Genomic DNA, 55,893 nt, shown 5'->3' on the forward strand with positions numbered 1-55,893 from the left:
CAGACCCACCATTGCCGGCTTGAGTGCATCGATCCGGGGGATTAGCTCAGCTGGGAGAGCACCTGCTTTGCAAGCAGGGGGTCGTCGGTTCGATCCCGTCATCCTCCACCATTCCTTGTTCGTGAGACACCACGCCCAAGCGCGTTGCAATTGCAGTGCGTTTCGGTGTTGTCGTTCTTGTGTTCGACAATCAGCAGTCCTCGTGGCTGCACGGCTGTTCTTTAAAAATTCATAGAGTCGAAATCAGCGTTGCTGATGGAAAGCGTACTGTCGTAAAGGTCGGTGCGCACCGTGCCATCAGCAACATTTTGATTGCGTCAACGAATATTCAATTTGATAGCAAATTGGATACGGCATAACGCGCCGGGTGAAAGACCCGGCAAGCATTTGCTTGATACGGATGGCGATGAGGCTTGCATGAGCGGCAACGCTCGGGCAGGCATCAAAGTTATAGGGTCAAGTGAATAAGAGCATGTGGTGGATGCCTTGGCGATGATAGGCGACGAAGGACGTGATAGCCTGCGATAAGCTTCGGGGAGCTGGCAAATAAGCTTTGATCCGGAGATTTCCGAATGGGGAAACCCACCGAAAGGTATCGCACACTGAATACATAGGTGTGCGAGGCGAACCGGGTGAACTGAAACATCTCAGTAGCTCGAGGAAAAGACATCAACCGAGATTCCGAAAGTAGTGGCGAGCGAAATCGGAGAAGCCTGCAAGTGATAGCACAAGACTTAGCGGAACGCTTTGGAAAGGGCGGCCATAGTGGGTGATAGCCCCGTACGCGAAAAGACCTGTGTGGTACTGAGCTTGCGAAAAGTAGGGCGGGACACGTGAAATCCTGTCTGAAGATGGGGGGACCATCCTCCAAGGCTAAATACTCATCATCGACCGATAGTGAACAAGTACCGTGAGGGAAAGGCGAAAAGAACCCCGGGAGGGGAGTGAAATAGATCCTGAAACCGCATGCTTACAAAAAGTCGGAGCCCGCAAGGGTGACGGCGTACCTTTTGTATAATGGGTCAGCGACTTACATTCAGTGGCAAGCTTAACCGAATAGGGTAGGCGCAGGGAAACCGAGTCCGAATAGGGCGATTCAGTCGCTGGGTGTAGACCCGAAACCAGGTGATCTATCCATGGCCAGGATGAAGGTGCCGTAACAGGTACTGGAGGTCCGAACCGACCAGTGTTGCAAAACTGGCGGATGAGCTGTGGATAGGGGTGAAAGGCTAAACAAACCTGGAAATAGCTGGTTCTCTCCGAAAACTATTTAGGTAGTGCCTCAAGTATTACCGTCGGGGGTAGAGCACTGTTTTGGCTAGGGGGTCATGGCGACTTACCAAACCAAGGCAAACTCCGAATACCGATGAGTACAGCTTGGGAGACAGAGCACCGGGTGCTAACGTCCGGACTCAAGAGGGAAACAACCCAGACCGCCAGCTAAGGTCCCTAAAATTGGCTAAGTGGGAAACGAAGTGGGAAGGCTAAAACAGTCAGGATGTTGGCTTAGAAGCAGCCATCATTTAAAGAAAGCGTAATAGCTCACTGATCGAGTCGTCCTGCGCGGAAGATGTAACGGGGCTCAAGCCAGTTACCGAAGCTGCGGATTCGCCAGCAATGGCGAGTGGTAGGAGAGCGTTCTGTAAGCCTGTGAAGGTGGCTTGTAAAGGCTGCTGGAGGTATCAGAAGTGCGAATGCTGACATGAGTAGCGTTAAAGCGGGTGAAAAGCCCGCTCGCCGTAAGCGCAAGGTTTCCTACGCAACGTTCATCGGCGTAGGGTGAGTCGGCCCCTAAGGCGAGGCAGAGATGCGTAGCTGATGGCAAGCAGGTCAATATTCCTGCACCGATCACAAGTGCGATGTGGGGACGGATCTTAATAAGTTATCCGGGTGTTGGATGTCCCGGTTTAGGCAGATGTAGGCGCGCGTTAGGCAAATCCGGCGCGCATATACCGAGGCTGTCGATCGAGCGAGCTTGCTCGCGAAGTAACTGAAAGGGGTCCCAGGAAAAGCCACTAAGCTTCAGCTTGTGATCGACCGTACCGCAAACCGACACTGGTGCGCGAGATGAGTATTCTAAGGCGCTTGAGAGAACTCGGGAGAAGGAACTCGGCAAATTGACACCGTAACTTCGGAAGAAGGTGTGCCCTAGTAGTGTGTAGAGAACATCGAAGCACGAATGGGTTGCAAAAAATAGGTGGCTGCGACTGTTTATTAAAAACACAGCACTCTGCAAACACGAAAGTGGACGTATAGGGTGTGACGCCTGCCCGGTGCTGGAAGATTAATTGATGGGGTGCAAGCTCTTGATCGAAGTCCCAGTAAACGGCGGCCGTAACTATAACGGTCCTAAGGTAGCGAAATTCCTTGTCGGGTAAGTTCCGACCTGCACGAATGGCGTAACGATGGCCACACTGTCTCCTCCCGAGACTCAGCGAAGTTGAAATGTTTGTGATGATGCAATCTCCCCGCGGAAAGACGGAAAGACCCCATGAACCTTTACTGTAGCTTTGTATTGGACTTTGAACAGATCTGTGTAGGATAGGTGGGAGGCTTTGAAGCCTGGTCGCTAGATCAGGTGGAGCCAACGTTGAAATACCACCCTGGTGTGTTTGAGGTTCTAACCTAGGCCCGTGATCCGGGTCGGGGACAGTGCATGGTAGGCAGTTTGACTGGGGCGGTCTCCTCCCAAAGCGTAACGGAGGAGTTCGAAGGTACGCTAGGTACGGTCGGACATCGTGCTAATAGTGCAATGGCATAAGCGTGCTTAACTGCGAGACTGACAAGTCGAGCAGATGCGAAAGCAGGACATAGTGATCCGGTGGTTCTGTATGGAAGGGCCATCGCTCAACGGATAAAAGGTACTCTGGGGATAACAGGCTGATACCGCCCAAGAGTTCATATCGACGGCGGTGTTTGGCACCTCGATGTCGGCTCATCTCATCCTGGGGCTGTAGCCGGTCCCAAGGGTATGGCTGTTCGCCATTTAAAGAGGTACGTGAGCTGGGTTTAAAACGTCGTGAGACAGTTTGGTCCCTATCTTCCGTGGGCGCTGCAGATTTGAGGAAGCCTGCTCCTAGTACGAGAGGACCGGAGTGGACGCACCTCTGGTGTACCGGTTGTCACGCCAGTGGCATTGCCGGGTAGCTAAGTGCGGAAGAGATAACCGCTGAAAGCATCTAAGCGGGAAACTCGTTCCAAGATGAGATCTGCCGGGGCCTTGAGCCCCCTGAAGGGTCGTCGTAGACCACGACGTTGATAGGCTGGGTGTGGAAGCGCAGTAATGCGTTAAGCTAACCAGTACTAATTGCCCGTGCGGCTTGACCCTATAACTTTGATGTCATCGACATCGTTTGAAGCAATGCAACGATATGCCATCGTTGGCAGCAATCAAAATAAACGCTGATGCTTTGCAAATGCAGAGCTCACACGACTCTATGAATTCGCTTGGCTGAGCAAGCCTCAGCCAGGCAACCCGTTATGCCTGACGACCATAGCAAGGTGGCCCCACTCCTTCCCATCCCGAACAGGACAGTGAAACGCCTTTGCGCCGATGATAGTGCGGATTCCCGTGTGAAAGTAGGTCATCGTCAGGCTCTTATAAGCAAGCAACCCCCAACACCACATGGTGTTGGGGGTTTCTTCTTTGCGTGTTCGATTTTCAGCAGTCGTTCAAATGTTCACAACGAAGGCATCTTCTTGCCGCAAAGCGTTCGATTGTTCGAGCTCGTTCAGCAGGCCTGCCAGTACTTCGTCCATCGGAGCCGTGCCGTCTGCGTTGGCGATGCTTGTGAAATAGCGTGACTGCGCAAACCACGCGAGCAAATCGGTTTGGGAGACCCGCTGCCATTCGAGCAGCTTGAACTTGATCAAAACCTTGAGCGCGTGCCGGCGGTGACGGCGCGGATCGGCTTCAAACTGTGCAAGTCGTGAGCGTGCCTTGCGCATGGCCTCGCCCACGGCAGCACCGTGGAACACAGGGCCATGCCCCGGGATGACCCATTCGGGCTTCAGCCGCTCGATGAGATCAAGTGTGGCGCTCACTTCGGCGAACCCCGACTCGCCTTCCAGCTCCGGGAACACGACACCGAAGCCGTTGCCCCACAGCGCATCCGCCGACATCAATACGCCGTGAGCGCGCTCAAACAGCACCACGGCATGCGGATCGTGCCCGTCTGCGGCATGCACGTCCCAGTACAGCCCACCGTGCGCGAAGGTTTCGCCGGGAGTCAACAAGCCATGGGCCGCGAACCGGGGACACTCTTGCCCCGTTGGCTCATGTGTGAGGGCCACCCGATCCCAGGCGCGAACGGCGTCGGCGAGCCCCGGCGGAATGCTGATGCGGGCATCGGGCCACGCGGCATGAAGTGCTGCATTGCCGCCGCAATGATCGCTGTGCAGATGGGTATTCAGAATGTGCCGCAGTGGCCGTGGGCCCAATGCCCTGCGAACCAGCTCGACCGTCAAATCGGCATGGCTTGCGTAACCCGTGTCCACGATCGCCGCGCCGTCCTCTGCCAACAGCAAGACGTTGTTCGAGGACAGCCAGCCGCGCTCGAACACGACGATGCCCAGCGATTTCAACCAGGTGTCGGCCTCCTTTGGACGCAATGCGCTCGTGGAATTCATCCGGCCATTGTGGAGGCCTGCCCTCCCGTCGCAAGCCCGGCCCCCCATGCATTGTCAAGCCGGGGACAGGTCACATCCGGGGCGGCATCGAACAAAAGATCGAGCCATTGCGACTCGCGCTGCACGATCGTCTGCAGAAAGGCTTCTGGCGCCTTGAGCGCGGCGAACGCGTCAAAACCCGCCTCCAGAAAATGCTGCAAGGCCTGGAGCCCCGCTGCGTGGGCCGGTCGGCGCATCATGCGCAGGCCCATGCGAAGAGAGCGCATTCGGATGAGCCGCGTGAGCTCGGCACCCATGTGGCCCACCACCGCCAATTGCCGCTCTCGATCGCTGCGTTCGCCGCTCAGACGCCAGGCCTCGAGGTAGCGCTGAGACGCCGGCCACGTGGCGGGCAAGGCGAGCCAATGGCCCGCGAGTTCGTGGTCCAGCACTTCGGTCAGCGCGTGCACCTCGGTGAGGTCCACTGCCAACTGCGCCACGGCATCGGGAAACAACTTTTCGAGGGCGCCTGCGATGCGGCCGAACTGCTCATCGCGCGCGGAGAAGTCGTGCTCGCCGTACAACTCGTCCAGGAAAAAGCGCACGGCAGCCAGCGAATCGGGCCGGCCCGTCAGGTCGGCATAAGTGCCCGCGAAACGCAGCGCCTGCAGCCGCTTGATGGCGCTGACCGCCGCCGCTTCGCCCTCCGCGGCGGCACGCGAGCGCAAACGGGCGACCCGGTCGAGGTTGGCCCGAATGGCCAGGGAGGGCGACGCAGAAGCCATGCCGGCCAGTCTAGCCCCGATCCCCGGGACCAGGTCGTATCCCCCGAAATGCGATAGTTGCGCCATGAGCGATGGACACCCAGCCCCACTGCCCGACACATCTCGCCTCGCCACGCTGCAGCGATTCACCAGCCTGGGCGCCCTGGCACTGTTGTTCGTCGCGGCCGTATTCGTGGCCCTGGGACGAACCATGGCCGGTGGCGCGCTGGCGTTCCTGGTGCTCACGGGGCACGCCTGGGTTCTGGGTCTTGAAATGCTGATCGCCGCGCGCGTCAACCGCGGCGACGCCGCGCCGCGCGCGGGCCTTCGCGAGTGGCTGCACGCGTGGTGGCAGGAGTCCCACACCGCTCCGGTGGTCTTTGCCTGGCGACAGCCGTTCCGGTGGCGTCTTTGGCCCGACGAAGAAATCCCGGGGCAAACCAATGCTGCGGCGGCCGTTTTCATCCACGGCTTTGTCTGTAACCGCGGGTTCTGGTTGCCCTGGATGGCCCGCTTGCGTGCCGAAGGGCGGGCTTATGTGTCGGTCAATCTCGAGCCGGTCTTCGGCCCCATCGACGCGTATGCCGACGTGATCGAAGCCGCCGTCCAGCGCGCGGAGGCGCTGAACCCGGGAGCGAAACCGGTCCTGGTCTGCCACAGCATGGGCGGGCTCGCGGCCCGCATCTGGCTGGCCCAGCGCGCAGACCACCGCGAGCGCATCGGCGGCGTGATCACCATCGCGTCGCCACACCGGGGCACCTGGCTTGCACACTTCAGCCGCGTGGCGAACGGGCGTCAAATGGCGCCAGGCTGTGACTGGTTGTGCGAACTCGAGCGCCGCGAACGGGCGTTGGCCGGCGACCGGGCCTACGAGCGCTTTCTGTGCTGGTACACGAACACCGACAACATCGTCTTTCCCGCCAGCACCGCCACGCTGCCCGGCGCCGACAACCGCCACGTGGCCGGCGCAGCCCACGTGGACCTCGCGTTTCACCCCAGGGTGATGGACGAGTCGCTGGCCAGGCTGGCGTCGGCCGACAACTCGCCGAGCGAACGCACGGCGGCGTAGATCGGGGTGAAGTCGGGCGCGGTCACGTCAAATAGCTGCTGGAAGCTGTCGATCACGAAGTAGGTGGCCTGGTAGTCGTCGATCTTGTAGCGCGTGCGCATGCAGCGCACCAGGTCGAGCGCGATGCGCTGCGCGCGCGGGCTCGTAACGCTGTGGCGCAGCTCGCCCGACGAACTCAGGATGCCGGCGCCGTACGCGCGCAGGCCCTGGGCTTCGCGGATCAGCCCGAACTCGATCGTGTACCAGTAGAGCCGCGACAGCAACTCGCCCGCGCCCAGGTGGTGGGCCTTGATGCCGCCCGCCCCGTAGCGCTGCACATAGTCCGCAAACACCGGGTTGAACAGCAGCGGGACATGGCCGAACAGGTCGTGGAAAACATCGGGCTCGACCACGTAGTCGAACTCTTCGGGCTTTCGGATCCAGTCGGTCACCGGAAAGCGGCGGCTCGCCAGCAGCTCGAAGAATGGCAGTTCGGGGATGAGCCCCGGCACCGCCACGATCTCCCAGCCAGTCGCTGGCCGGAGGCGCTCGTTGATCTCGTCGAAGCGCGGGATGCGGTCGCGCACGCCGAGCGAGGGAAGGGCGTCGATGAAGGCTTGCGACGCCAGTCCCGACAGCAGGGCACTCTGCCGTTCATACAGCCGGCGGTAGGTGTCGTGGTCCGCCTGGGTGTAGGCGGACCAGTTCTGCGCACAGGTGTAGTCGTCGCGTGCGCGGCTGTAGTCGCCACGCGGCGGGCGCTCGCTGGCACCGTAGACGACGGGTTCGACGGCCATGGTCGTCTTCCTTCAGCCCTTGAGCACGCCGCGGCGCATCTGGTCGAGCTCCATGGTCTCGAACAAGGCCTTGAAGTTGCCCTCGCCGAAGCCCTGGTTGCCCTTGCGCTGGATGAACTCGAAGAAGATCGGCCCCAACTGGTTCTCGCTGAAGATCTGCAGCAGCAGCTCGCCGGGCGCGCCGTCCACCAGGATGTTGCGCTGCTTCAGGCCTTCGATGTCTTCCTGCAGGTCCGGGATGCGCTTGGGCAGCAGCTCGTAGTAGGTCTCGCTGGTGGTCAGCAGCTTCACGCCCGCCATCTGCAGCGCGTCCACCGTGTCGTAGAGGTTGCTCGAGCCCATGGCAATGTGCTGAATGCCCTCGCCGTGGTACCGGTCCAGGTACTCCTGGATCTGGCCGGACTTCTCGTTGCCTTCTTCGTTGATCGGGATGCGGATCTTGCCGCAGGGGCTGGTCATCGCCTTGCTCTTCACGCCCGTGGCCTGGCCCTCGATGTCGAAGTAGCGCACCTCGCGAAAGTTAAACAGCCGCTCGTAGAAGTCGGCCCATTCGGCCATGCGGCCGCGGTGCACGTTGTGCGTGAGGTGGTCGATGTAGGTCAGCCCGTGGCCCACCGGGTTGAGCTCGGCGCCGGGCAGCGGCTCGAAGTCCACGTCGTAGAAGCCGATGTTGCCGATGTCACCGTCCTTGGCGCCGTTCTTGCCGCGCCAGCGGTCGATGAAATAGATGATCGAGTCGCCGATGCCCTTGATGGCCGGGATGTTGAGCTCGCCCGGGCCGGCCTGGCCCGCGTAGCCCCAGGCACCCAGCGAAATCGCGCGCTCGTAGGCGGCCTTGGCGTCCTTGACGCGGAAGGCGATGGCGCACACGCTGGGGCCGTGCAGGCGCGCGAACCGCTGCGCGAAGCTGTCGGGCTCGGCGTTGATGATGAAGTTGATCTCGCCCTGGCGGTAAAGGGTCACGGCCTTGTGCCGGTGCCGCGCGATCGGCTTGAAGCCCATGCGCTCGAACAGCGCGCCCATGGCCACGGGGTCGGGTGCGGCGTATTCGATGAACTCGAAGCCATCGGTGCCCATGGGGTTGTCCCAACCCTGGAAGGCGGTGGTGGCGGAAGCGGGCAAGGCGGCGTTCATGGCGGTCTCCTTCGGGGTTCGGGCGGATGGGCCACTGTATCGGCGCAGGGTGGCACGATTCCGTCGTTTGTGGGCGTTCCTTTGGTCAAGGGCGCATGAATCCTGCAAAATCCTGGCGATGGAAGCCTTGGACAAGCTCGATCGCGCGATTTTGCGCACCCTGCAGGCCGACGCCCGCGCCACCTACGACCACATCGCCGAGACCGTGGGCCTGTCGCCGAGCGCGGTCCTGCGCCGGGTGCGGCGGCTCGAAGAGGCGGGGGTCATTGCGCGCTACGTGGCGCTGCTCAAGCCCGAGGCCGTGGGCCTGGGCCTCACGGCCCACGTGAGCGTGCGGCTAGAAAAGCACGCCGAGGGCAACAAGCGCAATCCCATGGACGAGTTCCGCGCCAGCGTCATGGCCTGGCCCGAAGTGGTGGAGTGCGTGGCCCTCACGGGCGACATGGACTACCAGCTGCGCCTCGTGGTGACCGACATGGCCGCCTACTCGCGCTTCATGATGGACACCCTGCTCAAGCACCCCAGCGTGCAGGACTGCAAGACCAGCTTCGTGATGGACCGCGTCAAGAGCACCACCGCCTTGCCGCTGTGAACGCACCGGACAGGGATGGCTTGCGCGCAAGCCCATCGCGCGCGATGCTCTGAGCCCTTCCCGATATCCGTCCGCACGACACCCATGAGTTCCCCCGACGCCGCCGCGCCCCCCGGCCACGAGCGCCCCGATGCCGGGACGGTGCCGATCCGATCGCTCGACATCGATCACCGCGCCAGCATCCTGGCGCACCTGCTCGCGCTCGACACCGCCGACCGCTACCTGCGCTTCGGCTACGCCGCCACCGACGAGCAGATCCGCCGCTACGTGGACCAGCTCAACTTCGAGCGCGACATGCTGTTCGGCATCTTCAACCGCCGTCTGCACCTCATCGCCATGGCGCACCTCGCGTTCTCGGTCGATCCCCAGCTGCGCAGCTGCGCCGAGTTCGGCGTGTCGGTCGCCAAGACCTCGCGCGGCAAGGGCTATGGCAGCCGCCTGTTCGAGCGCGCCGTGGTGCAGGCGCGCAACGAGGGGGTGTCCCAGCTTTTCATCCACGCGCTGTCCGAGAACACCGCGATGCTCAAGATCGCGCGCAACGCGGGCGCGGTGCTCGAGCGCGCGGGCTCCGAGACCGACGCCCACCTGCGCCTGCCGCCGGCCGATTTCGACTCGCGCGTGAGCGCCCTGCTCAGCGAGCAGGTGGCGCTCACCGACTACCACCTCAAGGCCCAGGCCAAGCAGTTCTGGGGTCTCATCGGCATGCTGCAGGAAATCCGCCAGGGCGTGCGCGACGCGCGCGATCGCATGCGCAACTGAACAGGCGTCGCCCGCCAGCGGCCGCCGGGCGCGCGCGGGGGCTTGTTCTGCCATGCCCTTGGGGTATCCTTGCCCGCTGTTCCAACCTCCGTCTTCCCCAGTGGCTGACCACCCCCCCAGTAGCGGGCCGCAGCGTGGCCTGCGGCTCGCCGACAAGCGCGGTTTCCTGCAAAAACTTGCCGAGTTCCTCCACCCCGGCCCGGACTCCAAGGACGAGCTGATCGAGACCCTCGCCGAGGCGGAAGACAACGACATCATCAACGCCGAATCGCGCGTGATGCTCGAGGGCGTGATCCGCATCGCCGACATGACCGCCGGCGACGTGATGGTGGCGGCCCCGCGCATGGACATGATCGACATCGATGCGCCGTTCGACGAACTGCTGCACCTCGTGATCGACACCGCGCACTCGCGCTTCCCGGTCTACGAAGGCGAGCGCGAGAACATCATCGGCATCCTGCTCGCCAAAGACCTGCTCAAGCTGCAGCGCGCGCCCGAGCTCAACATCCGCGCGCTGCTGCGCCCGGCCACCTTCGTGCCCGAGAGCAAGGGCCTCAACGACCTGCTGCGCGAGTTCCGCGGCAACCGCAACCACCTGGCGATCGTCATCGACGAATTCGGCCGCGTGGCGGGCCTGCTCACCATCGAAGACGTGCTCGAGGAAATCGTCGGCGAGATCGAGGACGAGTTCGACGTCGACGAAGACGCCGGCGACGTGTTCGCGCTCGCCGACAGCACCTGGCGCGTGAGCGGCGACACGCCGATCGAGCGCATCAACGAGGCCTTCGGCCTGAAGTTGTCCGACGAGGACTTCGACACCATCGGCGGCCTGATCGCGCACACCATGGGCCACGTGCCCAAGCGCGGCGAGGTGCACGAAATCGACGGCCTGCGCTTCACCGTGCTGCACACCAAGGGCGGCGCGGTGAAGTGGTTCAAGGTCGCGCCCATCCCCTCCGAGCCCTGAGCTCGCCCACGCCCCGGCCCATGCGCAGCCTCTTCGGTTCGCTCCACACGCCCTCGAGCTTCCATTCGATGACGCGGCGCCCGCCGGGCCGCGGTTCGCGCCTGGCCGGCCTGCTGTTCTTCTTCGTCTGCCTGCTCGGCGGCCTCGGTCAGGCCGCCTCGCTCGCCTGGCCGCTCAGAGACTGGGCCCCTCCCGGCTTCGCGCCCGGCCAGCCCAGCGGCGGCCTGCAGATCGCCTCGCTCGCGCTGCTGGTGTTCGCGCTGCAGTTCGCCACCCGCGTGGGGCAGGCCATGTGGCGTGGCTGGGTGTTCGGCACGGCCTGGCTCGCGGGCACGTTCTGGTGGCTGTTCGTGTCGCTGCACACCTACGGCGGCCTGCCCGCGTGGATGGCCGCGCTCGCGGTGTTTGCGCTCGCGGGGGCGCTGGCGCTGTACTACGCCTTCGCGGTCGGCTTCCTCTGCGCCTGGGCCCCGCTCGCGCGCAGCGCGCAGGCCCTGCTGTTCGCGGGCGTGTGGACCATCGCCGAGCTCGCGCGCGGCGAGTTCTTCACCGGTTTTCCCTGGGGTGCGGGCGGTTACGCCCAGGTCGATCTCATGGCGCCCTGGGCGCCGCTCGTGGGCGTGTACGGCATGGGTTTTCTGGCCGCTGTCCTCGCCTATGTGCTGGCCTCGCTGCTCACCGCGGTGGTGCACCGCGTGCTCGCCTGGTTGCGCCAGCCGGTGCGGCCTGTGGGCACGCGTCCCACGGGCGGGGTTTACGTCACCACGCCCAAGACCGGCTTGCAGTTGCGAAGCCTGTCGTGGTGGCGCTTGGCGGGTGGTGTGGTCAGTGCCTGCGTGGTGGCGGCGCTGCTCGTGAGCCTGCTGGGTGGTGGCGAGCGCTGGCGCAACCTGGGGCAGGCCAAGACCGCGTCCACCGGCACGCTGCGCGTGTGGCTGCTGCAGGGCAACATTCCGCAGGACCAGAAGTTCGTGCCCGGCACCGGCGTGGCGCAAGCGCTCGACTGGTACCCGCGCCAGATGCTCGAGGGCGTGGCCGCCGCCGCCACGGGCCAGGGACCGCAGCTCGTGGTGGCGCCCGAAACCGCCTTGCCGCTGCTGCCGGGGCAGATCGATCCGGCCTTCTGGCGCGGCCTGCTGCGGCCGCTGGCCGAACAGACGGGCGCCCAGCCCGTGGCCGTTCTCACCGGCCTGCCGCTGGGCAGCTACGAGGCTGGCTACACCAACTCGGCCTGGGGCATCACGCCCGCCGCCGCGCGCCGCGCGCTGAGCGATCCGCAGGCCGGCGAGGTGCACCGCTACGACAAGCACCACCTGGTGCCCTTCGGGGAATTCATCCCGCCGCTGTTCCGCTGGTTCACGCAGATGATGAACATCCCGCTGGGCGATTTCGCGCGTGGCGAGCTGCCCCAGCCGCCCTGGATCTGGGCCGGCCAGCGCATCGCCCCCAACATCTGCTACGAAGACCTGTTCGGCGAGGAGATCGCGGCCGCCTTCGAGAGCGCCGAGAACGCGCCCACCGTGCTCGTGAACCTCAGCAACATCGGCTGGTTCGGCGACACCGTGGCCATCGATCAGCACCTGCAGATATCGCGCCTGCGGGCGCTCGAGTTCGGCCGACCCATGCTGCGCGCCACCAACACCGGCGCCACCGCGGCCATCGACCACCGCGGCGTGGTCACGCACGCGCTGCCGCGGCTCGAGCGCGGCCGGCTCGAGGCCACCGTCGAAGGCCGCAGCGGCCTCACGCCCTATGCCGAGTGGGCCTCGCGCTGGGGCCTCAACCCGCTGTGGCTGGTTTGCGGCATGCTCGTGCTGGCGATCGCCTCGCTGCGCAACCTCGGGCGCCGCGGCGGACGCACGCGGCGGCGCTGAGCCGCTGCAGAGGCCGGGCGGCGCTGAGCCGCCGCCCCTCGTAAAATCGCCGGCTGTCCGCGCGACGCCACTGCGGCCGCGCTCCCCCTGAATCGAACACGGCAGCCCGCCCTCGCGCGGGCCCATGCGCATGCTGACCTTCCAGCAAATCATCCTCACCCTGCAGAACTACTGGGCGCAGCACGGCTGTGCGCTGCTGCAGCCCTACGACATGGAGGTCGGCGCCGGCACCAGCCACACCGCGACCTTCCTGCGCGCCATCGGCCCCGAGCCCTGGAAAGCGGCCTACGTGCAGCCCAGCCGCCGCCCCAAGGACGGCCGCTACGGCGAGAACCCCAACCGCCTGCAGCACTACTACCAATACCAGGTCGTGCTCAAGCCCGCGCCGGCCAACATCCTCGAGCTCTACCTCGGCTCGCTCGAAGCCCTGGGCTTCGACCTCAAGAAGAACGACATCCGCTTCGTCGAGGACGACTGGGAGAACCCCACCCTGGGCGCCTGGGGCCTGGGCTGGGAGGTCTGGCTCAACGGCATGGAGGTGACGCAGTTCACCTACTTCCAGCAGGTCGGCGGCATCGACTGCAAGCCCGCCACCGGCGAGATCACCTACGGTCTGGAGCGCCTGGCCATGTACCTGCAGGGCGTGGACAACGTCTACAACCTCACCTGGACCGAAGGCCTGAGCTACGGCGACGTGTACCTGCAGAACGAGAAGGAGCAGTCGGCCTACAACTTCGAGCACTCGGACGCCGACTTCCTCTTCACCGCTTTCGCCGCCCACGAGAAGCAGGCCAAGCACCTCATGGCCGAGCAGCTCGCGCTGCCGGCCTACGAGCAGGTGCTCAAGTGCGCGCACAGCTTCAACCTGCTCGATGCGCGCGGCGCCATCAGCGTGACCGAGCGCGCGGCCTACATCGGCCGCATCCGCAACCTCGCGCGCAGCGTGGCCCAGAGCTACTACGAGAGCCGCGAACGCCTGGGCTTCCCGCTCGCCCCGCGCGCGTGGGTCGCCCAGATCCCCAAGAAGGCCGCGTGAGCAGAAAAGCCCCCACACCGATGACCGCACAGAACCTGCTCGTCGAACTCTTCGTCGAAGAACTGCCGCCCAAGGCGCTCAAGAAACTCGGCGACGCCTTCGCCACGGTGCTGGCCCAGAGCCTCAAGGCCCAGGGCCTGGCCCCGGCCGACGCCACCGTGACGGCCTTCGCGTCGCCGCGCCGCCTGGGCGCGCACGTCACGGGCGTGCTCGCGCGCGCCGCCGACAAACCGGTGTCGCAAAAGCTCATGCCCGTGGCCGTGGGCCTGGACGCCAGCGGCCAGCCCACGCCCGCACTGCTCAAGCGCCTGGGTGCGCTCGGTGCCGATGCCTCGGCCGTGGCCGGCCTGCGCCGCGCGCCCGACGGCAAGGCCGAGGCCCTGTTCTTCGACAGCGTGGCCCCGGGCGCCGAGCTCGCGGCCGGCCTGCAGAAGGCGCTCGACGAAGCCATCGCGCAACTGCCCATTCCCAAGGTCATGACCTACCAGCTCGAGTCGGGCTGCGATCTGCCGGGCTGGGACAGCGTGCAGTTCGTGCGCCCTGCGCACGGTCTGGTGGCGCTGCACGGCGCCGGCGTGGTGCCCGTGAAGGCGCTGGGCCTGCAGGCCGGCAACGCCACGCACGGCCACCGCTTCGAGGCCAAGGCCGACCCGGTGGTGGTGCCGCATGCCGACGCCTACGCCGCTACGCTCGCGAGCGAGGGCGCGGTGATCGCGTCCTTCGCCGAGCGCCGCGCCGAGATCGCGCGCCAGCTCGCCGCGGCCGCCGCGCAGGTGGGCGGCGGCTGCCGGCCCATCGAGGACGAGGCCCTGCTCGACGAGGTCACCGCGCTGGTCGAGCGCCCCAACGTGCTGGTCTGCGCCTTCGAGCAGCAGTTCCTCGACGTGCCGCAGGAATGCCTCATCCTCACGATGAAGGCCAACCAGAAGTACTTCCCGCTGCTCGACGCCCAGGGCCGCCTGACGCACCGCTTCCTGGTGGTCAGCAACATCCGCCCGGCCGACGCCAGCGCCGTGATCGGCGGCAACGAGCGCGTGGTGCGTCCGCGCCTGGCCGACGCCAAGTTCTTCTTCGACCAGGACCGCAAGAAGACGCTCGAATCGCGCGTCGAGGGCCTGGGCAAGGTGGTCTACCACAACCAGCTCGGCACCCAGGGCGAGCGCGTGGAGCGCGTGCGCGCCATCGCGCGCGCGGTGGGCCAGATGCTGGGCGGCGAGGTGCTCGCGCAGCAGGCCGACACCGCCGCGCGCCTGGCCAAGACCGACCTGCTCACCGACATGGTGGGCGAATTCCCCGAGCTGCAGGGCATCATGGGCGGCTACTACGCGCGCCACGACGGCCTGAGCGAGGCCATCGCCTTCGCCATCGAAGACCACTACAAGCCGCGCTTCGCGGGCGACGCGCTGCCGCGCAACGCCGTGGGCACGGCGGTGGCGCTGGCCGACAAGCTCGAAACCCTGGTGGGCATGTTCGGCATCGGCAACCTGCCCACGGGCGACAAGGACCCGTTCGCGCTGCGCCGGCATGCGCTGGGCGTGGTGCGCATGCTGATCGAGCAGGACCTGCCGCTCGACCTCGGCGCGCTCATCCGCGCCGCCGTGCCGGCCTTTGGCGCCCTCATCAAGGACCCGGCCGACGCGCTCGCCGACTTCATCTACGACCGCCTCGCAGGCAGCCTGCGCGAGCAGGGCTACACCGCGCAGGAGGTCGACGCCGTGATCGCCCTGCGCCCCGCGCGCCTGGCCGACGTGGGCAAGCGCCTGCAGGCCGTGCGCACCTTCGCCGCGCTGCCCGAAGCGCCCGCGCTCGCCGCGGCCAACAAGCGCATCGGCAACATCCTCAAGAAGGCCGAGGGCGTGGGCGAGGCCGTGAGCGAGGCCCTGCTGCAAGAGGCCGCGGAGCAGGCCCTGTTCGCCGCCATGCAGACCACCGTGCCCGCGGCCGACGCGAAGTTCGACGCCGGCGACTTCACCGCGAGCCTGCAGGCCCTGGCCGCGCTGCGCGCGCCGGTCGACGCTTTCTTCGACGGCGTGATGGTCAATGCCGACGACGCCGCGCTCAAGGCCAACCGGCTGGCGCTGCTGCAGCAACTGCACCGCGCGATGAACCGCGTGGCCGATCTGTCCCGACTCGCGGCATGATCGCGGCATGAAGCTGCTCATCCTCGACCGCGACGGCACGCTCAACCGCGGCCGCGACGACAAGGTGGCGTCGCCGGACGAGTGGGAGCCGCTGCCCGGCGCGCTCGAGGCCGTGGCCCGCCTCAACCACGGCGGCTGGCGCGTGGTGCTGGTCACCAACCAGTCGGGCATCGGCCGCGGCCTGTTCGACATGGCCTCGCTCAACGCCATCCACGTGAAGATGCACCGCCAGCTCGCGGCCGCGGGCGCGCGCGTCGAGGCCATCTTCATCTGCCCGCACGCGCCCGAAGACCGCTGCGACTGCCGCAAGCCGCTGCCCGGCCTGTTCCTGCAGATCGGCGCGCGCTTCGGCGTGCCGCTGGCCGACGTGCCCGCCGCGGGCAATTCGCTGCGCCACGTGCAGGCCGGCGCCGCCGCCGGCTGCCCCACCCACCTGCTGCTCACCGGCGCCTCGGCCGGGCTCGCGGGCCACGAGGCCGCGGCCATTCCTGGCCTGCCGCCCGGCACCCAGGTGCACGCCGACCTCGGCGCCTTCGCCGACTGGCTGCTCGCCCAACCCGTTCCCGCCGCCAAGACCGCCGCATGATCCTCGTCAACGCCTTGCGCTCGCTGCTGCACATGCTGTTCATGGTGGTCACCGTGATCCCCTGGGCGCTCGCGGTCATCGTCGTCTCGCCCTTCATCAGCAGCACCGCGCTGTACTGGATGTGCGTGGGCTGGCTGCGCCTGGCGGTGCACAGCGGCACGCTGATCCTGGGCATCCGCAACCGCGTCACGGGCATGGAGAACCTGCCCGTGGGCAGCACCGCGCCGGCCATCCTGCTGGTCAAGCACCAGTCGACGTGGGAAACCTTTGCCATGCCCACGCTCATGCCGCACCCGCTGGCCTACGTGTTCAAGAAGGAGCTGCTCTACGTGCCTTTCTTCGGCTGGGCCATGGGCCGCATGGACATGATCCACATCGACCGCAGCAAGCGCACGCAGGCCTTCAACAAGGTGGTCGAACAGGGCCAGCGCCTGCTCGACCAGGGCACCTGGGTGATCATGTTCCCCGAAGGCACGCGCATCCCGCGCGGCCAGCAGGGCCAGTACAAGACCGGGGGCACGCGCCTGGCCGTGGCCACCGGCGCGCCCGTGATCCCGGTGGCCGTCACCTCGGCCAAGTGCTGGCCGCGCAAGGCCTTCCTCAAGCGCCCGGGCGTGGTCGATTTTTCCATCGGCAAACCCATCCCCAGCCAGGGCCGCGACGCCGACGAACTCATGCGCGAGGTCGAGGCCTGGATCGAGGCCGAGATGCGCCGCCTCGACCCCGAGGCCTACCGCTGAGGCCCATGCAGCGCTTCGTGCAGCTCGCCTTCGACCTGTTCGGCGACGACCCGCCCGAAGCCCCGCGCGCGCCGCCGGCGCCCGGCCCCGCGGCCGCCGCGCCGCCCGCCGTGCCCATGGCCGAGGTGTTCCAGCCCGGCACCTGGCACCACCCGCGCGCCAACCGCCTGGTGCGCCTGCGTGGCTGCGAGGTGGGCTACGAATTCCAGCGCGGCAAGCGCCGCACCATCGGCTTGAGCGTGGGCACCGAAGGCCTGAGCGTGCGCGCGCCGCGCTGGAGCACCTTCGGCGAGATCGAGGCCGTGCTGCAGGAAAAAGCGGGCTGGGTGATCGACAAGCTCATCGAGGCGCGCGAGCGCGCCGAGCGCCAGGCCCGCAACCGCATCGCCTGGGCCGACGGCGTGGCGCTGCCCTTGCTCGGCGAGCCGGTGCGGCTGCAGCTCGACCCGGCGCACGGCTTCTCGGGCCGCGGCGCCGCGCTCGACAGCGCCACGCGCACCCTGCGCGTGGGCCTGCCCCGGCACGCCAGCGAAAGCCAGATCCGCGACGCCGCGCAGGCCTGGCTCATGCGCCACGCGCGCAACGTGTTCACCGAGCGGCTCAACCACTTCGCGCCGCGGCTCGGCGTGCAATGGACGCGGCTGTCGCTCTCCAATGCCGACACGCGCTGGGGCAGCGCGAGCGCCGATGGCCGCATCCGCCTGAACTGGCGGCTCATCCACCTCTCGCTCGACATGGTCGACTACGTGGTGGTGCACGAGCTCAGCCACCTGCGCCACATGGACCACAGCCCGCGCTTCTGGGATGTGGTGGCCAGCGTCATGCCCGACCACCTCGAACGCCGCCGCGCGCTCAAGGCCTCGGCGCTGCCGCTGGGCGAGGATTGATCAGGCCGCTTTGAAGCGCCACACGCCCTGGTCGTCGCGGCTGCGCTGCAACGCGCCCGCGTGCCACAGGCGGTGCAGGTGCGCCACCGCTTCGCCCATCGCGAACGTGGTCTGGTGCAGGTCGAGCGCGCGCGGGAACAGCACCGGCAGCACGTCGTTCGCGCTGCAGGGCTTCTCGCGGCAGGCGGCCATCACCTCGGCGAGCCGCTCGGCATGGTGCTCGTGCAGCTGCCGGATGCGCTCGTGCAGGCCGCGGAACGGCCGGCCGTGCGAGGGCAGCACCAGCGTGTCTTCGGGCAGCGGCAGGAACTTGTCGATCGAGTCGAGGAACAGCGTGAGCGCATCGGCCTCGGGCTCCTGGTCGTACACGCTCACGTTGGTCGAGATGCGCGGCAGGATCATGTCGCCGCTGATCAGCACGCCCAGCGCCTCGCACCACAGCGCCATGTGCTCGGGCGCGTGGCCGTAGCCGCTGATGCAGCGCCAGCCGTGCCCGCCGATGGTCACCACCAGGCCGTCGAGCAGGCGGCGCGACTGCGCGGGCACGCCCGGCACCAGGCTCGGGTAGTAGTTGGCGCGCGCACGCACCTTGGCCACGCTCTCGGGGTCGTTGAGGCCGTGGCTCGCGAAGAAGGCCGCCGCGGCCTCGCCGCCGAAGCCGGTGGTGGTCTGCGAACCCAGGCGGGCCATCAGGTAGTCGGTGCTGCTGATCCACAAGCGGCAGTCCCAGCGCTCGCACAACCACTGCGCCAGCCCGATGTGGTCGGGGTGCATGTGGGTCACGATCACGCGCAGCACGGGCAGGCCGTCGAGTTCGTTGGCGAACACCTGCTCCCATTGCGCCCTCGTTTCGTCGCGCGCGATGCAGCAGTCCACCACGGTCCAGCCCTCGCGGCCGTCGAGGCGGTCGCGCAGCAACCAGAGGTTGATGTGGTCGAGCGCGAAGGGCAGGCCCATGCGCACCCATTTCACGCCCGGGGCCACTGGCCGCGCGCGCCCGGCCTCGGGCAAGGCGTCACCCAGCGGGTACTGCAGGCGGGCTTCGAGCTGGTCGCGGGATAGGCTCATGGGGCGAGGGGCTGGCGCTAAGATGCTTGCTTTGACGTTGACGTAAACGTCAAGAAACGGGCATTCTACGGAGCACCACGGGCGATCCCCTGTCTGCCACCCGACACCGCACCATGGCCACCAACCCGACCTACACCATCGGCGACCTCGCGCGCGAGTTCGACCTCACCACGCGCGCGATCCGTTTCTACGAAGACATGGGCCTGCTGCAGCCCAAGCGCGAAGGCCCGGGTGGCCGCAACCGCGTCTACAGTGCGCGCGACCGCACGCGCCTGAAGCTCACGCTGCGCGCCAAGCGCCTGGGCCTCTCGCTCACCGAGGCCAAGGACATCATCGACATGTACGACAGCCCGCGCGACACCGGGCCCCAGTTGCGCAAGTTCCTCGCCATCCTGGCCGAACACCGGCGCCAGCTCGAAGAGCAGATGGCCGATCTCGTGGCCAACCTCGACGAGGTCAAGGTGCACGAGAAGGAAGCGCGCGCGCTGCTCAACAAAGTCGAGCGCAAGGGCGCCTGACGCCGCCCCGTCAAATTGACGTTTACGTAAACGTAAACATAGAATCGCGGCTTCGCGCCCGCGCCGGGTGCCCGCCAGGCCCATCCCCATGAGCACCGCTTTCCAGCCCAAGGACCCGAACTACGCCGAACGCGTGCGCGCCAGCTTCGCGCTGCAGGGCGCCATGGGCACGCTGGGCGCCACGCTCGCCGACGTGGCGCCGGGGCGCGTGGTCATCACGCTGCCCTGGGCGCAGCACCTCACGCAGCAGCACGGTTTCCTGCACGCGGGCATGGTGTCCACCGCGCTCGACTCGGCCTGCGGCTACGCGGGCTTCACGCTCATGCCGGCCGACGCGGCCGTGCTCACCATCGAATTCAAGATCAACCTGCTCGCGCCCGCGCAGGGCGACAGCTTTCGCATGGTGGGCACGGTGATCAAGCCTGGCCGCACCGTGAGCGTGGTCGAGGGCCAGGCCTTTGCGCTGCACCAGGGCCGCGAGAAACTCGTGGCCACCATGGGCTGCACCCTCATGACCGTCACCGGCCGCGACGACGTGCGCGGCTGAACACAACCCGGAGACATTCCCCATGAACCAGCTTCCCGGCCTGAATTTCCAGTTGGGCGACGACATTGATGCGCTGCGCGACGCCGTGCGCGACTTCGCGCAGGCCGAGATCGCGCCGCGCGCCGCCGAGATCGACCGCAACGACCAGTTCCCCATGGACCTGTGGCGCAAGATGGGCGAACTCGGCGTGCTGGGCATCACCGTGCCTGAGACCTACGGCGGCGCCAACATGGGCTACCTCGCGCACATGGTGGCCATGGAGGAGATCAGCCGCGCCAGCGCCTCGGTGGGTCTGAGCTACGGCGCGCACTCCAACCTGTGCGTGAACCAGATCAAGCGCAACGGCAACGACGCGCAGCGCCAGAAGTACCTGCCCAGGCTGATCAGCGGCGAGCACGTGGGCGCGCTGGCCATGAGCGAGCCGGGCGCGGGCTCCGACGTGATCAGCATGAAGCTCAAGGCCGAGGACAAGGGCGGCTACTACCTGCTCAACGGCAGCAAGATGTGGATCACCAACGGCCCCGACGCCGACACCCTGGTGGTCTACGCCAAGACCGAGCCCGAGATGGGCGCGCGCGGCGTCACGGCCTTCCTGATCGAGAAGGGCATGAAGGGCTTCTCGATCGCACAGAAGCTCGACAAGCTCGGCATGCGCGGCAGCCACACGGGCGAGCTGGTGTTCCAGAACGTCGAGGTGCCGGCCGAGAACATCCTGGGGGGCCTCAACAACGGCGCCAAGGTGCTCATGAGCGGGCTCGATTACGAGCGCGCCGTGCTCAGCGGCGGGCCGCTGGGCATCATGCAGGCGGTCATGGACAACGTGATCCCCTACATCCACGACCGCAAGCAGTTCGGCCAGAGCATCGGCGAGTTCCAGCTCATCCAGGGCAAGGTGGCCGACATGTACACCGTGCTGCAGGCCGCGCGCAGCTTCGCCTACACCGTGGCCAAGAACCTCGACCTGCTCGGCACCGAGCACGTGCGCCAGGTGCGCAAGGACTGCGCGAGCGTGATCCTCTGGACCGCCGAGAAGGCCACCTGGATGGCGGGCGAGGGCGTGCAGATCTTCGGCGGCAACGGCTACATCAACGAGTACCCGCTGGGCCGCCTCTGGCGCGACGCCAAGCTCTACGAGATCGGCGCCGGCACCAGCGAGATCCGCCGCATGCTGATCGGCCGCGAACTGTTCGCCGAGACCCTGTAAGGCGGGCGCAGGCCCGGTGCTGGGACAATGCCCCCCATGAGCGACGATCTTCAACACCTGCTGGAACACAACCGGCGCTGGGCGGCCCAGGTCGAGGCCGAGCGCCCGGGCTTCTTCACCAAACTTTCGCAACAGCAGAGTCCGCGCTACATGTGGATCGGCTGCTCCGACAGCCGCGTGCCCGCGAACCAGATCACCGGCCTCGACCCGGGCGAGGTCTTCGTGCACCGCAACGTGGCCAACGTGGTGGTGCCCACCGACCTCAACTGCCTGTCCACCGTGCAGTACGCGGTCGACGTGCTCAAGGTCGAGCACCTGATGGTGGTGGGCCACTACGGCTGCGGCGGCGTGCAGGCCGCGCTGCGCGATGCCCGCGTGGGCCTGGCCGACAACTGGCTGCGCCACATCAAGGACGTGCGCGACCGCCATGCGGCGCTGCTCGCGGGCCTGCCCGAGAAGCACCGCCTCGACGCGTTGTGCGAGCTCAACGCCATCGAGCAGGTGGTGAACCTCGCGCAGACCACCGTGGTGCAGGACGCCTGGAGCCGCGGTCAGGCGATCGCGCTGCACGGCTGGGTCTATGGCCTGAAGGACGGCCTGGTGCAGGACCTGTTCATGACCCTGCGCGGCAACCCCGATCTCGACACCGCGTACCTGCGCGCCGTGGAAGGCGTGGCGGTGCGCTCGCGCGACTGAGTCTGCGGCCGCGGGCCGCGCCCTTGCCCTGCCCCGGCCGCGGCCTGAATTCCCTTTCACACAGGAGCACACCATGTCCGATCCCATCGTCATCCTCGGTGCCGCACGCACCCCCATGGGCGCCTTCCAGGGCGACTTCGCCGCGCTGTCGGCGCACGACCTCGGCGGTGCGGCCATCAAGGCCGCGGTCGAGCGCAGCGGCGTCGATCCCAAGGCCGTCGACGAGGTGCTGTTCGGCAACTGCCTGATGGCCGGCCAGGGCCAGGCGCCCGCGCGCCAGGCCCTGCTCAAGGGCGGCCTGCCGCTGTCGACCGGCGCGGTCACGCTTTCCAAGATGTGCGGCTCGGGCATGAAGGCCACCATGCTCGCGCACGACCTGCTGGTGGCGGGCAGTGCACAGGTGATGGTCTCGGGCGGCATGGAGAGCATGACCAACGCGCCCTACCTCATGCTCAAGGGCCGCGGCGGCTACCGCATGGGCCACGACAAGATCTACGACCACATGATGCTCGACGGCCTCGAAGACGCCTACGAGCCGGGCCGCAGCATGGGCACTTTCGGCGAAGACTGCGCCGCCAAGTACGCGTTCACGCGCGAGCAGCAGGACGCCTTTGCCACCGCCTCGGTCACGCGCGCCAAGGCCGCGACCGAGAGTGGCGCCTTCGCGAAGGAGATCGTGCCCGTCACCGTGAAAGACCGCAGCGGCGAGCGCGTGGTGTCGGTGGACGAAGGCCCGGGCAAGATCAAGCTCGACAAGATCCCCGCGCTCAAGCCCGCGTTCAAGAAGGACGGCACCATCACCGCCGCCTCGAGCTCGTCGATCAACGACGGCGCGGCCGCGCTGGTGCTGGCCAAGGCCTCGACCGCACAGCGCCTGGGCGCCAAGCCCATCGCGCGCATCGTGGGCCACACCACGCACGCGCAGGAACCCAACTGGTTCACCACCGCGCCCGTGTACGCCACGCAGAAGCTGCTCGCGGCCACCGGCTGGAAGGTCGAGGACGTGGACCTGTGGGAAGTCAACGAGGCCTTCGCCGTGGTGCCCATGGCGCTCATGGCCGAGCTCAAGGTGCCGCACGAGAAGGTCAACGTGAACGGCGGCGCCTGCGCGCTGGGCCACCCCATCGGCGCCAGCGGCGCGCGCATCCTGGTCACGCTGATCCACGCGCTGCAGGCGCGCGGCGGCAAGAAGGGCATCGCCACGCTGTGCATCGGCGGCGGCGAGGCCACCGCCATGGCCATCGAACTGGTGTGAGCACGGTCCTCGTCATCGGCGCGTCGCGCGGCATCGGCCTCGAGTTCGTGCGCCAGTACCGCGAAGCGGGTGATCGCGTGATCGCCACCGCGCGCGACGACGCGGGCCTGCAGCGTCTGCGCGAACTCGGCGCCGAGGCGCTGCGCATCGACGTGGCCCAGCCCGCGAGCATCAGCGGCCTGGCCTGGCAGCTCGATGGCGAGAAGCTCGACACCGCGCTCTATGTGGCCGGCGTGTTCCCGCGCATCGACGCCGGCGTGCCCCCCACGCGCGAGGCCTTCGACCTCGCCATGCACACCAACCTGCTCGGCGCCATGCAGGCGATTCCGCAGGTGGCGCCGCTGGTGGAAGCCGCGAACGGCTGCTTCGGCTTCATCTCGAGCGCCATGGCGCAGATCCGCGGCGTGCCCGACGGCCGAGGCTGGCTCTACCGCGCGAGCAAGGCCGCGCTCAACATGGCCGTGGCTTGTGCCCAGCACCAGTACCCGCGCGCCACGCTGGTGGCGCTCTCGCCGGGCTGGGTGCAGACCGACATGGGCGGCGCGGCGGCGCCGCTCACCGCCGACGACAGCGTGAGCCGCATGCGCGCCACGCTCGCGCGCCTCACGCCCGCGCAACGCGGTGCCTTCATCGACCAGGACGGCCGCCCCTTCGACGGTTGGTGACCCGTTTTCCGAAACCGCGATCCCGGAGATCCGAATGCTGCTGACCCCCGACCAGGAAGCCGTGCGCGACGCCGTGCGCGCCTTCGCCCAGGCCGAGCTCTGGCCGAATGCCGCGAAGTGGGACAAGGAACACCACTTTCCCAAAGACGTGCACCGCGGGCTCGCCGAACTCGGCGCCTACGGCATCTGCGTGCCCGAAGCGCTGGGCGGCGCCGGCCTCGATTACGTGACCCTGGCCATCGTGCTCGAAGAGATCGCCGCCGGCGACGGCGGCACCAGCACCGCGATCAGCGTCACGAACTGCCCGGTCAACGCCATCCTGCTGCGCTACGGCAATGCGCAGCAGCAGGAACGCTGGCTGCGCCCGCTGGCGGCCGGCCGCATGCTCGGCGCCTTCTGCCTCACCGAGCCGCACGTGGGCTCGGACGCGTCGGCGCTGCGCACCACGGCCGTGAAGCAGGGCGGCGACTACGTGATCAACGGCGTCAAGCAGTTCATCACCAGCGGCAAGAACGGGCAGCTCGCCATCGTCATCGCCGTCACCGACAAGGCCGCGGGCAAGCGCGGCATGAGCGCCTTCCTCGTGCCCACCGACACGCCGGGCTACGTGGTGGCACGGCTCGAAGACAAGGTGGGCCAGCACAGCAGCGACACCGCGCAAATCAACTTCGAGAACTGCCGCATCCCGGCCGAGAACCTGATCGGCCAGGAAGGCGAGGGCTACAAGATCGCGCTGTCGGCCCTCGAAGGCGGGCGCATCGGCATCGCCGCGCAAAGCATCGGCATGGCGCGCAGCGCCTTCGAGTGCGCCCTCACGTACGCCAAGCAGCGCGAGAGCTTCGGCCAGCCCATCTTCAACCACCAGGCCGTGGGCTTTCGCCTCGCCGAGATGGCGACGCAGATCGAGGCCGCGCGCGCCCTGGTGCTGCACGCGGCCGCGCTGCGCGACGCGGGCAAGCCCTGCCTGAAGGAAGCCGCCATGGCCAAGCTGTTCGCGAGCGAGATGGCCGAGCGCGTGTGCAGCGACGCGATCCAGGTGCACGGCGGCTATGGCTACGTGAGCGACTTCCCGGTCGAGCGCATCTGGCGCGACGTGCGGGTGTGCCAGATCTACGAGGGCACCTCGGACGTGCAGAAGATCCTCATTCAGCGCGCGCTGGCCTGAGCGCGCGCCGGGCTCACAGGTCCTTGAGGTTCTTCAGGCAGGCCCGGATCCAGCGCAGCTCCCAGGGGTCTTCGTGGGCCTGCGCCGGCGCCAGCCCGAGCGCCTCGAGCTGCGTGTAGGCGTTCTTCATTTCCTCGGGCAGCGCGTCGAGCAGGCGTTCGCGCAGTGCGGCGCGGATGTCGCCGTGCGCGGGTTCGCCGTACTTCGCGATCAGGGCCTGTTGCTCGATCTGCCAGGTGTGCAGGGTGTGCCGGTTCTGTATCGCCTCGTGCGGGGCTGGCAGCGCCGGCGGCTCGAAGCCCCAGGTGTGGGCCAGCAGGCCGAGCACCTCGGCGGGCGACGGGTTGCGCGGGGCGACGCGGTCCACCAGCAGCACCAGGTTCTTCTCGAACAGCGCCTGCTCGTCCTTCACCCACTGCTGTGCCTGCTGCCGCTGCAGCGCGTAGTCCGTGCCGGGCGGCCACTGGGGGTAGGCGTCCTGCAGCGAGCGCGGCAGCCGCGCGAGCAGGGCCGCGCGAATGGCGTTGTTGAACGCGACGGTGGCCTCCTGGCCCGGGCACCGGGCGCGCAGGTTCTGCTTGGTGCTGTTGAAGGTCTGGATGAAGGCGATGAACGACTTCGGGGGGTGCGCGGGCAGGGTGGGCTGCGTGCGCCACGCGTCCATGGGGTCGGTGTCGTAGGTGCGCCCCCAGGCGAACGCCAGGGCGTTCATCAGATGGCCCATCGGCGCGGTGTCGGGCAGCTGCCGCATGACCGTGTCCACCGCATTCGCGACCGACTCGGCCAGCGTGGGGGCGGGCAGGGCGGGGATGGGTGCGTCCGGGTGCGAGGCGGACCGCACCGGGGCGCCGGACGCGTTCGCCCAGGCGATCACCGCGGACTTCTTGTTCGTGTACGACGGGCCGCTGTCCTCGATGACCCGGGCCAAGGCCAGCTGCAGGGCATCGGGAAGCTGCTGCGCCACAGCCCCTTGCAGGGCTTTGCCGAAGGCGCCGCGGGCATCGGGATAGGCCTTGAACAGCCCCTCCTTTTCGACCACCACCGTGTTCACGAAGTCCTGCGCCCTGCCGCACCAGCCGCCCCAGGCGAGCAGCAGGGCCTGCATCACGTCGGCGTGCGGAAAGCTGGGGTGGGCGACGATGGCCGCCACCGCTGCCGCCACCGCCGTGTCCTGCGCCGTCGCGCGATCGCCCGCGCCCTGTGCGGCGCCGGCTTCGCCGGTGGGCAGGCCCGCCGCGTCCGGCGGGTTCACGGGGTCGGGCGGTGCGGGCCTGTGCGGCAGCCCGGCGGAGGAACGCGGCGGGGTGGAGGGGGGCTTGGGGGCGCTGTGCAGGTACATGGGGCCTCTCGCTGGCGAACAGACAACAGGGGACAACAGGCGGGCGCCGTCGCGGCGCGCGTCCTGGGTGGCGGGTGGGGTGGGCCGGGTCCTGCTGTTGCGATCACCGATGTCGCGCGCGCATATGATCCCGCTCCCATGAACATCCTCATCCTCGGTGCGGGCCGCGTGGGCGAAAGCGTGGCCGAGAGCCTAGTGTCGGAGCAGAACGACATCACCGTCATCGACATGGACCCCGCGCGGCTGCGCCTGCTCGAAGACAAGCTCGATCTGCGCGGCGTGGTGGGCAACGGCATCCAGCCCTCGGTGCTGCGCGACGCCGGCGTGAAGGACGCCGACATGGTGATCGCCTGCGCCGCGCAGGACGAGACCAACCTCGTGGTCTGCAAGGTGGCGCACGACGTGTTCAACGTGCCCACCACCATCGCGCGGCTGCGCTCACCCGAGTTCACCGATGGCGAAGGCGACGAGCAGCTCTCGCGCACCAGCTTCTCGGTGAGCCACGTGCTCTGCCCCGAGGCCTCGGTCACGCGCTACATCCACCAGCTCATCAGCTACCCCGAGGCGCTGCAGGTGCTCGAATTCGCGGGCGGCCGCGCGAGCCTGATCGCGGTGCGCGCGAGCCACGGCGGCGCGCTCGTGGGCCACACCATCGGCGAGTTCCGCGAGCGCTTCACGCGCTGCGAGATGCGCGTGGTGGCGCTCTACCGGCTCGACACCGAGATGGAGGCCACGCCGTCCACGCGCATCCTCGCGGGCGACGAGGTCTTCGTGCTCGCCGACACCGACAAGATCCGCGACGTGCTGGCCGCCATCCACAACACCGACCAGCCGGTGCAGCGCGTGATGATCGCGGGCGGCGGCCGCGTGGGGCTGCGCCTGGCGCGCAGCCTGGTGGGGCAGTGCGAGGTGAAGCTGCTCGAGCGCGACCGCCGGCGCTGCGAGTACCTCGCGAGCCAGCTGCCCTCGAGCATGCTGGTGCTGCAGGGCGACGGCGCCGACGAGGACCTGCTGGAAGAGGAGAACGTGGGCGAGATGGACATGTTCCTCGCGCTCACGAGCGACGACGAGGACAACATCATGTCGGCCATGCTGGCCAAGCGGCTCGGCGCGCGCCGCGTCATGGCGCTCATCAACCGCCGCGCTTACGCCGACATGATGCAGGGCGGCACCATCGACATCGCGATCTCGCCCTCGCAGGCGGTGATCGGCGAGCTGCTGGCCCACGTGCGCCGCGGCGACGTGGCGGCCGTGCACAGCCTGCGCCGCGGCGCGGCCGAGGCGCTCGAAGGCATTGCGCGCGGCGACGTGAAGACCAGCAAGCTCGTGGGCCGGCGCATCGAAGAGGTGAAGCTGCCCAAGGGCGCGCGCATCGGCGCCATCGTGCGCGGCGAGGGCCGCGACTCCGAGGTGCTCATGCCCCACCACGACCTGCTGATCGAGGACGGTGACCACATCATCCTGTTCATCCCGCACAAGCGCCTGGTGCGCGAGGTCGAAAAGCTGTTCCAGGTCAGCGCCACCTTCTTCGGCTGAACGCGCCCCCGCCATGCATTCCCTCTGGCTGCCCGTTCTCTGCGTGTTCTCGCGCGTGCTGCTGGCCTTCTCGCCCACCTTCCTGGTGCCGCTGGCCTGGGCCTGGTTCCTCGACCGCGACCACCACGTGCAGGTCTGGGCCCTGGGCTTCGCGGCCACCGCGCTCAGCGGCTGGTTGCTGTGGATGGCCACCAAGCGCCACCGGCGCGAACTCATGCCGCGCGACGGCTTTCTGCTGGTGAACCTGGTGTGGGTGGTGCTGCCGCTGTACGCGGCGGTGCCGCTGCACTACGCGGTGCCCGGCCTGACCGTGAGCCAGGCCTATTTCGAGGCCATGAGCGCGCTCACCGCCACCGGCGCCACGGCGATCTCGGGGCTCGACGCGCTGCCGGTGTCGATCAACGTGTGGCGCTGCTTCCTGCAGCTCATCGGCGGCCTGGGCATCATGCTGCTGGTGGTGGCCGTGCTGCCGCTGCTGGGCCTGGGCGGCATGCAGCTCTACCGCGCCGAAACACCCGGCCCCATGAAGGACACCAAGTTCACCCCGCGCATCGCCGAGACCGCGCGCGGCCTGTGGGGCGTGTACGTGCTGTTCTCGGTGGCCTGCATGCTGGCCTACCGCTGGGCCGGCATGGGCTGGGCCGACGCCTTCATGCACATGTGCACCACCATGGGCCTGGGCGGGCTCTCGCCCTACGACGCGAGCCTGGGCCACTACGACTCGGCGCGCATCGAGTGGGTGGCCACGGCCTTCATGACCATGGCGGGCATCAGCTTCCTGCGCTACTTCGTGGTGCTCAAGCACCGCTCGCTGCGCCCCATCACGGGCGATCGCGAGATCCGCACCTACCTCGTGGTGCTGGCCGTGGCCATCGCGGTGGTCACGCTCATGCTGCTCGCGCATGGCGTGTACGCCGACTTCCCCACCGCGCTGCGCAACGCGGCTTTCCACGTGGTGTCGCTGGCCACCACCACGGGCTACAGCACCACCGATTACGCGGCCTGGCCGGTGTTCGTGCCGGTGCTGCTGATCTTCCTCGGCTGCTTCGCCTCGTGCGCGGGCTCCACGGGCGGCGGCATCAAGATGGTCCGCATGGTGCTGCTGGTGAAGCAGGCGCGGCGCGAGCTGGTGCGCATCATCCATCCGCGCGTGGTGAATCCGGTGACGCTGGCCGGCGCGGTGGTGCCCGCGCCGGTGATGAACGCGGTGTTCGGCTTCATGCTGATCTACGGCGCGGCCACCGTGGGCCTGACCATGCTGTTGCTGATGACGGGCCTGGACATCGTGAGCGCGTTCACCGCGGTCATCGCCACCGTCAACAACATCGGCCCCGGCCTGGGCGTGGTGGGTCCCGCGAGCAACTACGGCGTGCTCAGCGACGCCCAGCTCTGGGTGCTGAGCGCGGCCATGATGATGGGGCGGCTCGAACTGCTCACGGTGCTGGTGCTGTTCACCGGGCACTTCTGGCGCAAGTAGCGCCGCCCCGGCCGCGCCTCAGTCGCGGGCGGGAATGTTGAGGCCGCGCTGCACCGCGGGGCGGGCCGCGAAGGCGTCGAGCACGCGCTGCACCTCGGGGAAGTCGGCGAAGCCCACGAGATCGCCCGCGCCGTAGAAGCCCACGAGGTTGCGCACCCAGGGGAAGACCGCGATGTCGGCGATGGTGTATTCGTCGCCCATGATCCAGCGGCGGCCCTTGAGGCGCTGGTTCAGCACCGCCAGCAGGCGCTTGCTCTCGCCCACGTAGCGGTCGCGCGGGCGCTTGTCTTCGTAGTCCTTGCCCGCGAACTTGTGGAAGAAACCGAGCTGGCCGAACATGGGGCCGATGCCGCCCATCTGGAACATCAGCCATTGCAGGGTCTCGTAGCGCGCCGCGGTGTCGGTGGGCAGCAGGCGGCCGGTCTTGCCGGCCAGGTAGACCAGGATCGCGCCCGATTCCCAGAGCGCGAGCGGGCGGCCTTCGGGGCCGTCGGGGTCGATGATCGCGGGGATCTTGTTGTTGGGGTTGAGCGAGAGGAACTCGGGCGAGAGCTGGTCGTTGGTGTCGAAGCGCACCAGGTGCGGCTCGTAGGGCAGGCCGGTTTCTTCGAGCGCGATCGACACCTTCACGCCGTTGGGCGTGGGCAGCGAATAGAGCTGCAGGCGGTCGGGGTGCTGCGCGGGCCACTTCTTCGTGATGGGGAAGCTGTCGAGGGGGCTCATGGGGTCTCCTGGTGGGGGGAGCGCGCATTGTGGAACCGGCGCCGGAAGGCCCATGCCGCACAGGGGCATCGATAATCCGGCCTCTTTGCAAAGCCCCATGCCCACCCCCGCCCCCGACGCCTGCCCCTGCGGCCGCGGCCCCGCGTTCAGCGCCTGCTGCGGCCGCTACCTGGGCACGGGTGTGCCCGCGCCGGACGCCGAATCGCTCATGCGCTCGCGCTACACGGCCTTCGTGCGCGGCGACGCGGCCCACCTGCTCGCCACCTGGCATGCCAGCACGCGCCCGGCCACGCTGGACCTCGAGCCCGGCGTGAAGTGGCTGGGCCTGGAAGTGCGCGCGCGGCGCGACACCGGCACCGACCGCGCCGAGGTCGAGTTCGTGGCGCGCTCGCGCAGCGCGGGCCGCGCCCACCGGCTGCACGAGCGCAGCCGCTTCGTGCGCGAGGACGGGCGGTGGTTCTATGTGGACGGCGATTTCATCACCAAGGACACCGCATGAATTTCGAGGCCGTGCTGTTCGACTGCGACGGCGTGCTCGTGGACAGCGAACCCATCACCAACGGCGTGCTGCGCGAGCTGCTCACCGAAGCCGGCTGGGCCATCAGCGCCGACGACTGCGAGCGCCTGTTCATCGGCCGCGCGGTGCGCGACCAGCGCGCGCTGATCGAGCACCACACGGGCCGGCCCTTCAGCGAAGACTGGCTCCAGGGCTTCTACGTGCGCCGCAACGCGCGGCTGCTGGCCGAGCTGCAGGCCATCGAGGGCATCCACGACGCCGTGGCCCAGGTGCATGCGCACACCGGCGGCCGCATCGCCTGTGCGTCCGGCGCCGACAAGCCCAAGGTGCTGATGCAGCTTGACAAGGTGGGCCTGTCGCGGTTCTTCGGCGACGCGGTGTTCAGCGGCCACGACCTGCCGCGCTCCAAGCCCGCGCCCGATGTGTACCTGGCCGCGGCCGCGCACCTGGGTGTGGACCCCAAGCGCTGCCTGGTGATCGAGGACACCGCGCCCGGCGCGCAGGCCGGCCTGGCCGCGGGCGCGACCGTGTGGGGCTTCTGCGCCCAGGGCCACGGCCGCGCCTTCGAGGGCCTGCCGGTGGCGCGCGTGTTCCACCACATGCGCGAGCTGCGGCTCTGAGCCGGCGCGCGGCTCAGCCGCGCCAGAGCCTGGAGGCGTCGATATCGGCCAGCGTGCGGCAGCCGCACAGCGCCATGGCCATTTCGAGTTCGGTGCGCAGCAGGTGCAGCACATGGGCCACGCCCGGCGCGCCCGCGGCCGCCAGGCCGTGCAGCACCGGCCGGCCCACGAGCACGGCCGAGGCGCCGAGCGCGAGCGCCTTGAACACGTCGGTGCCGCGGCGCACGCCGCCGTCGAGCAGCAGCGGCAGCCGGCCCTGCACGGCCTGCGCGATCGCGGGCAGCGCGTCGAGCGTGGCGGGCACGGTGTCGAGCACGCGCCCGCCGTGGTTGGAGACGATCACGCCGGCCAGGCCTTCATCGGCCGCGCGCACCGCGTCGGCCGGCGCGAGCACGCCCTTGAGCACGATGGGCAGCACGGTCTGTTCGCGCAGCCAGGCGATGTCGCGCCAGGTGGGCGCGGCGTCGAGCAGCGGGCTGCCGAACAGCGGCGGCTGGCCGGGGCGCGCGGTGTGCGGTGGCAGGGGCCTGGCGCCCTGCAGGTTCACCGCGCCCAGGCCCGGCGGCGGCACGAAGCCCGCACGCTGTTCGGTGTTGCGCGCGCCGCTCACGGGCGCGTCCACGGTGAGCACCAGCGCGCGGTAGCCCGCGGCCTCGGCGCGCTGCACTAGCGCGCGCGTGAAGCCGCGGTCGGGCTGCAGGTAGAGCTGGAACCACAGTGGCACGGGAGGCGCGGCATCGCCCGCGGCCTGCGCCAGCGTTTCGAGCGGCGTGCCCGCCTGCGTGCTCACCACCACCGGGGTGCGCATCGCGGCCGCCGCCAGCACGGTGGCCAGTTCGCCGTCGGGGTGGGCGAGACCGTGGCTGGCCATGGGCGCCACGAGCAGGGGGTGGTCGAGCGCCTGGCCCAGCAGCGTGAGCCGCGTGTGGCCGCCGGCGAGCTCGGCGAGCACCCGCGGCGCGAGCCGCAGCCGCTCGAAGGCCGCGCGGTTCTCGCGCAGCGTGATCTCGTCGGCCGCGCCGCCCTGCAGCCAGGCCCAGGCGGGCGCGCTCATGCGCTCGCGCGCGAGCGGCTCGTAGTCGGCCACGGCCGCCACCGAGGGCGGGATCTGCGCCAGCGGCGGCTTCAGGTGTTCGCCCATTGCCGCAGCAGGTTGTGGTACACGCCCGTGAGCCGGTCGAGGGCCGGGTGGCCCGGCGTGTCGCGCGCCAGTTGCTGGATCGCGGTGTCGAGCTCGAACATGAGGCTGCGCTGGCTGTCGTCGCGCACCAGGCTCTGCACCCAGAAGAACGCGGCCAGCCGCACGCCGCGCGTGACCGGCGTGACGTGGTGCAGGCTGGTGCCCGGGTAGAGCACCAGATCGCCCGCGGCGAGCTTGGCGCTGTGCGGGCCGAAGTGGTCCTGCACCGTGAGCTCGCCGCCCTCGTACTCGTGCGGTTCGCTGAAAAAGAGCGTGGCCGACAGGTCGCTGCGGATGCGGTGCGGCGTGCCCGGCACGCTGAACACCGCCGCGTCCACGTGCGGCCCGTAGTGCCCGCCGCCCTCGTAGCGGTTGAAGCGCGGGGGCAGCACCTTGAGCGGCAGCGCGGCCGACACGAACAGCGGGTGCCGGCCCAGCGCCTGCAGGACCAGCTCGCCGATCTCGCGCGCGGCGGGCTGGTCGTCACCGAGCTGGCGGTTGTGCTTGACCTGCGCGGCCAGGTGGCCCGCGGTGGCGCGGCCGTCGGACCAGTCGGCCGCGTCGAGCAACTGGCGGCACCGGCGCACCTGCTCGGGCGTCAGCACCTGGGGGATTCGCAGCATCATGGTCGGGGCGGTCTTGGCAAATGAGAATTATTCCCGATTGTGCCGCGAACCGGCTCAGCGCAGGCGCCAGTCGCCCGGCGAGTGCCCGGTCCAGGCGCGGAAGGCGCGGATGAAGCTCTTCTCGTTGCGAAAGCCCACGGCCTCGGCCACCTGCTTGATCGGCCGGTTCGTGCGCAGCAGCAGCTGGCTCGCGCGCTCGCGCCGCACCGCGTCCTTGAGCGCCTGCAGGCTCGCGCCTTCTTCCTTGAGCTGCCGGTGCAGCGTGCGCGCCGAGGTGTGCAGCCGCGCGGCGATGTCGTCGGCGTTGTGCGCCGCCAGCGGCTGGTTGGCGAGCAGGTCGCGCACGCGCTGCACCAGCAGCCGGTCGCGCCGGTACGAGCGCACCGTGAGCGGCAGCGCGCGCTGCAGCAGCTGGCGCATGGCGGCCTCGTCGCGGCGCAGCGGCAGCGCCAGGTATTGCGCGTCGAAGGCGATCGCGGCCTCGGGCGCGCCGAAGCGGCTGGGCGCGTCGAACAGCACCGCGTAGGCCGCCACGTGCGGCGGCGCGGGGTAGGGGAAGCGCGCGTCCAGCAGCGGGATGCGCGAGTCGATGAACCAGGCCGCGAGGCCGTGGATGTTGCGCAGCACCGAAACCGCGCTGAGTTCGGCCATGGGGCCCGGGTCGCGCACCTGGCGCAGCACGATCTCGGCGCGCTCGCCCGCCACCTCGACCGAGAGCGCGATGGCCTGCGCGAGCAGGCCGTGGTGGCGGCACCAGCGCTTGAGCGCCACGCCCAGCGTGGGCGCCGACAGCGAGGCGCGCGCGAGCAGGCCGTAGCTGCCCCAGGGCAGCGCGCGCTCGAAGCAGCCCAGGGCCTCGTCGTCGAGCTCGCGCATGGCCGCGTAAGACACGGCCTCCATCTGCGCGGCCGTGATGCGCGCGCGGGGGTCGTTGAGCCGTGCTGGCGGAATTTGTGCCTGTGCGAGCGCGCCCGACGGGTCCATGCCGCGCGCCCGGTAGGCCAGCGCCATGGCCTTCACGAGCGCCATGGGTGTGAGCGCGGGGCCGGTGTGCAGATCGGCGGTGTCGGGCAGGGCGTTGGCCATCGCGCGAGTGTGCCACCACGCTCGAATTCGTGGCGCGATTTGCAACCGCCGTGGCGACCGGAAAGCCGCCGCCGGGGTGTACCCTCGCGCCTCGTCCGCCCCACAAGACACAGGCCCTGCCATGCCCATCCTGGAGACCAAGCTCAACCCCCGATCGGCCGAATTCCAGGCCAACGCCGAGGCCATGCGCGCCCAGGTCGAGGACCTGAAACGGCAACTGGCCAAGGCCGCGCAAGGCGGCGGCGAGGCCGCGCGCGCCAAGCACACGGCGCGCGGCAAGCTGCTGCCGCGCGACCGCGTGCAGATGCTGCTCGACCCCGGCACGCCCTTCCTCGAGCTGTCGCCGCTGGCCGCGCACGGCATGTACAACGGCGACGCGCCCTGCGCCGGCGTGATCGCGGGCATCGGCCGCGTGAGCGGGGTCGACTGCCTGATCGTCTGCAACGACGCGACCGTCAAGGGCGGCACCTACTACCCCATGACGGTGAAGAAGCACCTGCGCGCGCAGGAGGTGGCCATGCAGAACCGCCTGCCCTGCATCTACCTGGTGGACTCGGGCGGCGCCAACCTGCCCAACCAGGACGAGGTCTTCCCCGACCGCGAGCACTTCGGCCGCATCTTCTACAACCAGGCCAACATGAGCGCGCAGGGCATCGCGCAGATCGCGGTCGTCATGGGCTCGTGCACTGCGGGCGGCGCCTACGTGCCCGCGATGAGCGACGAGACCATCATCGTGAAGAACCAGGGCACCATCTTCCTGGGCGGCCCGCCGCTGGTGAAGGCCGCCATCGGCGAGATCGTGAGCGCCGAAGACCTGGGCGGCGGCGACGTGCACACCCGCCTCTCGGGCGTGGCCGACCACCTCGCGCAGAACGACGCCCACGCCATCGCGCTCGCGCGCCAGGCCGTGGCCACGCTCAACCGCCGCAAGGAAGTGGCGCAGGCGCTGATCGCGCCGCGCGCGCCCCTGTACGCGGCCGAAGAAATCTACGGCGTGATCCCCACCGACACGCGCAAGCCCTACGACGTGCGCGAGATCATCGCGCGCATCGTCGATGGCTCGGAGTTCCACGAGTTCAAGGCGCGCTACGGCAGCACCCTGGTCTGCGGCTTCGCGCACATCGAGGGTATGCCCATCGGCATCGTGGCCAACAACGGCGTGCTGTTCTCCGAGAGCGCGCAAAAAGGCGCGCACTTCATCGAGCTGTGCGGCCAGCGCAAGGTGCCGCTGCTGTTCCTGCAGAACATCACCGGCTTCATGGTGGGCCGCAAGTACGAGAGCGAAGGCATTGCGCGCCACGGCGCCAAGATGGTCACGGCCGTGGCCACGGTGCAGGTACCCAAGTTCACCATCATCATCGGCGGCAGCTACGGCGCGGGCAACTACGGCATGTGCGGCCGCGCCTACAGCCCGCGCTTCCTCTGGATGTGGCCCAACGCGCGCATCAGCGTGATGGGCGGCGAGCAGGCCGCGAGCGTGCTCGCCACCGTCAAGCGCGACGGCATCGAGGCCAAGGGCGGTCAGTGGAGTGCCGAAGAGGAAGCGGCCTTCAAGCAGCCGCTGCTCGACCAGTTCGCGCACCAGTCACACCCGTATTACGCGAGCGCCCGCCTCTGGGACGACGGTGTGATCGACCCTGCCGACACGCGCCGCATCCTGGCGCTCGCGATGTCGGCCACGCTCAACGCGCCCATCGGCGAGCCGAAGTTCGGCGTGTTCCGCATGTGAGCCGGGGCAGCGACCATGAAGCGCCTGGCCAAGCCCTTGCTGAACCGCCGCCACTGGATCGCGCTGGCGGCCGTGGCCACGCTGCCCGCCTGCGTGGTCGCGCCCTACGGCACCTACTACCGTCCCGAGACCCCGCTGGCGCGCGCCGAATGGCGGCGCGCGAACTGCCAGGGCAAGTCCGGGCCACAGACGGGTGTGCGGCTGGACCTGGGTGATGGCCTGTTCATCGCGGTGCGCAGCGTGCTCGACCGCGGGGACACGCGGGGCCTGCAGATCTCGCTGGCGTTCACGCTGCCGGCGCGCACGGTGATCGCGTTGTCCGGTCCTGTCGCGCTCGAGGTGGACGGCCAGCCCGTCGCGGCCCGTTTCACCGACCCGTCCTACGGCGGCCGCGCGCCCGGCCCGGGGGATCGCTGGCAGCAGGGCGAGCCGATCGAGACCTCGCGCTCGGGTGGGCGGGTGGAGTTGCAGGCGCTGGTGCCCCAGCCGGGCGCCCAGGTGCGGCTGTCCTGGCCCGCCGCGCAACGCAACGGGCAAGCACTGGTGCTGCCCGAGCTGGTCCTGCGCCGCCGCAGCTTCGACGGCGGCGTGGAACCCTTCAACTGCTGAGACGCCGTGGACGCACGCGCCCACTTCCACCTGCTCGCGCGCTACCACGCGTGGGCCACCCAGCGCCTGCTCGCCGCTGTGACCGCGCTCGACGACGACGCTTACCGGCGCGACGTGGGCCTGTTCTTCAAGAGCGTGCACGGCACGCTCAACCACCTGCTCGTGGGCGAATGCCTGCTGTGGTTCCGGCGCTTCGCGCACGGCGAGTCGCCGCGGCTCGCGCTCGACCACGAGGCCGAGCCCGACCGCGCGCGCCTGTCGCAAGCGTTGCAAGCGGGCGCCGAGGCCTGGGCCGACGCCATCGCCGCCTGGCCGGCCGAACGCTTCGAGGCCCGGCTGCGCTACACGCGCATGAACGGCGCCGAGGTCGATCTGCCCTTCGCCCCCACGCTGGCCCACGTGTTCAACCACGCCACCCACCACCGCGGCCAGATCACGGCCGCGCTCACCGCGTTCGGCGAGCCCGCGCCCGAGCTCGACCTCGTGTATTTCCTGCAGGCCCAAAAGACCCCGACCGGCTGAAGCCGGCGCACCGACGGAGACAAGCGCATGGAATCCACCATCTACGACACGCCCGAGCACCAGACCCTGCGCGAACAGGTGGCGCGCTTTCTCGCGCGCGAGGTCGAGCCGCACGCCGACGCCTGGGAGCGCCAGGGCTTCGTGCCGCGCGAGGTGCTGCGCCGCATGGGCCAGGCCGGCCTGCTGGGCCTGGCCTTCGAGGGCGAACACGGCGGCGGCGACGCCGACGCGCTGACCAACCTGGTGTTCGCCGAGGCGCTGTCGCAGAGCACCTACGCGGGCTTCGTCATCACCGTGCTCGTGCACACCGACATGGCCGGGCCCCACCTGCACCACGCGGGCAATGCCGCGCAGAAGGCCCGGCACCTGCCGCGCGTGTGCGCGGGCGAAGCCATCTGCGCCGTGGCCATCACCGAGCCCGGCGCCGGCTCCGACGTGGCGGGCATCCGCACGCGCGCCGTGCGCGACGGCGACCAATGGGTGATCAACGGCACCAAGATGTTCATCACCAACGGCGTGCACGCCGACCTGTACTTCGTCGCGGCCAAGACCGGCCCGGGCAAGCGCGAGGTCTCGATGTTCATCGTGGAGAAGGGTACGCCGGGTTTCAGCGTGGGCCGTGCGCTCCACAAGACCGGCTGGCTCAGCTCCGACACGGCCGAGCTCGTGTTCGACAACGTGCGCGTGCCCGCGGCCAACCTGCTCGGCGAAGAGGGCAAGGGCTTCTACGCGGTGATGCAGAACTTCCAGACCGAGCGCATCGCGCTCGGTGCCATGGCCGTGGGCCACTGCCAGCGCGCGCTGCAGCTCACGCTCGACCACGTGCGCCAGCGCCAGGCCTTCGGCGGCCCGCTGTGGGACCAGCAGACCATCCGCCAGCGCCTGTCCATGCTCGACGCCAAGGTGCGCGCGGCGCGCCAGTTCATGTACCACTGCGCCTGGAACGTGACCCAGGGCCGCGACATCGTGCAGCAGGTGTCCATGCTCAAGGCGCTCACCGGCGAGCTGGTGAACGAGGTGGTGCAGACCTGCCAGCAGTTCCACGGCGGCATGGGCTTCATCCGCGAGACCGCGATCGAGCGCCTGTGGCGCGACGCGCGCGTGCTCGCGATCGGCGGCGGCGCGACCGAGGTGATGCTCGAAGAAGTGGCCAAGAGGTATTGAGATGAGCGACGTGATCGAACTGACCCGCCCCAGCGCGCACGTGGCGCGCGTGTGGCTCAACCGCCCCGAGGTGCGCAACGCCTTCAACGACGAGGTGATCGCCGCGCTCACGCGCACCTTCGAAGCGCTTGCGCAGGACCCGGACCTGCGCGTGGTGGTGCTGGGCGCGCACGGCAAGGCCTTCTGCGCCGGCGCCGACCTCCACTGGATGAAGGCCATGGCCGGCTACAGCTGGGAAGAGAACCGCGCCGACGCGCAGCGCCTCGCCGACATGCTGTGGACCCTGGACCAGTGCCCCGTGCCCATCGTGGGCCGCATCCAGGGCGACTGTTACGCCGGCGGCATGGGCCTGGCCGCGGTGTGCGACGTGCTCGTGGCCGTCGAGGGCGCGACCTTCTGCCTGTCCGAGGCGCGCCTGGGCCTGCTGCCTGCCACCATCAGCCCCTACGTGGTCCGCGCCATGGGCGCGCAGTCGGCGCGCCGCTACATGGTCACGGCCGAGCGCTTCGGCGCCGCGCAGGCGCACGCGCTGGGCATGGTGCACGAACTCGCCACGCCCGACACGCTCGACGCCCGGGTCGACGAACTCGTGGCCACGCTGGTGGCCAACGGCCCGGCCGCGGTGCGCGCCTGCAAGGCCCTGGTGCGCGACGTCGCGGGCCAGCCGATCACGGCCGAGCTGCGCGGCGAGACCGCGCGCCGCATCGCCGACATCCGCGCCAGCGAGGAGGGCCGCGAGGGCCTGGCCTCGTTCCTGAACAAGCGCCCGCCGCACTGGCTCCCCTGAACCCGCCGAAAGACGCCCCATGTTCACCAAGATCCTGATCGCCAACCGCGGCGAAATCGCCTGCCGCGTCGCCGCCACCGCGCGCCGCCTGGGCATCCGCACCGTGGCCGTGTATTCCGACGCCGACGCCAGCGCCAAGCACGTGGCCGCCTGCGACGAGGCGGTGCACATCGGCGGCTCCGCGCCGCGCGAGAGCTACCTGCAGTGGGAGCGCATCATCGCGGCCGCGCAGGCCACGGGCGCGCAGGCCATCCACCCTGGCTACGGCTTCCTGAGCGAGAACGAGGCCTTCGCCGACGCCTGCGCCCGGGCCGGTCTGGTGTTCATCGGCCCGCCCTCGTCGGCCATCGAGGCCATGGGCCTCAAGGCCGAGTCCAAGCGCCTGATGGAGAAGGCCGGCGTGCCGCTGGTGCCGGGCTACCACGGCGCCGACCAGGACCCCGCGCTGCTGCAGCGCGAGGCCGACCGCATCGGCTTCCCGGCGCTCATCAAGGCCAGCGCGGGCGGCGGTGGCAAGGGCATGCGCGTGGTCGAGAAGAGCGAAGACTTCGCCGCCGCGCTCGCGAGCTGCCAGCGCGAGGCGCGCAACAGCTTCGGCAGCGACGCGGTGCTGATCGAGAAGTACGTGCAGCGCCCGCGCCACATCGAGATCCAGGTGTTCGGCGACGCGCACGGCCACTGCGTGTACCTGTTCGAGCGCGACTGCTCGGTGCAGCGCCGCCACCAGAAGGTGCTCGAAGAAGCGCCCGCGCCCGGCATGTCGCCCGAGCTGCGCCAGCGCATGGGCGAGGCCGCGGTGGCCGCGGCCAAGGCGGTGAACTACGTGGGTGCGGGCACGGTGGAATTCATCGTCGAGCAGCCCGAGGGCTACGACCACCCCGAGGCCATGCGCTTCTACTTCATGGAGATGAACACGCGGCTGCAGGTCGAGCACCCGGTGACCGAGGCCATCACCGGTCTCGACCTGGTGGAGTGGCAGCTGCGCGTGGCCGCGGGCGAGCCGCTGCCGCTGCAGCAGCACGAACTGCGCATGCAGGGCCACGCGATCGAGGCGCGCATCTGTGCCGAGAACCCCGACAACCAGTTCCTGCCCGCCACCGGCACGCTGCAGGTCTACCGCAAGCCCGCGCACAGCGCGTTCGAACGCGGGGCCATCCGCTTCGACGACGGCGTGCGCGAGGGCGACGCCATCAGCCCGTTCTACGACTCGATGATTGCCAAGCTCATCGTGCATGGCGACACGCGCGAGCAGGCGCTCGCGCGGCTCGACGCCGCCCTGGCCGAGACGCGCATCGTGGGCCTGGCCACCAACGTGCAGTTCCTGCGCCACGTGGTGGCGAGTGAATCGTTCGCGCGGGCGCGGCTCGACACCGCGCTGATCCCGCGCGAGGCCGCGGTGCTGTTCCAGCAGGACCGCGTGGGCACGCCCACGGCCGTGGCCGCCGCGGTCGCACAGACCCTGCGCGCCGAGCGCGCGCTCGAAGGCGCCGACCCGTTCTCGCGCCGCGACGGCTTCCGCTCGCACGGCCTCACCACGCGCCGCTTCGACTTCGAGGTGGCCGGCGAACGCCTGCAGGCCACGCTCACCTACGGCCGTGGCGGCGAGCCCACGCTCGCGCTCGGTGACCTGCAAGGCCCGCTGCGCTTCGAGGCCCTGCCCGATGGCCGCTTCGACCTGCAGTTCGCGGGCCGCCGCGACACCGTGCAGACCTGGACCACCGGCGAGACCGTGCACGTGTTCTGCGCGCGCGGCGCCACCAGCCTGGTCGAGATCGATCTGCTGGCCCACGCCGGCGAAGGCGAGGGCGACAGCGGCCGCCTCACCGCGCCCATGCCGGGCAAGGTGGTGTCGTTCGCGGTGAAGGCCGGCGACGCGGTGAAGAAGGGCCAGGCGCTCGCGGTGATGGAGGCCATGAAGATGGAGCACACCATCGCCGCGCCCGCCGACGGCACCGTGGCCGAACTGCTCTACGCGCCCGGCGACCAGGTGGCCGAGGGCGCGGAGCTGCTCAAGCTGGCGAGCGCGTGACAGGGCGCGCCGACCGCCCCGCGTAAGCTCGGCCCATGCACATCACCGTCTGCGTCAGCCAGCAAAAGCCCGAGCCCTGGCAACAGGGCCTGCAGGCCGCTTTCCCCGAAGCCACCGTGAGCGTGTGGCAGCCCGGCGCGCCCGCCGCCGATTTCGCGGTGGTGTGGGCGCCGCCGCAAGCCTTCTTCGATCAACAGCCCCGTCTCAAGGCCGCGTTCAACACCGGCGCGGGGGTGGACGCGCTGCTCGCGCTGCGCATCCCCGAGGCCACGCGCATCGTGCGGCTCGATGACGCGGGCATGTCGGTGCAGATGGCCGAGTTCGCCTGCCACGCGGTGATCCGCCACTTCCGCGAGCTCGACGGCTACGAGGCCGACGTGGCCGAGCGCCGCTGGACCTACCGCAAGCCGCGGGCGCGGGCCGACTTCCCCGTGGGCGTGATGGGCCTGGGCGTGCTCGGCGAGCGCGTGGCGCGCGCGCTCACGGTGTTCGAGTTTCCGGTGCATGGCTGGAGCCGCACGCCCAAGGCCATCGAGGGCGTGACCACCCACGCGGGCGAGGCGCAGCTCGACGCCTTCCTGTCGCAGTGCCGCGTGCTCATCAACCTGCTGCCGCTCACGCCCGACACCGAGAACATCCTGAACCGCCGCACGCTGGGCCTGCTGCGCCCCGGCGGCTACGTGATCAACCTCGCGCGCGGCGCGCACCTGGTCGACGCCGACCTGCTCGCGCTGCTCGACGAAGGCCACCTGGCCGGCGCCACGCTCGACGTGTTCCGCACCGAACCCCTGCCTGCCGACCATGGTTTCTGGAAGCACCCGAAAATCACGGTCACGCCGCACACCTCGGCGCGCACCCTGCGCGACGAGAGCATCGCCCAGATCGCGCGCAAGATCGCCGCGCTGCAACGCGGCGAGGCCGTGGCCGGCGAGGTCGACCGCCGCCGCGGTTATTGAACAAGGACGCCCCATGAACAACCTGCCCTCCCGCGTGAAGATCGTCGACGTGGGCCCGCGCGACGGCCTGCAGAACGAGAAGCAGCCCGTGCCCGCCGCGGTCAAGATCGAGCTGGTGCACCGCCTGCAGGCCGCGGGCCTCAAAGAGATCGAGGTCACGAGCTACGTGAGCCCCAAATGGGTGCCGCAGATGGCCGACAACCACGCGGTGATGCAGGGCGTGCGGCGCCAGCCCGGCGTGCGCTACTCGGTGCTCACGCCCAACCTCAAGGGCTTCGAGGCCGCGCTGGCCGACAAGCCGGACGAGATCGTGGTGTTCGGCGCCGCCAGCGAGGCCTTCAGCCAGAAGAACATCAACTGCAGCATCGCCGAGAGCATCGAGCGCTTCGCGCCCGTGGTGCAGGCCGCCAAGGCCGCGGGCATCGCGGTGCGCGGCGCCATGAGCTGCACCGTGGGCTGCCCCTACGAAGGCGACGTGCCGCCCTCGCGCGTGGACTACCTCGCGGGCCTCATGAAGGGCATCGGCGTGGAGCACGTGGGCGTGGCCGACACCATCGGCGTGGGCACGCCGAAGAAGGTTCAGGCCGCGATCGAGGCCACGCTCAAGCACTTCCACATCGACCAGGTCTCGGGCCACTTCCACGACACCTACGGCCAGGCCGTGGCCAACACCCTGGCCGCGCTCGAGATGGGCGTGTGGCACCACGACACCTCGGTGGCCGGCCTGGGCGGCTGCCCCTACGCCAAGGGCGCCACCGGCAACGTGGCCACCGAAGACGTGGTCTACCTGCTGCACGGCATGGGTATCGAGACCGGCATCGACCTCGACGCGCTGATCGACGCCGGCACCTACATCAGCGAACAGCTGGGCCGGCCCACCAACTCGCGCGTGGCGCGCGCGCTGCTCGCCAAGCGGCAGGGCTGACGCCGCCGACGGGCCGATCGGCAGCCCCCTACCATCCCGGGCCATGAGCTTGAATTCCGCTGCCCCCACCCCCGCCATCCAGCGCGTGGCCGACCGCCTCGCCGCGCTCGGCCATGCCCATGCCCCCGTGATGCTCGACGACGCCGCGCGCACCGCGCAGCAGGCCGCCGACGCGCTCGGCGTGGCGCTGGGCCAGATCGCCAAGAGCATCATCTTCCGCCGCAAGAGCGACGAACGCGCCGTGCTCGTCATCACCTCGGGCGACCGCCGCGTGGACGAAAAGCGCGTGCAGGACATCGTGTGCGCCGAAGCCGGCGGCAAGCTCGGCCGCGCCGACGCCGAGTTCGTGAAGGCGCAGACCGGCTTCTCCATCGGCGGCGTGTCGCCGCTCGCGCACGCGAACGAACCCGTCACGCTGATCGACCGCGAGCTGTTCCGCTTCGACGTGATCTGGGCCGCCGCGGGCCACCCGCACGCGGTGTTCCCGCTCACGCCGCAGGAGCTTGCGCGCTACACCGGCGCGCCCGTGGCCGACGTGGTGCAGATTGAAACCGCATGAGCCAGACGCCCGAGCGCCCCAACCTCGCGCGCGCCCGCCTGCGCCAGCCCGGCGTGGCCGTGCCCTCGCCGTGCATCAACGTGTGCCGGCTCGACGAACGCAGCCTGATGTGTGTGGGCTGCCGGCGCACGCTCGACGAGATCGGCGCCTGGAGCCGCCTGGACGACGCCGCCAAGCTCGCCGTGTGGGCGCAGCTCGAAACCCGCGAGGTGCCCGCATGACCGAGCTGCAGTTCTTCTACGACCCGATCTCGCCCTACGCCCACCTGGCCTTCGCGGCCTTGCCGCAGGCGCTCGAAGGCCACAGCGTGGCGGTGCGCTACCGCCCGGTGCTGTTCGCGGCGCTGCTCAAGGCCCACGGCCAGCTCGGCCCGGCCGAGATCCCGGGCAAGCGCGACTGGACCTACCGCCAGGTGCAGTGGCTCGCGCACCGCCACGGCATCCGCCTCGACATGCCCGCGGCCCATCCCTTCAACCCGCTGCCGCTGCTGCGCCTGGGCTTGGCCACCGCGCAGGACGAGGCGCCCGGCGACACCAACCGCTACGTCACCGGGCTGCTGTTCGAGCACGTGTGGCACGGCGGCGCCGACGCGGCCGATCCGGCGCGCCTGGCCGCGCTGCAGGAACGCCTGCAGGACCACATGCGCCAGCGCGGCCGCGAATGGCTCGCGCCCGACGGCGACACCGTGAAGCAGCGCCTGCGCGCCAACACCGACGAAGCGCTCGCGCTCGGTCTGTTCGGCGTGCCCGCGGTGGTGGCCGATGGCCGCGTGTTCTGGGGCTTCGACGCCCTGCCCATGCTGCAGGCCTGGCTCGCGGGCGACGCCTGGTTCGACAGCGGCGCCTGGGAGCGCGCGGGGCAGACCGCGGTGGGCGTGCAGCGGCGCTGACGGGCCCGGTATCCGCCCGCGACGGACGGTTTATCTGCTTTTATCGCAGGCGAGATAATTTACGTCTCCCCTGATAAAAGGCGATAAATTGATCCACTTTCCACGCCCAGCCCTGGCGCAGCAACTGGTCGAAGCCTTGCTCGGCAAGGCCGTCTTTGGCGATGCGCACAACGGTTTGTTTCTCGCCGCTCCGCGGCGCACGGGCAAGTCCACGTTCTTGCAGGCCGACCTGAAGCCGGCGCTGGAGCGGGCCGGCGTGACCGTGGCTTACGTGGACCTGTGGGCCGATCCGCGGCGCGATCCCGGCGAGCTGATCGCGGACGCGATCGCCCGCGCGCTCGCGTCACGGCTGGGCGTGGTGACCCGCACCGCCAAGGCGGCGGGCCTGGAAAGCGTGACCGTGGCCGGTGCGCTCAAGATCGATCTGGGCAAGATCGGCCGTGTCGATGGAGCAACATTGCCAGAGGCGCTGCGGATGTTGTGCGACGCCGCCCGATCGCCGGTGGCCCTCATCGTCGACGAGGCACAGCATGCGCTGACAAGCGAGGCCGGCGAGGCGACGATGGCTGCGCTCAAGTCCGCGCGCGACCAGCTCAATCGGCCGGGCGAGGTGCATCTCATGCTCGTGATGTCGGGGTCCGACCGCGACAAGTTGCTGCGTCTGGTCAACACCGGCGGCGCGCCGTTCTACGGCTCGCAGATCACCCGCATGCCGCCTCTGGGGCCCGAGTTCATTCAGCACGTCGCGCAACTCGTGGTCCGGCAGCGTCCTGACCTGCAACCCGTGGACGTGGCCTGTCTGTCGAAGGCCTTTGACGGCTTCGGCCAGCGGCCGCAGTTCTTCATGGAGGCACTGGGCCAGGCCCTCAGCCCGGTGGCGGGTCTGAACGAGCGCTTCGAGTTGGCCGTTCTGAACGCCGCCCTGCGCCGGCAGCAGGACGACGAAGCCCAGATGGAGTCCGACTTTCTGGCGCTCAAGCCCCTGGAGCGTGCGGTTCTTTGGCGCCTGCTCGAGCAAGGGCCGCGCTTTCGGCCCTACGACGGCGACGCCTTGGCCTTCTACCGTGGCCAGGCCGGCGCGCGCGTGACGCCCCAGATGGCTCAGCGAGCATTGGAATCGCTGCGCGAGCGCACGCCGTCGCTGGTGTGGAAGTCGGCCCGCGGGGAATACGCGGTGGACGACGCGGCCATGCACCGCTGGTTCGAACAATGCGTGAAGGCGCGGCGCTGGCCGCCCGAGGACCGCCAAGGGGCGTTGGAGCTTCTGACAAAACCATGACCGGCACCCGCGCGCCGGAATCCTTGTCCTGACGTGGCGACACAGCCGCCATCGAACAGGCGGTCGACCACCGCCAGGGAGCCCGCATGGCACTAGGCGTTTTTCAGGCCGCGTTGCGGCAATGGTGCGAATTCGCGGGCCTGCCCGCGCCCCAGGCCCCCCAGGCCTGCCTGCCGTTCACGCTCGACGGCTTCGCCCTGGAGCTGTGCTATTCGGCCTTCGACGCGCCCCACCTGCTGCAGGCGCGCATCCCCATCGGCCGCCTCGATGCCGGGCAGGGCGACGCGGTGCTGGGCCGGCTGCTGCAATTGAACCTGCAGAGCGTGCCCCGGCACCTGGGCGTGCTGGCCTGCGACGGCAACAGCCGCCACGTGTACCTGCTGCAGGTGCTCTGGCTCGCCGAGCCGGAGGGTGCCCAGCGCCTCATGCAGGAGCTGCGCCGCGCGCTCGCGCACGCGCGTTACGTGCAGGCCGTGTTGCGCGAGGCCACCCTCGCGCCCGACGACCGCAACAGCCGCGAACGCGCGCACGCGCTGCTGGCCCGCACCGCCTGAGACCGCGTGGGCCGCATGGGCCGTGCGCGGCCTCAGGCCCCGAAGGCCTCGCCCAGCGTGAGCACCTGCCCGGTCTGCGCGGCCTCGTAACCCTTGAGCGCGGCCACGCGCGCGCGGAACGCCGGCGAGCGCAGCACCGCGAGCACCGGCTTGAACGCGTCGCGCTGCAGCGCGTCGGCCGGCACCGCGAAGAAATAGCGCTCGCGCAGCAAGGGAATGAAGTGCAGGCCGAATCGCTGCGCCGCGGTCTGCACGCCGACGCCCACGTCGGCCATGCCGCTGGCCACGTAGGCCGCCACGGCCGCGTGCGTGAGCTCGGTGTTGTCCCAGCCGCTCACCGCGCGTGCCGCCAGGCCCTGGCGCTGCAGCAGCAGTTCGGTGAGCACGCGCGTGCCCGAGCCCTCGGGCCGGTTCACGAAACGCAGGCCCGGGCGGCCCAGGTCGGCCAGCCCGCGCAGGCCCAGCGGATTGCCCGGGGCCACGAACAGGCCTTGCGTGCGCACCGCCAGGTGCACCAGCCGGTGGCGCTCGGGTTGCAGCCAGGCGCGGTAGCGCGCCGCGGCCTCGGCCTCGAACGCGCCCAGCGGCACGTGAAAGCCCGCGAGCTCGCATTCCCCGTGCGCGAGCGCGGCCACCGCCTCCAGGCTGTTGCGGTAGCGCACCTCCACCGCCACCTCGCGCGCGGCGAGCTGCTCGCGCAGCGCGGCCACCGCGAAGCCGTGGCTCGCGTGCAGGCGCGGCACGGCGCGGGTGCGCCGCTGCACGCGGCCCAGTTCGCCTTCGAGCTCCGAGGCCAGCGATTCGAGCAGCGGCTGCAGGCGCGCGCCGATGCGCGCGTCGGCCCAGACCAGCTTCTCGCCGAGCTCGGTCAGCGCCGAGCCGCGGCCGCGCCCGCGCATCAGCAGCGGCTGGCCGAACAGCGCCTCGGCCTGCTGCAGCAGGCCCCAGGCGTGGCGGTACGACAGGCCCAGCTCGCGCCCGGCCTGCGCGATGCTGCCCGTGCCCTGCACCGTGGCGAGCAGGTCGAGCAGGGCGGTGGCGTCGAGCGTGTCGGTTTCGCTGCGGCCCACGCGCCAGTGCGGGTGCAGGCTCACGTGCAGGGCGGCGGCGGGGCGGGCGGGCATGACGGATTCCCAATGTGCAAGGCCGAACATATTAAGCGGCGTCCATGGTGCTACCGTGCCGCCACTGTCCGGACCCCACGATGAACACCCCTTCCGCCACACCCGTGGTCATCCCCATCCGCCCGCTGGAACGGCAGGCGCACGGGGCGGCCCGCCGCACCCCCAAGGGCCGCCAGGTCGAGCCGGCCGCACGCGAGCGCGTGGCCGCGCTCTGCGAAGGCCTGGCGCCGCGCGCCGACCTGCTGATCGAGCACCTGCACCGCCTCAACGACGCCGAGGGCGCGCTGCGCCAGGGCCATCTCGCGGCGCTGGCCGAGCGGCTGCGCCTGAGCCAGGTCGAGGTCTTCGAGGTCGCGAGCTTCTACCACCACTTCAAGATCGTCGACGACACCGCCGAGGTGCCGCGCACCACGGTGCGCGTGTGCACCAGCCTGGCCTGCGCCATGGCCGGCGGCGAGGACCTGCTCGCGCGCACGCGGGCCGCGCTCGCGGACCGTCCGCACCTGGCCGTCGAGCCCGTGCCTTGCATCGGCCAGTGCCACCAGGCGCCCGCGGCCTGCGTGGGCCAGCACCAGTTGCCGCACGCCAGCCCCGAGGCCATCGGCGACGCCATCGCGCGCGGCGACACCGGCCCGCGCGCGCTGCCCGCGCCGCAGGCCAATGCGCTCACACAACTGCAGCGGCTGCTGGCGGGCGCGCTCACGGGCGACGCGGTGATCGCCGAGCTCAAGGCCGCGAACCTGCGCGGCCTGGGTGGCGCGGGCTTTCCGGCCTGGCGCAAGTGGGACACGGTGCGCGCCCAGCCGGGCGTGCGCTACGGCGTGGTCAACATCGACGAAGGCGAGGTCGGCACCTTCAAGGACTGGCACGTGCTCACCACGGGCGCACCGCAGGTGCTCGAAGGCCTGCTGATCGCGGCCGAGGTGGTGGGCCTGAGCCACGTGTGGCTCTACCTGCGCGACGAGTACCACGACGCGCGCGCGCTGCTCGAACGCGAGATCGCATCCCTGCGGCCGCGGCTGCAGGCGCTGGCCGAGCGCTTCCCCGGCTACCGTGCGCCGGCGATCGAACTGCGCCGCGGCGCGGGCGCCTACGTGTGCGGCGAAGAGTCGGCGCTGATCGAATCGATCGAAGGCAAGCGCGGCCTGCCGCGCCTGAAGCCGCCCATCGTGGCGCACCACGGCGTGTTCGGCCGGCCCACGCTCGCGCACAACCTCGAAACCCTGTGGTGGGTGCCGCTGCTGCTCGCGCAGGGCGGCGCCACCTGGGCCGCGCAGGGCCGCCGCGGCCGCCACGGCCTGCGGCGCTTTTCGGTCTCGGGCCGCGTGAAACGGCCGGGCGTGCACCTCGCGCCCGCGGGCATCACGCTGCGCGAGCTCATCGACGAATTCGCCGGCGGCATGGCCGAGGGCCACACGCTGCACGCTTTCCTGCCCGGCGGCGCCTCGGGCGGCATCCTGCCCGCGTCGCTGGCCGACGTGCCGCTGGACTTCGACACCCTGGCCGAGCACGGCGCCTTCGTGGGATCGATGGCGGTGGTGGTGCTGGGCCAGCACGACCGCGCGCGCGACGCGGCGCTCAACCTCATGCGCTTCTTCGAACACGAATCCTGCGGCCAGTGCACGCCCTGCCGCGCCGGCACCGGCCAGCTCGTGCGCCTCATGCAGTCGCCTGCCTGGGACGGCGAGCGCATGGACGAACTCTCGGCCGTGATGCGCGAGGCCAGCATCTGCGGCCTGGGCCAGGCCGCGCCCAACCCGGTGGACAGCGTGCGCCGGTTCTTCCCCGACGAGGTGGGCCCGTGAACATCCCCTTCATCCTCGATGGCCGCGCGGTGGAGGCCGCACCCGGCGAAACCCTGCTGCAGGCCGCCGATCGCGCGGGCGTCGTGCTGCCGCGCCTGTGCGCGAGCGACGGCCTGCGCCCCGCGGGCAACTGCCGCGCCTGCGTGGTCGAGATCGAGGGCGATCGCGTGCTCGCGCCCTCGTGCTGCCGCGCACCGAGCGCGGGCATGGTGGTCAAGAGCGACACGCCGCGCGCGGCGACCGCGCGCCGAACCGTGCTCGAACTGCTGCTGGCCGACGCGCCCGGCACCGCCGCGCTCAAACACGACAGCGAGCTCGCGCACTGGGCGCGCGAAACCGGCGCGCGCGCCGGGCACTTCGCCGCGCGCGAGGCCGTGGCAGAAGACCGCTCCCATCCGGCGATGGCCGTGAACCGCGACGCCTGCATCCAGTGCACGCGCTGCATCCGCGCCTGCCGCGAGACCCAGGGCAACGACGTGCTGGGCCTGGCCTTCCGCGGCGGCCACGCGCAGATCGTGTTCGACCAGAACGACCCCCTGGGCGACAGCACCTGCGTGGCCTGTGGCGAGTGCGTGCAGGCCTGCCCCACGGGCGCCATCGCGCCCGCCAACGGTGCCTTCGCCAAGCCCTCGCTCAAGCAGGTCGATTCGGTCTGCCCCTTCTGCGGCGTGGGCTGCCAGCTTCGCTACCACGTCGATGAGAACGACCGCATCGCGCACGTCGAGGGCATCGCGGGCCCGGCCAACGAAGGCCGGCTCTGCGTGAAAGGCCGCTTCGGCTTCGACTACGCGCACAGCCCCGAGCGTCTCACGCGCCCGCTGGTGCGCCGCGCCGGCGTGGCCAAGGACCCGCTGGCCGTGGGCCGCCGCCTCACGCCCGACGAGCTGCGCGCGCAGTTCCGCGAAGCGAGCTGGGACGAAGCGCTCGATCTCGCCGCCGCGGGTTTCCAGCGCGCCTTGCAGGCCACGGCCGCGCGCGGTCGCGCGAGCCCGGTTGCGGGCTTCGGCTCGGCCAAGGGCACGAACGAAGAGGCCTACCTGTTCCAGAAGCTCGTGCGCAGCGCCTTCGGCACCCACAACGTGGACCACTGCACGCGCCTGTGCCACGCCTCCAGCGTGGCCGCGCTCATGGAGGGTCTGGGCTCGGCCGTGGTCACCAACCCGCTGCGCGACGTGGCCCACGCCGATTTCGTGCTCTTGATCGGCGCCAACCCGGCGCAGAACCACCCGGTGGGTGCGACCTGGATCAAGAACGCGGTGAAGCGCGGCACCCGCCTGGTGCTGGCCGACCCGCGCCGCACCGAGCTCGCGCGCCACGCCTGGAAGCACCTGGGCTTCCAGCCCGGCAGCGACGTGGCCCTGCTCAACGCGCTGCTGCACGTGATCGTGGCCGAGGGCCTGACCGACCCCGCCTACATCGCCGCCCACACGCGCGATTTCGAGCTCATCCGCGAACACGTGGCGGCGTTCACGCCCGAGGCCATGGCCCCGGTCTGCGGCATCGACGCGGCCACGCTGCGCGAGGTCGCGCGCGCCTACGCCACCGCAAAGAACGCCATGATCCTCTGGGGCATGGGCGTGAGCCAGCACACCCACGGCACCGACAACGCGCGCTGCCTGATCGCGCTCGCGCTGGTCACGGGCCAGATCGGCCGCCCGGGCACCGGCCTGCACCCGCTGCGTGGCCAGAACAACGTGCAGGGCGCGAGCGACGCCGGCCTGATCCCCATGGTGCTGCCCGACTACGCGCGCGTGGGCGACGGCGCCGCGCGCGGCAAGGCCGAGGCGCTCTGGGGCCTGCCCGCGGGCACGCTGGGCAGCGAGCCCGGCCTTACCGTGGTCGAGATCGTCGATGCCGCGCACCGCGGCGAGATCACCGCCATGCTGGTGCAGGGCGAGAACCCCGCCATGAGCGACCCCGACGCGACCCACGCGCGCGAAGCGCTCGCGGGCCTGCGGCACCTGGTGGTGATCGACATCTTCCTGACCGAGACCGCCACGCTCGCCGACGTGGTGCTGCCCGCCACCGCCTGGCCCGAGAAGACCGGCAGCGTGACCAACACCGACCGCTGCGTGCAGCTCGGCCGCAAGGCCGTGGGCGCGCCGGGCGAGGCGCGCGCCGACGCCTGGATCACCGAGCAGCTCGCGCAGCGCCTGGGCCTGGCCTGGCGCTACGGCGTGGCGCCCGACGGCAGCGGCAGCGCCGACGCCACGCAGGGCATCGCCGCGGTGTACGAAGAGATGCGCGCGCTCATGCCCAGCATCCGCGGCCTGAGCTGGCCGCGCCTGTGGCGCGAGGGCGCGGTCACCTACCCGGTGGCCGACGAGGCCGACCCCGGCCAGCCCGTGGTGTTCACCGACGGCTTTCCCACCGCCGACGGCCGCGGCCGCCTGGTGCCCGCGGCGCTCACGCCGCCGGCCGAAACGCCCGATCCGCAGTTCCCGCTGGTGCTGATCACCGGCCGCCAGCTCGAACACTGGCACACCGGCAGCATGACGCGGCGCGCCACGGTGCTCGACGCGATCGAGCCCGGCCCGGTGGTGAGCCTGCACCCGCAGACCGCGGCCCGGCTGGGGCTGCGCGCGGGCGCGGCGGCGCGCGTGGCTTCGCGCCGGGGCGTCATCACGCTGCCGGTGCGCTTTGACGACGCGCTGCCCGCCGACACCGCCTTCATCCCCTTCGCCTACCGCGAGGCCGCGGCCAACGTGCTCACCAACCCCGCGCTCGACCCGGTGGGCAAGATCGCCGAGCTCAAGTACTGCGCGGTGGATGTCAGGCCGGAAGCCACGTCCGCTTGACGGGCATCAAGCCGGGTTGTGCGGTCCCGGCCCAGAATGGGCCTTCACCACACAACCCAGGAGGCCCGCATGTTCAAGAAGATCCTCGTTCCCACCGACGGCTCGGCGGTCGGCATCAAGGCCGCGGCCATGGCCGCGGAGATCGCCCAGGGCTCGGGCGGCCAGGTGGTCGGGGTCTACGTGATCGATCCCTTCCCCTACATCGGCATCGGCGATGCGTCGGCTGTGGGTCTGCAGAGCTACCTCAACGACGCCAAGCGCGTGGCCGGCGCCGCGCTGGCGGTGGTGGCCGAGGCCTGCCGCGCGCGCGGCGTGCCTTTCGCGGGCGACACCATCGAGCGCAACATGGTCTGGGAGGGCATTCTCGAAACCGCCCAGGCCGAGGGCTGCGACCTGGTGGTGATGGGCTCGCACGGCCGCCAGGGCGTGAAGGCGTTGATTCTCGGCAGCGTGGCGCAGAAAGTGCTCACGCACGCCAAGCAGCCGGTGCTGATCGTGAAGGAATGAGTCAGCGGCGGAAGCGTCCGTTGGCGTCCACGATGGAGAGGTCGGCGAAGTCCAGCCCGGTGTGGTTGGTGGCGCTGTAGCTCACGGTCAGGCCGCCCAGGTCGTAGCGCGACAGGCCTTCGAGCGCGTCGCGCAGCTTTTGCGGCGTGGGGTTGGGGCCGGCGCGGCGCAGGCCTTCGGTGAGCACCTTGGCGGCCGCGAAGCCTTCCATCATCGCGGGCGACACGCCGTCCAGACCCTTGGCCTTGGCGAGGTCCTGCGCCTCCTTGATCAGCGGGAAGCTCACCGAGCGCTCGTTGGGGAAGACCTGCGTCACGATCACGCCGCGCGCGTGCTCGCCGAGCAGCTTGATGAAGCCCTCGGACGCGTTGTTGGACAGCGTGACCACCTGCGCACGCGAGCCCGCGGCGCGCAGCGCGTGCACCGCGTTCGCGGTGTTGCCGGCCGAGGCGATCACCATCACGGCCTGCGCCTGCAGCTTGGCGATCTCGGCGGCCACGGCGCTGAAGTCGGGCTTCTCGCGCGGCGTCTTCTGGCGCAGCACGGGTTCGAGCTTGACCTTCGCGAAACCCTGCATGGCGCCGGCCGCGCCATCGGCGCCGAAGCTGTCGTCGGTTTCGAGGATGGCGATGCGGTTCTGGCCGATGCTCGCCAGGTGCTCGATGGCGCGCGCGGCCTCGCGCTGGTAGGTGGCGCGCACGTTGAAGATCCAGGGGTTCACGGGCTCGTGCAGCACCATGGCGCCGGTGCTGGGCGCGACCAGCGGCACCTTGTGCTCGGCCAGCAGCGGCATGAGCGCCTGCGCGTGCGGCGTGCCGCGGTTGAGGAACAGCGCGAGCACGCCGCGCTTGGTGATCAGTTCACGACCGAGCTCCACCGTGAGCTTGGGGTCGAACTTGTCGTCGACCGAAATCAGCTCGATCGGCTGGCCGTTCACCCCGCCGCGCGCGTTCACCGCATCGAAGTAGAGCTTGGCGCCGTCGGTGTTTTCTTTCACGCCCGCGGCCACCGAACCGCTGAAGCCCGAGGGCTGGCCGATGCGCAACTGGGCGTGGGTCTGGGCGCAGGCCAGGGCGATGGCCAGGCCGATGAACCAAGTCTTCGTCATGCATGTCTCCGTGATGAATCCGTCGATTCTGAACACAGGATTAAGGCCGGAGCGCGCCGCACGGGATGTAGGGCGTCGAAAGCGCCGTGAGCGGCGCCGCTCTAGCCTGAGGCGGCCACAGGGGCATCGCGCGCGGGCGCCCGGCGCGGCGCCGGCCTTTCTAGAATCTTTCGCTTCGCCTTCCGGAGCCCCTCCATGTCCGACGACCTGCGCCCAGCCGACCTTCCCGCCGATCCCGAGCAGCCCGGGGGCGAGGCCGAGCAGGGCGTGATCCGCATCCGCGGCGCGCGCCAGCACAACCTCAAGGACCTTGACCTGGACGTGCGCACCGGCGAGCTCACCGTGGTCACGGGCCCGAGCGGCTCGGGCAAATCGAGCCTGGTGTTCGACACCCTGTTCGCCGAAGGCCAGCGGCGCTACGTGGAAACCTTCAGCGCCTACGCGCGCCAGTTCCTCGACCGTATGGACAAGCCCGCGGTAGACCGCGTGGAAGGCGTGCCCCCGGCGATCGCGATCGACCAGACCAACCCGGTGCGGTCCTCGCGCTCCACGGTGGGCACCATGACCGAGCTCAACGACCACCTCAAGCTGCTGTTCGCGCGCGGCGCCGAGCTGTTCGACCGCGAGACCGCGCTGCCCGTGCGCCACGACTCGCCCGACAGCATCGCGGCCGAGCTGCGCCGGCGCAGCGAAGCGCAGGGCGATCCGCGGCTGGTGCTCACCTTCCCGGTCGAGCTGCCCGCCAACACCACGGCCGAAGAGGTCGAGCAGTGGCTCTCGGCCAGCGGCTACACCCGCGTGCAGGCCGAGCGCACCGTGCAGCGCGCGGTGAAAGACGAAGCGCCCGCCAAGGGCAAGAAGGCCAAGCCGCCGATCGAGGCCGTGAAGCTGCTTGATGTGGTGGCCGACCGCTTCCGCCTCTCCAGCGCCGAACCCGCGCGCGTGATGGAGGCGATCGAGGTCGGCCTCAAGCGCGGCGCGGGCAAGCTCACGGTGTACGCGCTCAAGGACGAGGGCGAGCCCGAGATCTGGAAGTTCTCCACCGGCCTGCACTGCCCCGAGAGCGACATCCGCTACGCCGATCCCTCGCCCTCGATGTTCTCGTTCAACTCGGCCGTGGGCGCCTGCGAGAGCTGCCGCGGCTTCGGGCGCGTCATCGGCGTGGACTACGGCCTGGTGATCCCCAACGACAAGCTCACGCTGCGCAACGGCGCGATCAAGGTCTTCCAGACGCCCGCATGGAAGGAGTGCCAGGACGACCTGATGCGCCACGCCGAGGCCGCGGGCATTCCGCGCGACACGCCCTGGGCCAAGCTCACGCCCGAGCAGCAGGACTGGGTGAAGAACGGCTCGCCGCAGTGGAACGGCAAGTGGAACCAGCACTGGTACGGCGTGGGCCGCTTCTTCGAGTACCTCGAGAGCAAGGCCTACAAGATGCACATCCGCGTGCTCTTGTCCAAGTACCGCAGCTACACCGAATGCCCGGTGTGCCACGGCGCGCGCCTCAAGACCGACAGCCTGCTCTGGCGCGTGGGCACGAAAGCCCAGGCCGACGCGGTGCTGCCGCCTGAACGGCGCTACCTGCCCGCGGGCGTGGCCTGGTCGCGCACGCAGCTCGAGGCGCTGCCCGGCCTGTGCCTGCACGACCTGATGCTCATGCCGCTCACCAGCCTGCGGCGCTTCTTCGAATCCATCGCACCCGCGCAGGCCGGCAGCGCGGGCGAGCAGCAGGCGCTCAAGCTGCTGCTCGACGAGATCAACACCCGCATCCGCTACCTCTGCGAGGTCGGTATCGGCTACCTCACGCTCGACCGCCAGAGCCGCACGCTCAGCGGCGGCGAGGTGCAGCGCATCAACCTCACCACCGCGCTCGGCACCTCGCTGGTGAACACGCTCTTCGTGCTCGACGAGCCCAGCATCGGCCTGCACCCGCGCGACATGGCGCGCATCGTCGACGCCATGAAGCGACTGCGCGACGCCGGCAACACCCTGGTGGTGGTCGAGCACGACCCGGCGGTGATGCTCGCGGCCGACCGCCTGATCGACATGGGCCCGGGCCCGGGCGAGCGCGGCGGCCAGATCGTGTTCGACGGCACGCCCGAGCAGATCCGCGCGGCCGACACGCTCACCGGCGCCTACCTGGGCGCGCGCAAGACCATCGGCATGGGCTTCAAGCGCGCCGTCACCGACAGCACGCCGCGCCTGATCCTCGAAGGCGCGCGCGAGCACAACCTGCAGAACGTGTCGGTGGAATTTCCGCTGCAACGCCTGGTGGTGGTCACCGGCGTGTCGGGCTCGGGCAAGTCCACGCTGATCCAGGACGTGCTCGCGCCCGCGCTCATGCGCCACTTCGGCCAGAGCACCGAATCGCCCGGCGCGCACGACCGCCTGCTC

The 55,893-nt window shown here is 69.7% G+C and carries 50 protein-coding genes, 2 tRNA genes and 2 rRNA genes (2 of these 54 running past the window's edge); 42 read left to right on the top strand and 12 right to left on the bottom strand.

The features are described 5' to 3' along the window. From G9Q37_RS19035 to rrf, 4 genes are all read left to right on the top strand, one after another. Window positions 1-11: transfer RNA gene (locus tag G9Q37_RS19035), tRNA-Ile, on the top strand; it begins 66 nt to the left of the window's first position. Window positions 12-35: 24 nt separating this feature from the next. Further along, a tRNA-Ala gene (locus G9Q37_RS19040) sits at window positions 36-111 on the top strand. Between the two features lie 343 nt (window positions 112-454). Then, a 23S ribosomal RNA gene (locus G9Q37_RS19045) occupies window positions 455-3,328 on the top strand. 155 nt (window positions 3,329-3,483) lie between these two features. Further along, window positions 3,484-3,596 (top strand): 5S ribosomal RNA (rrf, locus tag G9Q37_RS19050). 76 nt (window positions 3,597-3,672) lie between these two features. On the opposite strand, the gene G9Q37_RS19055 is transcribed toward rrf, so the two are convergent. After that, complete coding sequence (locus tag G9Q37_RS19055; protein ID WP_166229747.1) at window positions 3,673-4,629, bottom strand: MBL fold metallo-hydrolase; 957 nt, start codon at window positions 4,627-4,629, stop codon at window positions 3,673-3,675. Further along, a complete protein-coding gene (locus tag G9Q37_RS19060) occupies window positions 4,626-5,393 on the bottom strand; it encodes an FFLEELY motif protein (RefSeq protein WP_205710678.1) in 768 nt (255 codons plus the stop codon). The genes G9Q37_RS19055 and G9Q37_RS19060 overlap by 4 nt, the downstream gene beginning before the upstream one ends. Before the next feature lie 64 nt (window positions 5,394-5,457). On the opposite strand from G9Q37_RS19060, the gene G9Q37_RS19065 reads away from it, so the two are divergent. Continuing rightward, entirely contained in the window at window positions 5,458-6,441 is a 984-nt protein-coding gene (locus tag G9Q37_RS19065; protein WP_240936434.1) for an esterase/lipase family protein, read from the top strand. Here the strand turns inward: G9Q37_RS19065 and phhA are convergent. Together phhA and hppD are read right to left on the bottom strand one after the other, a co-directional pair. After that, the gene (phhA, locus tag G9Q37_RS19070) at window positions 6,363-7,217 is read right to left on the bottom strand and encodes a phenylalanine 4-monooxygenase (RefSeq protein WP_166229749.1); all 855 of its coding nucleotides are present in this window, start codon (window positions 7,215-7,217) and stop codon (window positions 6,363-6,365) included. The two genes, G9Q37_RS19065 and phhA, sit on opposite strands and share 79 nt — an antisense overlap. Window positions 7,218-7,229: 12 nt before the next feature. After that, window positions 7,230-8,351 carry a 4-hydroxyphenylpyruvate dioxygenase gene (gene hppD / locus G9Q37_RS19075; protein ID WP_166229751.1) on the bottom strand — a complete coding sequence of 374 codons (1,122 nt, stop codon included), beginning with the start codon at window positions 8,349-8,351 and terminating at the stop codon, window positions 7,230-7,232. A gap of 118 nt (window positions 8,352-8,469) precedes the next feature. Between hppD and G9Q37_RS19080 the strand changes: the two genes are divergently transcribed. From G9Q37_RS19080 to G9Q37_RS19120, 9 genes are all read left to right on the top strand, one after another. Beyond that, window positions 8,470-8,943: an Lrp/AsnC family transcriptional regulator gene (locus G9Q37_RS19080; RefSeq protein WP_166229753.1), complete on the top strand. Its 474-nt coding sequence runs from the start codon at window positions 8,470-8,472 to the stop codon at window positions 8,941-8,943. Window positions 8,944-9,027: 84 nt separating this feature from the next. After that, complete coding sequence (locus G9Q37_RS19085) at window positions 9,028-9,702, top strand: GNAT family N-acetyltransferase (RefSeq protein WP_166229755.1); 675 nt, start codon at window positions 9,028-9,030, stop codon at window positions 9,700-9,702. Window positions 9,703-9,802: 100 nt separating this feature from the next. Next, entirely contained in the window at window positions 9,803-10,669 is an 867-nt protein-coding gene (locus tag G9Q37_RS19090; RefSeq protein ID WP_205710679.1) for an HlyC/CorC family transporter, read from the top strand. A gap of 68 nt (window positions 10,670-10,737) precedes the next feature. Then, window positions 10,738-12,543: an apolipoprotein N-acyltransferase gene (gene lnt, locus G9Q37_RS19095; protein ID WP_166231503.1), complete on the top strand. Its 1,806-nt coding sequence runs from the start codon at window positions 10,738-10,740 to the stop codon at window positions 12,541-12,543. 130 nt (window positions 12,544-12,673) lie between these two features. Next, a complete protein-coding gene (glyQ, locus tag G9Q37_RS19100; RefSeq protein ID WP_166231506.1) occupies window positions 12,674-13,579 on the top strand; it encodes a glycine--tRNA ligase subunit alpha in 906 nt (301 codons plus the stop codon). Between the two features lie 20 nt (window positions 13,580-13,599). Then, window positions 13,600-15,720, top strand: a complete 2,121-nt coding sequence (gene glyS, locus G9Q37_RS19105; RefSeq protein ID WP_166229757.1) for a glycine--tRNA ligase subunit beta — start codon at window positions 13,600-13,602, stop codon at window positions 15,718-15,720. 7 nt (window positions 15,721-15,727) lie between these two features. Next, entirely contained in the window at window positions 15,728-16,306 is a 579-nt protein-coding gene (gene gmhB / locus G9Q37_RS19110) for a D-glycero-beta-D-manno-heptose 1,7-bisphosphate 7-phosphatase (protein ID WP_166229759.1), read from the top strand. Next, complete coding sequence (locus G9Q37_RS19115) at window positions 16,303-17,046, top strand: lysophospholipid acyltransferase family protein (RefSeq protein WP_166229760.1); 744 nt, start codon at window positions 16,303-16,305, stop codon at window positions 17,044-17,046. The genes gmhB and G9Q37_RS19115 overlap by 4 nt, the downstream gene beginning before the upstream one ends. 5 nt (window positions 17,047-17,051) lie before the next feature. Beyond that, window positions 17,052-17,933: a M48 family metallopeptidase gene (locus tag G9Q37_RS19120; protein ID WP_166229762.1), complete on the top strand. Its 882-nt coding sequence runs from the start codon at window positions 17,052-17,054 to the stop codon at window positions 17,931-17,933. Here G9Q37_RS19120 and G9Q37_RS19125 read toward each other — a convergent pair whose 3' ends face one another. Beyond that, window positions 17,934-19,001: an MBL fold metallo-hydrolase gene (locus G9Q37_RS19125; protein ID WP_166229764.1), complete on the bottom strand. Its 1,068-nt coding sequence runs from the start codon at window positions 18,999-19,001 to the stop codon at window positions 17,934-17,936. A 113-nt stretch (window positions 19,002-19,114) separates the two neighbouring features. On the opposite strand from G9Q37_RS19125, the gene G9Q37_RS19130 reads away from it, so the two are divergent. The 7 genes from G9Q37_RS19130 to G9Q37_RS19160 all read left to right on the top strand — a co-directional run bounded on the left by G9Q37_RS19130 (window position 19,115) and on the right by G9Q37_RS19160 (window position 25,051). Next, window positions 19,115-19,519 (top strand): MerR family transcriptional regulator, encoded by a 405-nt coding sequence (locus G9Q37_RS19130; RefSeq protein ID WP_166229766.1) that lies wholly within the window; start codon window positions 19,115-19,117, stop codon window positions 19,517-19,519. Window positions 19,520-19,607: 88 nt separating this feature from the next. Further along, window positions 19,608-20,066, top strand: a complete 459-nt coding sequence (locus tag G9Q37_RS19135) for a PaaI family thioesterase (protein ID WP_166229768.1) — start codon at window positions 19,608-19,610, stop codon at window positions 20,064-20,066. 22 nt (window positions 20,067-20,088) lie between these two features. After that, a complete protein-coding gene (locus G9Q37_RS19140; RefSeq protein WP_166229770.1) occupies window positions 20,089-21,270 on the top strand; it encodes an isovaleryl-CoA dehydrogenase in 1,182 nt (393 codons plus the stop codon). 36 nt (window positions 21,271-21,306) lie between these two features. Next, window positions 21,307-21,966, top strand: a complete 660-nt coding sequence (gene can, locus G9Q37_RS19145) for a carbonate dehydratase (RefSeq protein ID WP_166229772.1) — start codon at window positions 21,307-21,309, stop codon at window positions 21,964-21,966. A 73-nt stretch (window positions 21,967-22,039) separates the two neighbouring features. Next, entirely contained in the window at window positions 22,040-23,221 is a 1,182-nt protein-coding gene (locus G9Q37_RS19150) for an acetyl-CoA C-acyltransferase (protein ID WP_166229774.1), read from the top strand. Then, window positions 23,218-23,886, top strand: coding sequence for an SDR family oxidoreductase (locus tag G9Q37_RS19155; protein WP_166229776.1), 669 nt, complete (start codon window positions 23,218-23,220; stop codon window positions 23,884-23,886). The genes G9Q37_RS19150 and G9Q37_RS19155 overlap by 4 nt, the downstream gene beginning before the upstream one ends. A gap of 34 nt (window positions 23,887-23,920) precedes the next feature. Beyond that, window positions 23,921-25,051 (top strand): acyl-CoA dehydrogenase family protein, encoded by a 1,131-nt coding sequence (locus G9Q37_RS19160; protein ID WP_166229778.1) that lies wholly within the window; start codon window positions 23,921-23,923, stop codon window positions 25,049-25,051. 13 nt (window positions 25,052-25,064) lie between these two features. On the opposite strand, the gene G9Q37_RS19165 is transcribed toward G9Q37_RS19160, so the two are convergent. Then, entirely contained in the window at window positions 25,065-26,303 is a 1,239-nt protein-coding gene (locus tag G9Q37_RS19165; protein ID WP_166229780.1) for a hypothetical protein, read from the bottom strand. A gap of 225 nt (window positions 26,304-26,528) precedes the next feature. On the opposite strand from G9Q37_RS19165, the gene trkA reads away from it, so the two are divergent. Both trkA and G9Q37_RS19175 read left to right on the top strand, forming a co-directional pair. Further along, window positions 26,529-27,926, top strand: coding sequence for a Trk system potassium transporter TrkA (trkA, locus tag G9Q37_RS19170; RefSeq protein ID WP_166229782.1), 1,398 nt, complete (start codon window positions 26,529-26,531; stop codon window positions 27,924-27,926). Between the two features lie 13 nt (window positions 27,927-27,939). Beyond that, on the top strand, window positions 27,940-29,403 hold the full coding sequence (locus G9Q37_RS19175) for a TrkH family potassium uptake protein (RefSeq protein ID WP_166229784.1): 1,464 nt from the start codon (window positions 27,940-27,942) through the stop codon (window positions 29,401-29,403). A gap of 18 nt (window positions 29,404-29,421) precedes the next feature. Here G9Q37_RS19175 and G9Q37_RS19180 read toward each other — a convergent pair whose 3' ends face one another. Next, the gene (locus G9Q37_RS19180; protein WP_166229786.1) at window positions 29,422-30,126 is read right to left on the bottom strand and encodes a glutathione binding-like protein; all 705 of its coding nucleotides are present in this window, start codon (window positions 30,124-30,126) and stop codon (window positions 29,422-29,424) included. A 97-nt stretch (window positions 30,127-30,223) separates the two neighbouring features. Here G9Q37_RS19180 and G9Q37_RS19185 point away from each other — a divergent pair, with 97 nt between their 5' ends. Both G9Q37_RS19185 and G9Q37_RS19190 read left to right on the top strand, forming a co-directional pair. After that, window positions 30,224-30,625, top strand: a complete 402-nt coding sequence (locus G9Q37_RS19185; RefSeq protein ID WP_166229788.1) for a YchJ family protein — start codon at window positions 30,224-30,226, stop codon at window positions 30,623-30,625. Continuing rightward, complete coding sequence (locus G9Q37_RS19190; RefSeq protein ID WP_166229790.1) at window positions 30,622-31,263, top strand: HAD family hydrolase; 642 nt, start codon at window positions 30,622-30,624, stop codon at window positions 31,261-31,263. Before G9Q37_RS19185 ends, G9Q37_RS19190 begins: the two co-directional genes overlap by 4 nt. Window positions 31,264-31,276: 13 nt before the next feature. Here the strand turns inward: G9Q37_RS19190 and G9Q37_RS19195 are convergent, their stop codons facing one another. Genes G9Q37_RS19195 through G9Q37_RS19205 form a run of 3 tightly spaced genes read right to left on the bottom strand, consistent with a single transcriptional unit; the run spans window position 31,277 to window position 34,155 of the window. Then, window positions 31,277-32,404 carry an alpha-hydroxy acid oxidase gene (locus G9Q37_RS19195; protein WP_166229792.1) on the bottom strand — a complete coding sequence of 376 codons (1,128 nt, stop codon included), beginning with the start codon at window positions 32,402-32,404 and terminating at the stop codon, window positions 31,277-31,279. After that, window positions 32,389-33,069 (bottom strand): Fe2+-dependent dioxygenase, encoded by a 681-nt coding sequence (locus tag G9Q37_RS19200; protein WP_166229794.1) that lies wholly within the window; start codon window positions 33,067-33,069, stop codon window positions 32,389-32,391. Before G9Q37_RS19200 ends, G9Q37_RS19195 begins: the two co-directional genes overlap by 16 nt. A gap of 54 nt (window positions 33,070-33,123) precedes the next feature. Next, window positions 33,124-34,155, bottom strand: coding sequence for an AraC family transcriptional regulator (locus tag G9Q37_RS19205; protein ID WP_166229796.1), 1,032 nt, complete (start codon window positions 34,153-34,155; stop codon window positions 33,124-33,126). A gap of 121 nt (window positions 34,156-34,276) precedes the next feature. Here G9Q37_RS19205 and G9Q37_RS19210 point away from each other — a divergent pair, with 121 nt between their 5' ends. From G9Q37_RS19210 to G9Q37_RS19270, 13 genes are all read left to right on the top strand, one after another. Next, window positions 34,277-35,884 carry a carboxyl transferase domain-containing protein gene (locus G9Q37_RS19210; protein WP_166229798.1) on the top strand — a complete coding sequence of 536 codons (1,608 nt, stop codon included), beginning with the start codon at window positions 34,277-34,279 and terminating at the stop codon, window positions 35,882-35,884. 15 nt (window positions 35,885-35,899) lie between these two features. Next, complete coding sequence (locus tag G9Q37_RS19215) at window positions 35,900-36,493, top strand: hypothetical protein (RefSeq protein ID WP_166229800.1); 594 nt, start codon at window positions 35,900-35,902, stop codon at window positions 36,491-36,493. Window positions 36,494-36,499: 6 nt separating this feature from the next. Then, complete coding sequence (locus G9Q37_RS19220; RefSeq protein ID WP_166229802.1) at window positions 36,500-37,015, top strand: DinB family protein; 516 nt, start codon at window positions 36,500-36,502, stop codon at window positions 37,013-37,015. A gap of 27 nt (window positions 37,016-37,042) precedes the next feature. Beyond that, complete coding sequence (locus tag G9Q37_RS19225; protein WP_166229804.1) at window positions 37,043-38,179, top strand: acyl-CoA dehydrogenase family protein; 1,137 nt, start codon at window positions 37,043-37,045, stop codon at window positions 38,177-38,179. 1 nt (window position 38,180) lies between these two features. Continuing rightward, on the top strand, window positions 38,181-38,966 hold the full coding sequence (locus G9Q37_RS19230) for an enoyl-CoA hydratase/isomerase family protein (protein ID WP_166229806.1): 786 nt from the start codon (window positions 38,181-38,183) through the stop codon (window positions 38,964-38,966). 19 nt (window positions 38,967-38,985) lie between these two features. Next, window positions 38,986-40,995 carry an acetyl/propionyl/methylcrotonyl-CoA carboxylase subunit alpha gene (locus G9Q37_RS19235; protein WP_166229808.1) on the top strand — a complete coding sequence of 670 codons (2,010 nt, stop codon included), beginning with the start codon at window positions 38,986-38,988 and terminating at the stop codon, window positions 40,993-40,995. A 35-nt stretch (window positions 40,996-41,030) separates the two neighbouring features. Beyond that, on the top strand, window positions 41,031-41,951 hold the full coding sequence (locus G9Q37_RS19240; protein WP_166229810.1) for a 2-hydroxyacid dehydrogenase: 921 nt from the start codon (window positions 41,031-41,033) through the stop codon (window positions 41,949-41,951). Window positions 41,952-41,964: 13 nt separating this feature from the next. After that, a complete protein-coding gene (locus G9Q37_RS19245; RefSeq protein ID WP_166229812.1) occupies window positions 41,965-42,876 on the top strand; it encodes a hydroxymethylglutaryl-CoA lyase in 912 nt (303 codons plus the stop codon). 43 nt (window positions 42,877-42,919) lie between these two features. Further along, window positions 42,920-43,435, top strand: coding sequence for a YbaK/EbsC family protein (locus G9Q37_RS19250; RefSeq protein ID WP_166229814.1), 516 nt, complete (start codon window positions 42,920-42,922; stop codon window positions 43,433-43,435). Next, window positions 43,432-43,656, top strand: a complete 225-nt coding sequence (locus tag G9Q37_RS19255) for a DUF1289 domain-containing protein (RefSeq protein WP_166229816.1) — start codon at window positions 43,432-43,434, stop codon at window positions 43,654-43,656. Before G9Q37_RS19250 ends, G9Q37_RS19255 begins: the two co-directional genes overlap by 4 nt. Continuing rightward, a complete protein-coding gene (locus tag G9Q37_RS19260; protein ID WP_166229818.1) occupies window positions 43,653-44,324 on the top strand; it encodes a 2-hydroxychromene-2-carboxylate isomerase in 672 nt (223 codons plus the stop codon). Before G9Q37_RS19255 ends, G9Q37_RS19260 begins: the two co-directional genes overlap by 4 nt. 88 nt (window positions 44,325-44,412) lie before the next feature. Beyond that, window positions 44,413-45,603, top strand: a complete 1,191-nt coding sequence (locus tag G9Q37_RS19265) for an AAA family ATPase (protein WP_166229820.1) — start codon at window positions 44,413-44,415, stop codon at window positions 45,601-45,603. A gap of 86 nt (window positions 45,604-45,689) precedes the next feature. After that, window positions 45,690-46,157: a CesT family type III secretion system chaperone gene (locus G9Q37_RS19270; RefSeq protein WP_166229822.1), complete on the top strand. Its 468-nt coding sequence runs from the start codon at window positions 45,690-45,692 to the stop codon at window positions 46,155-46,157. Window positions 46,158-46,189: 32 nt separating this feature from the next. Here G9Q37_RS19270 and G9Q37_RS19275 read toward each other — a convergent pair whose 3' ends face one another. After that, complete coding sequence (locus tag G9Q37_RS19275) at window positions 46,190-47,281, bottom strand: substrate-binding domain-containing protein (protein ID WP_166229823.1); 1,092 nt, start codon at window positions 47,279-47,281, stop codon at window positions 46,190-46,192. An 80-nt stretch (window positions 47,282-47,361) separates the two neighbouring features. Here G9Q37_RS19275 and G9Q37_RS19280 point away from each other — a divergent pair, with 80 nt between their 5' ends. From G9Q37_RS19280 to G9Q37_RS19290, 3 genes are all read left to right on the top strand, one after another. Next, a complete protein-coding gene (locus tag G9Q37_RS19280) occupies window positions 47,362-49,086 on the top strand; it encodes an NADH-ubiquinone oxidoreductase-F iron-sulfur binding region domain-containing protein (protein WP_166229824.1) in 1,725 nt (574 codons plus the stop codon). Beyond that, window positions 49,083-51,884 (top strand): molybdopterin-dependent oxidoreductase, encoded by a 2,802-nt coding sequence (locus G9Q37_RS19285; protein WP_166229826.1) that lies wholly within the window; start codon window positions 49,083-49,085, stop codon window positions 51,882-51,884. The genes G9Q37_RS19280 and G9Q37_RS19285 overlap by 4 nt, the downstream gene beginning before the upstream one ends. 69 nt (window positions 51,885-51,953) lie before the next feature. After that, window positions 51,954-52,391 (top strand): universal stress protein, encoded by a 438-nt coding sequence (locus G9Q37_RS19290; RefSeq protein WP_166229828.1) that lies wholly within the window; start codon window positions 51,954-51,956, stop codon window positions 52,389-52,391. 1 nt (window position 52,392) lies between these two features. Here G9Q37_RS19290 and G9Q37_RS19295 read toward each other — a convergent pair whose 3' ends face one another. Further along, window positions 52,393-53,499, bottom strand: coding sequence for an ABC transporter substrate-binding protein (locus G9Q37_RS19295; RefSeq protein WP_166229830.1), 1,107 nt, complete (start codon window positions 53,497-53,499; stop codon window positions 52,393-52,395). 195 nt (window positions 53,500-53,694) lie between these two features. Here G9Q37_RS19295 and uvrA point away from each other — a divergent pair, with 195 nt between their 5' ends. After that, window positions 53,695-55,893, top strand: the 5' portion of a protein-coding gene (gene uvrA / locus G9Q37_RS19300) for an excinuclease ABC subunit UvrA (protein ID WP_240936436.1). 3,618 nt of this gene lie beyond the right edge of the window; only the first 2,199 of its 5,817 coding nucleotides appear in the window; it begins with the start codon at window positions 53,695-53,697; its stop codon lies off the right edge, out of view.

The organism is Hydrogenophaga crocea (genome assembly GCF_011388215.1).
Classification (GTDB): Bacteria; Pseudomonadota; Gammaproteobacteria; order Burkholderiales; family Burkholderiaceae_C; genus Hydrogenophaga; species Hydrogenophaga crocea.

What these genes read in the sequence shown, in the direction of transcription:
- G9Q37_RS19055 (WP_166229747.1), bottom strand. Translation starts at nt 4,629, where the DNA reads ATGAATTCCACGAGCGCATTGCGTCCAAAGGAGGCCGACACCTGGTTG.
- G9Q37_RS19060 (WP_205710678.1), bottom strand. Translation starts at nt 5,393, where the DNA reads ATGGCTTCTGCGTCGCCCTCCCTGGCCATTCGGGCCAACCTCGACCGG.
- G9Q37_RS19065 (WP_240936434.1), top strand. Translation starts at nt 5,458, where the DNA reads ATGAGCGATGGACACCCAGCCCCACTGCCCGACACATCTCGCCTCGCC.
- phhA (WP_166229749.1), bottom strand. Translation starts at nt 7,217, where the DNA reads ATGGCCGTCGAACCCGTCGTCTACGGTGCCAGCGAGCGCCCGCCGCGT.
- hppD (WP_166229751.1), bottom strand. Translation starts at nt 8,351, where the DNA reads ATGAACGCCGCCTTGCCCGCTTCCGCCACCACCGCCTTCCAGGGTTGG.
- G9Q37_RS19080 (WP_166229753.1), top strand. Translation starts at nt 8,470, where the DNA reads ATGGAAGCCTTGGACAAGCTCGATCGCGCGATTTTGCGCACCCTGCAG.
- G9Q37_RS19085 (WP_166229755.1), top strand. Translation starts at nt 9,028, where the DNA reads ATGAGTTCCCCCGACGCCGCCGCGCCCCCCGGCCACGAGCGCCCCGAT.
- lnt (WP_166231503.1), top strand. Translation starts at nt 10,738, where the DNA reads ATGACGCGGCGCCCGCCGGGCCGCGGTTCGCGCCTGGCCGGCCTGCTG.
- glyQ (WP_166231506.1), top strand. Translation starts at nt 12,674, where the DNA reads ATGCTGACCTTCCAGCAAATCATCCTCACCCTGCAGAACTACTGGGCG.
- glyS (WP_166229757.1), top strand. Translation starts at nt 13,600, where the DNA reads ATGACCGCACAGAACCTGCTCGTCGAACTCTTCGTCGAAGAACTGCCG.
- gmhB (WP_166229759.1), top strand. Translation starts at nt 15,728, where the DNA reads ATGAAGCTGCTCATCCTCGACCGCGACGGCACGCTCAACCGCGGCCGC.
- G9Q37_RS19115 (WP_166229760.1), top strand. Translation starts at nt 16,303, where the DNA reads ATGATCCTCGTCAACGCCTTGCGCTCGCTGCTGCACATGCTGTTCATG.
- G9Q37_RS19120 (WP_166229762.1), top strand. Translation starts at nt 17,052, where the DNA reads ATGCAGCGCTTCGTGCAGCTCGCCTTCGACCTGTTCGGCGACGACCCG.
- G9Q37_RS19125 (WP_166229764.1), bottom strand. Translation starts at nt 19,001, where the DNA reads ATGAGCCTATCCCGCGACCAGCTCGAAGCCCGCCTGCAGTACCCGCTG.
- G9Q37_RS19130 (WP_166229766.1), top strand. Translation starts at nt 19,115, where the DNA reads ATGGCCACCAACCCGACCTACACCATCGGCGACCTCGCGCGCGAGTTC.
- G9Q37_RS19135 (WP_166229768.1), top strand. Translation starts at nt 19,608, where the DNA reads ATGAGCACCGCTTTCCAGCCCAAGGACCCGAACTACGCCGAACGCGTG.
- G9Q37_RS19140 (WP_166229770.1), top strand. Translation starts at nt 20,089, where the DNA reads ATGAACCAGCTTCCCGGCCTGAATTTCCAGTTGGGCGACGACATTGAT.
- can (WP_166229772.1), top strand. Translation starts at nt 21,307, where the DNA reads ATGAGCGACGATCTTCAACACCTGCTGGAACACAACCGGCGCTGGGCG.
- G9Q37_RS19150 (WP_166229774.1), top strand. Translation starts at nt 22,040, where the DNA reads ATGTCCGATCCCATCGTCATCCTCGGTGCCGCACGCACCCCCATGGGC.
- G9Q37_RS19160 (WP_166229778.1), top strand. Translation starts at nt 23,921, where the DNA reads ATGCTGCTGACCCCCGACCAGGAAGCCGTGCGCGACGCCGTGCGCGCC.
- trkA (WP_166229782.1), top strand. Translation starts at nt 26,529, where the DNA reads ATGAACATCCTCATCCTCGGTGCGGGCCGCGTGGGCGAAAGCGTGGCC.
- G9Q37_RS19175 (WP_166229784.1), top strand. Translation starts at nt 27,940, where the DNA reads ATGCATTCCCTCTGGCTGCCCGTTCTCTGCGTGTTCTCGCGCGTGCTG.
- G9Q37_RS19180 (WP_166229786.1), bottom strand. Translation starts at nt 30,126, where the DNA reads ATGAGCCCCCTCGACAGCTTCCCCATCACGAAGAAGTGGCCCGCGCAG.
- G9Q37_RS19185 (WP_166229788.1), top strand. Translation starts at nt 30,224, where the DNA reads ATGCCCACCCCCGCCCCCGACGCCTGCCCCTGCGGCCGCGGCCCCGCG.
- G9Q37_RS19190 (WP_166229790.1), top strand. Translation starts at nt 30,622, where the DNA reads ATGAATTTCGAGGCCGTGCTGTTCGACTGCGACGGCGTGCTCGTGGAC.
- G9Q37_RS19195 (WP_166229792.1), bottom strand. Translation starts at nt 32,404, where the DNA reads ATGGGCGAACACCTGAAGCCGCCGCTGGCGCAGATCCCGCCCTCGGTG.
- G9Q37_RS19200 (WP_166229794.1), bottom strand. Translation starts at nt 33,069, where the DNA reads ATGATGCTGCGAATCCCCCAGGTGCTGACGCCCGAGCAGGTGCGCCGG.
- G9Q37_RS19205 (WP_166229796.1), bottom strand. Translation starts at nt 34,155, where the DNA reads ATGGCCAACGCCCTGCCCGACACCGCCGATCTGCACACCGGCCCCGCG.
- G9Q37_RS19210 (WP_166229798.1), top strand. Translation starts at nt 34,277, where the DNA reads ATGCCCATCCTGGAGACCAAGCTCAACCCCCGATCGGCCGAATTCCAG.
- G9Q37_RS19215 (WP_166229800.1), top strand. Translation starts at nt 35,900, where the DNA reads ATGAAGCGCCTGGCCAAGCCCTTGCTGAACCGCCGCCACTGGATCGCG.
- G9Q37_RS19225 (WP_166229804.1), top strand. Translation starts at nt 37,043, where the DNA reads ATGGAATCCACCATCTACGACACGCCCGAGCACCAGACCCTGCGCGAA.
- G9Q37_RS19230 (WP_166229806.1), top strand. Translation starts at nt 38,181, where the DNA reads ATGAGCGACGTGATCGAACTGACCCGCCCCAGCGCGCACGTGGCGCGC.
- G9Q37_RS19235 (WP_166229808.1), top strand. Translation starts at nt 38,986, where the DNA reads ATGTTCACCAAGATCCTGATCGCCAACCGCGGCGAAATCGCCTGCCGC.
- G9Q37_RS19240 (WP_166229810.1), top strand. Translation starts at nt 41,031, where the DNA reads ATGCACATCACCGTCTGCGTCAGCCAGCAAAAGCCCGAGCCCTGGCAA.
- G9Q37_RS19245 (WP_166229812.1), top strand. Translation starts at nt 41,965, where the DNA reads ATGAACAACCTGCCCTCCCGCGTGAAGATCGTCGACGTGGGCCCGCGC.
- G9Q37_RS19250 (WP_166229814.1), top strand. Translation starts at nt 42,920, where the DNA reads ATGAGCTTGAATTCCGCTGCCCCCACCCCCGCCATCCAGCGCGTGGCC.
- G9Q37_RS19255 (WP_166229816.1), top strand. Translation starts at nt 43,432, where the DNA reads ATGAGCCAGACGCCCGAGCGCCCCAACCTCGCGCGCGCCCGCCTGCGC.
- G9Q37_RS19260 (WP_166229818.1), top strand. Translation starts at nt 43,653, where the DNA reads ATGACCGAGCTGCAGTTCTTCTACGACCCGATCTCGCCCTACGCCCAC.
- G9Q37_RS19270 (WP_166229822.1), top strand. Translation starts at nt 45,690, where the DNA reads ATGGCACTAGGCGTTTTTCAGGCCGCGTTGCGGCAATGGTGCGAATTC.
- G9Q37_RS19275 (WP_166229823.1), bottom strand. Translation starts at nt 47,281, where the DNA reads ATGCCCGCCCGCCCCGCCGCCGCCCTGCACGTGAGCCTGCACCCGCAC.
- G9Q37_RS19280 (WP_166229824.1), top strand. Translation starts at nt 47,362, where the DNA reads ATGAACACCCCTTCCGCCACACCCGTGGTCATCCCCATCCGCCCGCTG.
- G9Q37_RS19290 (WP_166229828.1), top strand. Translation starts at nt 51,954, where the DNA reads ATGTTCAAGAAGATCCTCGTTCCCACCGACGGCTCGGCGGTCGGCATC.
- G9Q37_RS19295 (WP_166229830.1), bottom strand. Translation starts at nt 53,499, where the DNA reads ATGACGAAGACTTGGTTCATCGGCCTGGCCATCGCCCTGGCCTGCGCC.